Genomic DNA, 57,671 nt, shown 5'->3' on the forward strand with positions numbered 1-57,671 from the left:
CGAGCGCAGTCGAAAGGTGGGTCCTCGGGGGCAGAACAGCAGCCATAGCGCTGCGCTCACTGAGCAGCCGGGGCGTCAGCGCCACAACGTGTTCGGACGAGGCACTAGGCTGCGCGGATGGCGATTTTCACCCGTTCCGCCGTCGCGGTGGCCGTGCTCGTCGGCTCGCCGGTGCTGGCGGCGAACGCACACGCGACGCCGGGGAGCGACATCACCGCGGTCACCCTCGGCCAGGCGCAGATTCCCGCGGGACTGCTCCCTTTCGTCGCCGGTACCGACCTCGTCGTCCGCGAGATCACTATCGGCCCCGGCGGCTCCACCGGCTGGCATCACCACGACGGCCCGGTTTTCGGATTCGTCCGCGCTGGTACCCTCACCCATCCCGGGCCCGAGTGCGACGCGCCGGTTTACCGCGCGGGCGATTTCATCTTCGAGCCCGCCGGCGAGTGGAACGTGCACATCGGCCACAATCTCGGCCACGAACCGCTGATCCTCGACGTGGTCTACGCCCCACCCACCGGCATGCCGCTGTTCGTGGACGAACCCGCGCCGTCCTGTGCGTAGTTGACGTTCGCGCACCATCGACCGCCAGGGGCCGCGCAGGGGGAGAGGCACAGAGCCCGTGTTGCACCGGCGATTGTCGAGGTTCGGACATATCTGGAGTGAATTTCGCGAAGTGTGACGAGGGCGCGCCGACAGCTCCGACCAACGGGTGACTACAGGACACACACCGACAGAGGAGCACATCATGTCCGTCAACACTTTCTTCTGGTTCGACGGCGGCGCCGAGGAGGCCGCCGCCCGCTACACCTCGGTGGTGTCGAACTCGCGGATCGTCGATATCGCGCGCAACTGCGACGGGTCCGCGTTCATCGTCTCTATCGACCTGGACGGTCAGGCGATCACGCTCATGAACGGCGGCCCGGACCACCCGCTCACCGAGGCGGCCTCGCTGCAGATCGTTGTGGACACCCAGGACGAGGTCGACCGGTTGTGGGATGCCCTCACCGCGGATGGCGGGAAGCCAGGTCCCTGCGGTTGGCTGACCGACCGTCACGGTCTGTCCTGGCAGGTGGTGCCCACCGTGCTGTCGAAATTGATGAGCGGTGACGACTCCGCCAAGACCATCGCGGTCGGCACCGCGTTGCGCGGCATGTCCAAGCTCGACATCGCGGCTCTACAGGACGCCTACGACAACGCCTGACTCAGAACAGGACCCGCCCGGCCGCGCATTCCGCTGCCGGGTGGGTCTTCTCGTGCACCGCCGCCGCGGTCACTCGGCGGGATCCACGTCCGCGAACGTATCGACCCAACGATGGGGCGGCCGTGGCGGATTGGGCTCCCCGGCGCGGGCGAGGCCGACGACCCGCCAGCCCGCCGCGACGGCTGCGTCGAGCTCATCCGGGTGATCCGACAAGAACAGGATGCGTTCGGCCGGGAGGCCGATCGCGCTCGCGATCTTCGCGTACGAGGACGGTTCGCGTTTGCCGCCCGCCGTTGTCAGATCGAAATATCCGCTGATCAGCGCGGACAGGCTGCCGCCGCGCGCGAAGGCGAACCAATCCTGTTGATTGCGAACCGATCCCGAGGAGTAGACATACAGCGCCGCGCCCGCGGCATGCCATGCGGTGAGCGCGGGTGGCACATCTGCGAAGAATTCGCCGTGCAGCGCGCCGCCGCGAAAGCCCTCCGCGCAGATCAAGCCCTGCGCGGCCTTGAGCGGCTCGGCCTTCACATCCGAATCGAGCCAGGTGCGCAAGATCTCGGCGATCTCGGCCGAGCCGGCGTTCGGCCGCCCCGCCAGCTCCCTGGTCGCGGCGAGGATCGGCGCCGCCGCCGCGCAGCTGTGCTCGGACAGCCAGGCCGGAAGCCGTTCCCGGGTATAGCCGTACAGGTCCTCGCGGACCGAACTGGTCGGACTGGTGGTGCCCTCGATGTCGATGACGACGGCGCCGATCACGGCGCGGTCAGCAGCTCGTCGAGGGTGGGGAAGCCCGCGCTGATCCGGTCGCCGGTGAAATCGCCGACCCAGCCGTCCGCCTCCTCGAAGAAGCGGATGGCGATGAAGTCCGGGCGCGCGCCCATGTCGAACCAGTGCAGCGTTCCGGCGGGCACCGAGAGCAGGTCGCCGCCCTCGCACACCACAGCAAGCACCTCGCCGTCGAGGTGCAGGTAGAAGCAGCCGCGGCCGGCGGCGAAGAAACGCACCTCGTCCTCGGCGTGCCGATGTTCGTCGAGGAACTTCTCGCGCGCGCCCTTGGCGACGTGCTGCCACTGCGGGTCGGCATCGTCGGGATGGATGCGGGCGATGTCGATGTGCTGGTAGCGCCCGGACTCGTTCAGCTCGGCGACCTCGGCGGCGTAGTGCGCGAGCAGATCATCGGAGGAGCGGGACGCGGCGTCCGCCACCACCGGCCAGCGACCGAAGGTGATGCCGTGCCTGGCCAATTCGGTGCCGATCAGCTCGTCATCGGTAGTGCGCACACGCACGTCGGCCGCATTGTCGGCGGCCATCACCTGGAGCAGGGTCATGTCAGTCCAATCTCGAGAACATCCGCACGGGCGCCGAACGCCGCCGGGCTGCCGGTGCGCGACACCAGCTCGCACAGCGCTTCCAGACATTCGGCGCGATCGCGCGCCTGGGAGAGATTATCCCCCCACGCGGTGATCCCGTGGCCCGCGATGAACAGGATCGGGGCGGCGTCGGGATGGTCGAGGAGATAGCGCTCGATATCCGCGCCGATCCGCGGTACGTCGGGCCAATTCGGGAACACCGGGATGTCGATGGCAGCCGGATCGTCGCCACCGAGCCCCTTGATGAGCTCGTAGTCGGTGATGCGCACGGCGCCGACCGTGCCGGGAACGGCCGAACGAGTAGCCAGTGCCGTGGCGTACGGCGGATGGATGTGCACCACGGCCTGCGCCGGGCCGGTCCGGTAGACGGCGGTGTGAATCGTGGTCTCCGCCGAGGGGCGACGGCCACGGTCGGACACCGGCGCCGAGTCCTCGACGCGGACGGTGACCATGTCGTGCTCGGTGAGTTCGCCTTTGGACAGACCGCTTCCGGTGACTACGGCGGTCTCGCCGGTGCGCACCGAGATGTTACCCGCCGTGCCGGGCATCCAGCCGCGCTGGTAGAGCTCGCGTGCGAGGTCGGCGATCGCCGTGCCGGGCGAGGGATCCGAGCGATGCACCACGCCGCGCTCGGTGATCACCGCCGTCACCAGATCTCCCGGTGTCACGTCGAAGGCGGGATTGAAGACCTCGGTGTCCACGGGAGCCGTTGCCACACCGGCGAATCCGGTCACCTCGGTCGCCGCGCGCTCCTCGACGACGATTTCGCGGCCGGTGGCCATGCTCGGATCGCGGGTCGACTCCGGGGCGACCACGAGAAACGGGATGTTGTGATGGCGCGCCGCGAGCGCCAGGGAGTAGGTACCGATTTTGTTGGCGACGTCGCCGTTGGCTGTCACGCGGTCGGCGCCGACCAGGACGCAGTCGACCTGTCCGGTCGCCATGGCCCACGCGGCGGCGGAATCGATGGTCAGCCGATGTGGGATGCCGGCCTCGGCCAGTTCCCAGGTGGTCAGCCGGGCGCCTTGCAGCAGCGGGCGGGTCTCGTCGACCAGGACGTACTCGATCGCACCGCGCTCGGACAGCACTCGCAGCGCGCCGATGGCGGTACCGAACGCGCTGGTCGCGAGCCTTCCGGTGTTGCAATGGGTCAGCACGCGCAGCGGACGGCGGGGGCAGAGTTCCAGCACGAGGTCCGCGGCATTGGTCGCGGCGGCCCGGTTCACCCTGCCGTCCTCGGCGAGCATGGCGAGCGTTTCGGCGAGGACCGCATCGGCACCCTGCGCTACTTTCGCCCGGACGCGCTCGACTGCCCAGGCCAGGTTGACCGCGGTCGGGCGGGTCCGCGTGATCCGGTCCGCGTCGGACAGTACCGCCTGCTCGTCGAGCACTCCCTCGGTGGTGTGCGCCGCAGCGGCGATGACGACGCCGAACGCACCCGCGATGCCGATGGCGGGCGCGCCGCGGATGGCCAGTGTCTTGATCGCGTCGATCACCTGGTCGACCGTGCTCAGGCGCAGTTCGCGCACGTCGTGCGGCAGTCCGCGCTGGTCGATAGTGACCAGCGCACCATCGTCCCAGGTCAGAGAACTGTCGTGCATCAGGCACATCCTTCATCGCGTCGAGCCTTGTTGTGCCTGGTCAACGGTATCGGACGGCGCTCGGTGGGCGAAAGTCCCGTCAGATGGTCCCGGATGCCTCGGCGCGCAGCTTCGCAGCGCGTTCGCGCGGGTCGTAGTGCGGGCCGACGCCCTCGATCAGCAGAAGGTCGCCCTCGATGTGGTCGGCGCGCAGCGGCAGGATCTCCTGATAGGCGGCCGAGTAATACCATTTTCGGGCATTGGCCTGGTCAGGAAACTCGATCAAGACCATGCTGCCCGGCCACGTGCCCTCCAGGACATCGGTCGGCGGTCCGTGGATGACGAAGCGGCCGCCGAACGGATCGAGCGTGGCCTGGATACGCTCCAGATACTCGAGGGTGTCGGCGTGTCGCGTGCGACTGCGCAGGTGGGCGAAACCATAGGCGGGCATGGGATTCCGTTCCTCGGTCAGATGACACCGAAGGGTGTCGAACCGAACGTAAGCCCGCGCGGTCGTGGGTCGCAATTACCTCTCAGGTAGGCGCCACATCACCGAATTCAGTGCTGTCACGGGTATGAGTCGCCTGTTTCGCCTCGAGGGTCCGGCGGCGAGCGGCGTGGGCCGGCGACCGGTACGGTCGACGACTCCGTTTCGGTCAGAACATCATTCGACAATCGGCATCGGCCCGTCCGCACGACCGCCGCCGGCCCCGGGGAGGACGGGGAACCGGCGGCGGAGGTGGCGCAGATCAGTTAGTGGCCGAGGCGGCGGTCCTGCTCGCCGCGCCGTTCGGGTGCGTCCGACTGGCGCTGGCTGCCCTGCCGGCGGCCTTCGTTCGCGTCGGGCATGCCCTGCTCCTGACGCTGTTGCTGCTGTTGCCTCGGCATCTGCTTCGGCATTTTCTTAGGCGCTTTCTTAGACTTTTCAGCCATCTTCCACTCGGTCCTTTCCGGGTGATTGATATTCGCCTAACAAAACACACGATAGCGACCGGATATCACTTGTGGAAGAGGACCGGAAAAATATGGGTTGTAGCGGCCATCTCCGCTGGTAGAGAGCTTATTGGTGGTGGGTTTCGATAAGGAATCGTGACGTCTGGGCGGCGTTTAGGTCATGGTGTGTCGATAACGTCGGACGGGCTTGACGATTCCCGGTCGCAGTGCAGTCGGGCGACCTCCGGCGGGTGTTGTGCACGAAGTGTTCGACCGCCGATATCCCGAATGGTCATATCCGGGATTAGAAAACCGGGCGTGGTCGGGCCGGCGCGGCATGGAAGTGTCTCTGCCGCACCGGCGCGCACCGCTGGTCGATCCGACCGGTAAGCGCCACAGCGACTTTCGTCAGCGGGCAGCGTCATGCGGTAGCGCCTCAGCGCCTCAGCGGCGCAGTGGGAGGAATTCGACGATCGCGTCGTCGACGGCATGCTCTCCGACGACGACCAGGCCGTCGCGGTCGACCAGGCCACCGAGGTGGGCGGTCCGGGTGGCTGGGTCGCCGATCCAGCCGCCCTCGTCGGCGACGCGGACAGGAACGACGCGGGGCATCGGGCCCGCGACAGCGGCGGCATTGCGCAGCGGACCGCGCAGCGGACGGGCGGGAACCGCGCCGGTCCGACCTGTCACGATGGCGGGTGCCATGGTCATCAGGGCCGCGACGGCCGCGAACGGGTTGCCGGGGAGGCCGAGAACGGTGGTGCCGGAGGCGAGTTCGGCGATCACGGTGGAGCCGCCCGGGCGCAGCCGCAGGCGCCGCACCAGAATCCGGGCGTCGGCGCGGGTCAGCGCGGCCCGCAATTGATCGGCGGCGCCGCCGCCGGTCGCGCCGACGACCACCAGCAGATCGCGATCCGGCGCGTCGGCCAAGAGTTCGTCGAAGCCGTGCGGGGTATCGCGCAGATGCACGCGGTCGGTAGTGCGAATGCCATACCAGGACAACAGGTCCGGCAGGATCGGTCCGAGCGAGTCGCGGGTCTGGCCCGCCTGTAACGGCCCCTCGCCACGGATCTCGTCGCCGGTCATGACGATCCGCGCGCGCACCGGGCCGCGCACCAGGGCGGTAGTGACCTCGACGCTGGCGGCCGCGGAGATCAGCGCCGCGGTGACCGGGGTGCCTTCCGGCGCGACGAGATCGCCGATTTCACGATCTTCGCCGTGGTGGCGGATGTCGTCGCGAAGCGGGGTGTCCGGCAGCCGGTGCAGGGTGTCGTCGGTGATATGGGCGAACTCGTCGCGGAGTACGCCGGTGGTGCCGTCCGGCACGTGTGCGCCGGTCGCGACCCGCACGGCCTCGCCGGACACCAGCCCGACCGGCCGCCGTCCACCCGCGAAGCCGATATCGCGCCGCAGCCGCCACGGGCCGTTGCCCGCCACCGCGTAGCCATCCATCGCCGACACGTCGAAGCGGGGCAGCGCCGCCGCGGCCGTCAGTGGTCCCGCGAGCGTCGCGCCGCTGACCGAGCGCAGGTCTGCCGGATAGGCGATGAGTCGCGACAGCGCGCCGCGCACAGTATTTCGTGCCTCGTCGAGGTCGACCGGCAGGTGTCGGCGCGGCGTGCCGACCGCCGCCCTGGCCTGCCGTACCTGCTCCTCGGTGTCGCAGTCGGTGACACCGGACAGCGCGATGATCGCCGAATCGGCCGGAACGAGCGCTTTCATCGGCTGATTGATCAGCGAGTCCAGACCCTCCAGCGCGGCCACCAGTGCGGAGCGTCGCCACACCCCGATCAAATACTGGGGGCGGCCGGCCCCGTCGGCCGCGAACACCGCGTCCGCTCCGGATTCGGTGCAGTGTCGGATGAGTTCACTCATCGTCCGCCCCGACACGAACGGCAGATCTGCCGCGAGCACCAGCACCAACGGCGCGGCCGAGCCGAGCGCGCGCAGCCCCGCGCCGATCGCGGATACCGGCCCCGACCCCGGCGGTACCTCCCTGACTTGCTGGATCTCCGGGGGCAGCTCGGGACGATGCGGTCCGACGACCACGGTGTCCGCGCAGCAGGCCACCGCGGCCAGCGCCGCCTCGAGCATGGAGCGGCCACCGATGACGATCGCGGGTTTGTCCACGCCGCCCATCCGGCTGGCCCGTCCGCCCGCGAGCACGATCGCGTCGGCGGCAGTCACACGCCACGACCTAGGTACACCATGGCGACATGCTAAGTCGTCGCTACCAGGAAGGCGGGCAGCGGACGGCACCGATCAGGTGGCCGACCAGTCGTGCGCCAGCCAGCGCAGGCGGAACTCGTTGGTCTCCGGGTCGGTGAGCGCCAGGCAGTTCGCACGGTCGGAGTCGATCGGGGTCGCACCCGCGGCGCGGAGCCGGTCGAGCTCGGCGGCCTGGTCATCGGCCGGAAACGCGGCGAGATCCAGCGACAGCCGGCACCGGCCGGGACTCGGCTGCGCGCTGTGCACGAACTCCAGCCAGGAGCCGAGTCCGGTGGCCGAACGCAATCCGGTCAGCTGCGCGGCGTGGCGGGTCACCGGCCAGCCCGACGCGGTCGACCAGAAATCGGCGAGGCGTACGTGGTCGCGCGTGTCGACGACGATGGCCGCTACGGCGCCGGCGTCCACGTACTCCGCCCTCGGCTCCAACACACAGAACTCGTTGCCCTCCGGATCGGCGAGCACCACCCAGGGCACCGCACCCTGGCCGATGTCGACGGGATGCGCGCCGAGTGCCAAGGCCTCGTCCACCCGGGTGCGCTGATGGTCGAGTGAGCGGCTGGCCAGATCGAGGTGCAGGCGGTTCTTACCGCGCTTGGCGCGCGTCGACGGCACGAAGCTGAGGGCGAGTTCGGGACCGTCGGGGTCGGGCGCCGCGACGTCCACTTGGTCGGGCCGATCGAGAGTTACCGTCCAGCCGAGTAGCTCAGCCCAGAAGTCCGCGATGGACCGTGGCCGGTCCGCGTCGAACACGACACATGCCAGGCGGGTGGACATGAAATCCACGGTACTGGGCGCGGCTCGATCGGGAGGGCTTTCGACCGGGGCGATCAGCGTGCGGCGGCATCGGGGAACCGAAAGCGCGCGGCGGGCAGATCCACTCGTCCATCCCGGACCGGCACGCCTTCCTCGACGAGTAGGCGTAGCTGACGGTGGGCCAAGTGCGCGGCGGGCTTGCCACCCGCGCCGATCACCCGATGCCACGGGAGGTCGGCAGCGTCGGTGCGCATGATCCAACCGACGGTGCGCGGCGTGGACAGTCCCGCGGCCATGGCGATGTCGCCGTAGGTGGCCACACGGCCCGCGGGGATCGAGGCGACCAGGGCGCGTACCTGTTCGACCTGGGCATCGGTGGTGGCCACCGGTTACCGCACCGAGCGCACGAGCTCGGCGGTCTCGACCGGATGCGCCTGAGCGACCATGTGATCGCTGTTCCATTCGAGCACGGTCAGATTCGGGCCCAGGTGCGCGGCGAGCGCCGCGCGGAACTCCGGCGTGACGAACGGCGGATCGACCTTCATCGCCTGCACCAGCACCGTCGGCAGGTCGGCGGGTGGCAGCACCCAGTGGCGGGCCAACTGCCCCCAGTAGGAGTTGATCGCGGGGCGGCTCACCCGCCACCCGAAGCGCCCGTCCGTGCGGGGCATCAGGTGCTCGGTGAGTTCGGCCTCCAGCAGGCGCGACGGCACGTCGCCCCAGCCGGTGTCCAGCTTGTCCTGACGAGCCTGCTCGACGCTGTCGTAATCGGCCGATTCCAGGGTGGACAGCGCGATCTCGTTGAGCCATTCCGGCGCCAGCGCGATGGCCGGGTCGAGCAGGACGAGTGTGCGCACCAGTTCCGGATGATGGTGGGCCAGATGCAGCGCACACGCGCCGCCGAACGAGTGCGCCAGCACAACCACCGGCCCGTCGGCCTCCGCGGTGAGGAAGTCGACCAGGTCGGCGACGACGGTCTCGAAGTCCCACGGCGGCAGTGCCGTCGAGCGCCCGTGTCCGCGCAGGTCGGGGGCCAGCACGCGCAGGTCGGACAGGTGCCGGGTGGCCAGGTCTTCCCAGCGCCTGCCATGGCCGGTGACGCCGTGTAGCGCGAGCACCACCGGAGCCGTCGTCGGACCGAACCGGTGCACATTCAAGGCAGACACCGGTCCATTCTGGCCTGCGCCGGAATCGGTCGCAGAGCGAGTCGTGCCGAGTGGTGTACCGGCGTGTCGGTCGTGTCTGTTGCAATAGCCCGCGTGGTGCGATCGGATGGCGCGGTGCGACTTGTTCGCCGGAATGTGGTGGCGCCCCGGCCGCGGGTCTGGGGCGCCGAGGTCCGGACGCTGGTGGATGCCTCGACCGAGGCGGGGCTGCCGCGCCCGGGATGGCAGCCCTGGCAAGTGCTCGGTGGACCGGGCACCGGGAAGACGGCCTTGCTCGTCGATGTCGCCGCCGCGCGCATCGCGGCCGGAGTCGACCCCGAATCGGTGCTGGTACTTGCCCACTCGAAGCAGGCGGTGCGCGCCCTGCGCGACGCGATCACCCTACGGCTGGCCGGGCCGGAACCCGGCGCCGCCGGCGGGGTGCCCGGCGCCACTCGTGAGCCGCTGGTGCGCACGCTGCACTCGTACGCGTTCTCCGTACTGCGCAGGCAGGCGACGGCGCACGGCAACCCGCCGCCGCGTTTGCTGACCGGTGCCGAGCAGGACGCCGTGCTGCGCGAGATGCTGCGTGGCGACTTGGCCGACATCGCGGACGGCGCACAGGGACTGTGGCCGGAACGGCTGCGGCCCGCGCTCGCGCTCGACGGGTTCGCCGCGGAGTTGCGCGACCTGATGCTCCGGGCCACCGAACGCGGCATCGGCCCGGAAGATCTGGTGCGGCTCGGGCGTACGCATGCCAGGCCGGAATGGGTGGCGGCGGGTAGGTTCGCGCTGCGCTACGAGCAGACGATGCTGCTGCGCTGGTCGGTCGGCGTGACGGCGCCGGAGGCGACGGCGCCCGCGCTGGATGCCGCCGAACTGGTCGGCGCCGCGCTGGACGCGCTGGCCGCCGACCCGAATCTGCTCGCCGCCGAGCGCGCCAGGATCAGGTATCTGCTGGTCGACGATGCACAGCACCTCGACCCGCAGGCGGCGATCCTGGTCAAGGCGATCGGGCGCAGCGCGCGGACCACGGTGATCGCGGGTGATCCCGATCAAAGCGTCTTCGCTTTCCGCGGCGCCGACGCCGGCTTTCTCGCCGACCTCGACGCACCGGACGGACAGCGCCTCGTCTTGCGCGACAGTCATCGATTCAGCGGCCAGGTGCGACTCGCGGTCGCGCGGATCGCGGCGCGCTTGCCCGGGAGTGCGCCGCAACGTTTCGTCGTGCCACACCGCGCGGCCGGTCCCGAGGACGACGGCGCCGAGGTCCGGGTTCGGGTACTCGCCACTCCCGCGAAGGAGGGTGCGCTCATCGCCGACCATCTGCGCCGTGCGCACCTGACCGCCGGGGTGCCGTGGTCGCGGATGGCGGTGATCGTGCGTTCGGTGCCGTTGTCCCTGGCGCCGCTGCGGCGCGCGCTGCTCGCGGCGGGGGTGCCGGTGCAGCAGCCCGCACCCGATACTCCGCTGGCCCGCCGACGCGGCGCCGCCTGGATGTTGCTGTCGCTGCGCGCGGTACTGGCGGCCGAGGAGGCGCGCGGGCGCGGCGCGCCGCCGGCGTTCGAACCGGAGGATGCGCTCGATCTGCTGGCCGGCCCGCTCGGCGGCGCCGATCAGATCGCGTTGCGCCGGTTGCGGCGTGGCATCCGGCGTGCGGCACTCGACGTGCAACGCATCGGGTCGAAGACCATACCGACGTCCGACGACGCCGAGGCGGATACTGCCGGACAGCCGCCGGATCGTGGCGCGGAGGTCGATCGCCCTTCCGCGCAGGTGCTGCGCGACCTGCTGATCGGGACCGGTGATCCGGCGATCCTGGACCGCCTGACCGAGGTCGAGGCGGCGCCGCTGCGCCGGGTGCTCGACGCGCTGGAGCGGGCGCGCAAGGCACATCGGCGCGGCGCCGGCCTGGAGGACGTGCTGTGGGCCCTGTGGACCGGTTCTCGGCTGGAACGGCGCTGGGTGGCTCAATCCGAGCGCGGCGGCGCGGTCGCGATGCAGGCCGACCGCGATCTGGACGCCGCGGTGGGGTTGTTCGACGCGGCCGCCGCCTACGTCGACCGGCTGCCGCGCGCGAGTATCGAGGGTTTCGTCGACTATCAGAGCAGGCAGGAGATCCCGAGCGATGCCGCGGCGCGCACCCAGGCGGGGGATGCGGTCGCGTTGCTGAGCGCACATGCCGCCGCCGGACGCGAATGGGATGTGGTCGCGGTCGCCGCTGTGCAGGAGGGAATTTGGCCCAACCCGCGTTCGCGCGGCACCGTACTGCGCACGGAGGATCTGGTCGATCTCACCGCGGGCGTGGCCGATGCCGGCGAGCGGGTGAGCCGCGTGGCGCCGATCCTCGCCGAAGAGCGCAGGTTGCTGCTCGTCGCGTGCAGCAGGGCGCGGCGGTCGCTGCTGGTGACCGCTGTGGAGTCGGTGTCGGGGGAGCGTGACCTGGTGCCGTCTCGCTTTCTCACCGAATTGCTCGGGCATGACGAGAACGGCGCGGCGGGCGCGACCGGCGCGGTTCCGGTGGTCGATCCCGGCCGTGCCTTGGTGATGCACTCGCTGGTGGCCGAATTGCGCGGTGTGGTCTGTGATCCCGAGTCCGACACGCGGCGCAGGCGCCGCGCCGCGCACCAGCTCGCGCGGCTCGCGGACGCGGGTGTGCCGGGCACCCATCCCGACGACTGGTACGGCACCGTCGAACTCAGTTCGGCGCGTCCGCTGTGGACCGAAGACGAGGGCGCGGTGGGGCTTTCCCCCTCCACTGTCGAGTTGCTGCGCACTTGCCCGCTGCGCTGGGCGCTGGAACGCCACGGCGGCACCGATGGCGACAACCGACACGCGGTGCAGGGCAACCTGGTGCACACACTGGTGCAGGCTCTGGCGGGGCGGGTGCCCGACGTCGAGGTGCGCGCGGCGCTGGACCGGACGTGGCGGGCGGTGGATCCCGGGTCCGGCTGGCATTCCCGGCAGGAGTTGCGCCGCACCGAGGCGATGCTGGAGACCTTCCTGTCCTGGGTCCGCACTACCCGAGGCGAACTCACCCAGGCCGGGGTGGAGGTTCCGGTCGACTGTGTCTTGCCCGCGCGCACCGAGGGCGAACGCGAGGTGCGGATCAAGGGGCGGGTCGATCGGCTGGAGCGGGATGCACTGGGACGCTTCGTGATCGTCGACGTGAAGACCGGGAAGACTCCCGTGACCAAGCAGGCCGCTGTCGATCACGCCCAGTTGGCGACCTACCAGGTGGCGGCCGCGATGGGTGCGCTCGATGTCGCGGGCGGATCCGAGGCCGCCGTGGACCGAGCCGAGCCGATCGGCGAGCCCGGCGGCGCCCGCCTGGTGTACGTCGCCAAACCGAGTAGCAAGGAGGGTGCGGCGCAGCGTATGCAGCCCGCGCTGGACACCGAGGCGATCGACAAGTGGCGCACGACGATTCACGAGGCGGCCGCGGCCACCCAGGGCCCGAACTACCTCGCCGTGCGCAACGACGGATGCCGCCACTGCGCGGTCGCGGGCAGCTGCCCCGTACAGGACCGTGGGAGGCAGGTGACCGACGAGTGAACGAGCCGACCGCGGGTGCGCCGTCCCCCGCGAAGGCGCGGATCGCGGGGGAGGCGCGGTCGTGACCGGCCTGGTGACACCGCACCAGCTGGCGGAGGCGCTCGGCCTGCCGCCGCCGACTGCCGAGCAGGCCGCCGTGATCGCGGCGGCGCCGGGCCCGACGCTGGTGGTCGCCGGCGCTGGCGCGGGCAAGACCGAGACGATGGCCGCGCGCGTGGTGTGGATGGTCGCGAACCGACTCGTGCGGCCCGACGAGGTGCTCGGGCTGACCTTCACGCGTAAGGCGGCACAGCAGCTGACCGCCCGTATCCGCACCAGGCTGGCCCGGCTCGCCGGCGCCCCGCTGCTGCGTGAACTCGACGCGACCGGCCGGCTGCGTGCCCAGCTCGCTGGCGCGGAGCCGGAGATCAGCACCTATCACTCGTACGCGGGCAGGCTGCTCGGCGAACACGGGCTGCTGCTGCCCGTGGAACCCTCGGCGACGCTGCTCACCGAGACCCAGCTCTGGCAGTTGGCGCACCAGGTGGTGCGTCACTGGGACGGCGACCTGGACACCGATCGCACGCCGGTGTCGGTCACCGAGGCGGTGTTGGCGCTGTCCGGGCAGTTGGCCGAGCACCTGGTCGAGGCCGAGCAGTTGGCCGAGGCGCACACCGAGTTGGAGAAGCTGGTGCACACGTTGCCGGCGGGGCCGCGCCAGCGGGGCGGGCCGAGCCAGACACTGTTGAATATTCTGCGGGTACAACGCGAACGGGTCGCCCTGCTGCCGCTGCTCCAACAACTCACCGATGCGCTGCGCCGTCGCGGCGCACTGGATTTCGGCGCACAGATGTCGCTCGCGGCGCGGCTGGCCGCCGAGCATCCCGAGGTTGCCGTCGCCGAGCGTGCGCGTTTCCGGTTGGTCCTGCTCGACGAATACCAGGACACCGGCCATGCCCAGCGTGTGCTGCTCGCCGCGCTGTTCGGGGGCGTGCCCCAGGCCCGGCCGATGGGTTCGGAGGTCGAGCCCGGTGCGTCCGGAGATGCCGGGGCGGTCCGTCATTCCGAACCACCGGCGCGGTCCGTGCCCGAACATGAGGACACGCTGCTGTCCCGCGCTGACACCCAGGACCAGCTGGAACCGCCGGACGAGCCGCATAGCAGGCCACTCGCCGTGACCGCTGTCGGCGACCCGATGCAGTCGATCTATGGCTGGCGCGGCGCCTCCGCGGCGAACCTGCCCCGATTCGCCACCGACTTTCCCAGCGCGCCGGGTATTCCCGCACCCACGCTGCCGCTGTTGACCAGCTGGCGTAATCCGCCGGAGGCGCTGGCGCTGGCGAATCTGGTAGCGGAACCGTTGCGGCGCACCGCGCTCGAGGCCGGCGGTGTGACCGTCGACGCGCTGCGTGCCAAGCCCGACGCGGGACAGGGTGTCGTGGCGTCGGCGCTGACCGACACCGTTGCCGCCGAACGCGAGTGGGTCGCCGAGCGGATCGCGGCGGAATGGTCGGCTCGGCGCGCGGCGGGCCGGGAGCCACCGACGTCGGCGGTGCTGGTGCGGCGCAACGCCGATGCCGCGCCGCTCGCGGAAGCGCTTCGCGAGCAGGGACTTCCGGTGGAGATCGTGGGGCTCGGTGGTCTGTTGGCCACACCGGAGGTGGCCGATATCGTCGCTACGTTGCGGTTGATCGCCGAGCCCGGGGCAGGTAGCGCGGCTGTGCGGGTGTTGACCGGCGCACGCTGGCGTATCGGCGTCGCCGACATCGCCGCGTTGGCCCGCCGGGCCAGGGACCTGTCGATCCGCCATCCGGTATCGGAGAGCGCGGCCGAGATCGCTGATCGTGCGTCGCTGGACGCCGCGCTGCGCGAGGTGGCGCCGGAACCCGCGGAGCAGGCCGGGCTGGCCGATGCGATCGCTGATCCCGGTCCGGCCGAGCAGTATTCGGTGGCCGGATTCACCAGGATCCAGGCGCTGGGTCGGGAGTTGGCCGCGTTGCGCGAGCGCAGTGGGCAGCCGTTGACCGAGTTGGTGGCCGATGTCGAACGCACCATCGGTGTGGGGGTGGAGACGCAGGCGCGTCGCGCCATGGCGGGTACGGGCGCGGGACGCGAACACTTGGACGCGTTCGCCGAGGTGGTCGCCGGATATGCCGCGGACACCGGGGTGTCGCTGGGCGGGCTGCTCGCGTTCCTCGCCGCCGCGGAAGAAGTCGAGAACGGGCTGGAGCCGGGCGAAGTGGAGGTCGCCCGGGATCGGGTGCAGGTGCTGACCGTCCACGCTGCCAAGGGCCTGGAATGGGAAGTCGTCGCGGTCCCGCATGTGGTCGGTGGTGTGTTTCCGTCCAAGGTCGGTTCCGGCACGTGGCTCGGCGCACTCGCCGAGCTGCCGACGACGCTGCGTGGCGACCGCAGACAGGACGACGCCGCCGAAGGTGTCCCGGTGCTCGACCTCGCCGACCTGTACGACCGCGCGGACCTCGACCGCGCGATCACAGCGCACAAGGAGGCGCTGGAACGCCGCCGGATCGATGAGGAGCGCCGCCTTTTCTACGTCGCGCTCACCAGGACCGAACGCGTCCTTCTCGTTTCGGCCCATCACTGGGCCGAAACCGGAACGTCGCCCAAAGGGCCTTCGGACTTTCTCCTGGAGTTGAAGCGCGCGGGGGAAGACCCTGACAGTCCCGCGCACGGCGTGCTGGAAGTCGCTCGGTGGGACGACCCACCCGCACCGGACGCGGTCAACCCGTTCACCGACAACCCTGCCGCCGCGCACTGGCCACGCGACCCGCTCGGTCCCCGTCGCGACCCCATCGAGCAGGGCGCCGCGCTGGTCCGCGCCGCGCTCGCCGAGCTCCGGGCCCACCCCGCCACCGTGCCCGCGGCGCAGGAACCAGGAGTGCGCAGCGTCGGTTCGGATCGCCGTGCGGAGCAGCCGGTCCTCGACGTCGGCGACCCCACCGCGTCAAACGCTGCCGACATCGAGGAATACCCGGACGACCCTGAGCACAGCAGCGCCTTCTCCGACTACTATCCGCCTGACGACGAGTTTCCCCCGGACCCGATGGACGAGTTCGCGGAAGTCCCCGACATCTCCCTCGTCACAGGGGAATACACCGACCCGTTCGCTGATATCGAACCGGACTATGGCGAGGACGCGCCCCCTGACCTGGTGGCGGAGTATCCAGCGGCCGACGATCAGGCGTTCGACCCGCATTTCGCCCGCCCGCCCGAGAACCCGGACGATCCCGAAGGCTGGGCTGCCGATGTCGACGCCCTGCTCGCCGAACACCAGGCGGTCGCGGCCGCTGCCGAAGCGGTCGAACTCCCCGGCCAGATCGCGGCGACGGCCATGGTCGAGCTGCGCGCCGACCCGGCGAGGCTCGCTGCCCGGCTGCGCCGACCGCTGCCGTATCCGCCGAATCCGTTGGCACGCCGCGGCACCGCGTTCCACGCCTGGGTGCAGCGCTGGTTCGGCGCCACCCGCCTACTCGGCCTGGACGAACTGCCCGGCGCGGCCGACGGCGGTACGGCCGACGCGGGCCTGGACGCCGAGTTGACCGCCATGCAGGACGCGTTCCTGAACTCGCCGTGGGCCAACCGCAGCCCGATCGAGGTCGAGATCCCGTTCGAGACCTCGATCGCGGGCACCGTGATCCGCGGGCGGATGGACGCGGTGTTCGCCGAACCGGGCGGCGGCTGGCTCGTGGTCGACTGGAAGACCGGCGCCGAGCCGACCCCCGCCGAGGAACCGGCGGTCGCCATGCAGCTCGCCGTCTATCGCCTGGCCTGGGCTCGGCTGATGGCCGCCCGCGAGGGCCGCCCCGAACAGCAGATGCTGGACCGGATCGGCGCCGCGTTCCACTACGTGCGTACCGGGCGCACCATCGCGCCCGCGACGCTGGCCGGCCCGGACGAACTGGCCGAGCTGATCACAAGAGCCGCACCCGTCGACCCCCCGCGGGCAGCGACCGAATGATCACTGGATCCGCGGCGGCGAACCCGCGCGCCGATCCATCCTGACCAGTTGTGGCGCCATCTTCGGCCCAGCACGTCAACAGTGAACTGGATCGCCGCCGGGAACACCGAACATGAACAGCAGCGCGGCGAGGGCCCGGCCGATACCGCGGATCCCCCGGCGCCGCGCCGCCCACGGTGGAGGGCTACCGGGCGCGCGAGCGGTGCGCTCCGGCTGCGATGAGGGCATCGACTTCACCAATATCTGCTTCTACACCGTTGTCCACCACGCGATCCGGGCTTCGAACCTCGTTGCGAAGGAGGGTGGCGCTGCTTCGGCGGGTTTCCCGAATCGAAGTACGCCATCGATAAGTACTTCGACCAGTACATCTATCAGGTGTGGGAGACGAAAATCGTGGGTAGGTCAGCTCTTCGCCGCCGGCGTGCACATCCCGACCCAAGAAGACTGGCGTGAGCAGAAGGCATCGTACGGCGTGATCAGGTCCCGCCCGGATGGCAAGCGACATCCTCGAGCGATGGTATGGATCACCCCCCAACGCCCCTCCAGCCCGCTGGCCAGCCCGGCGCCCTCGATCCCGGCGACGAAGACGTTGTCGGTCACCACGCCCTCGATGTCGAACGCACCGCAACCGGGCTGCAACCCATCAGCACCCTCTCGCTTTCTTCCCTCTTCTGCTCGAGTTCGCTCCCCTCCCCGCGCCTCCCCTCCCCGCGCCTGCTCCGCCTGCCCTCTTCTGCTTCTGCTCCTACCCCTCTGCTCCGCGTCCGCTCCCACTCGAGTTTCGGTTCCGCTCCCGTTTCCAAGCGAAGCTGTTCAGGGCACTACGCGCTCCGCCGTGGGTGGGGAAATTTGCTGTGTGTAGTGGTTGTGGTCACTACAACTACGACGGATCGACCCCGCACATCATCATCAGCTCGTGGTCACCCCTTTTTCGTGTCAGCGAGACCGAGCATTGCCCGTTCGCGGCCCGGCTCGCGTCGGAGCGGCCGCCGCGTCCGCGACGAAGTCGCAAGCGGCGGTCGCTCGGACGCGAGCCACAAAGGGGCCGCGAACACGCAGCGCCGCAGGCGCTGCCAAAACAAACACAGTAGGCTCCCGTGCTGTGCCGGAGGGACGAGGAAGGTCGGGGTTGACCGACGCGAGCGGCGAGATGGTGGGTGTGTTCGGTGTTCGGTGATCGGGCGCACGGGTTCGGGGTGGCGGGCCGCCCGGACTTCGCGCTGGTCGGTGTGCTGCGTATCCCGGAGATTCAGACGAGTCCGTGGATTTCGTTGACCCGGAGGGTGTTGTTCGCGGCCGGCCTGCTGTTTCTGGCCGCGCTGGTGGTGTATCTCGGTCGCCACGGGTATCACGACAACTCGGGTGACGAACTGTCCTTTCTGGACGCGCTCTACTACGCGACGGTGTCGCTGTCGACCACCGGATACGGCGACATCGCTCCGGTGACGACCGAGGCGCGTCTGACGAACATCATCATCATCACCCCGCTGCGGATCCTGTTCCTCATCGTCCTCGTCGGAACCACGCTCAGCGTGCTGACGGAACGCTCCCGGCAGGCTTTCAAGATTCAGCGATGGAGGCACAGCGTGCGTAATCACACCGTGGTCGTCGGATACGGCACGAAGGGAAGGACCGCGATCGACGCCATGCTCGGTGACGGCGTGCAGCCCGCCGATATCGTGGTGGTCGACACCGATGTCGTCGCGCTGGAGGCCGCCGCGAACGCTGGACTCGTCACGGTGCACGGCTCGGCCACCCAGTCCGACGTGTTGCGGCTGTCCGGCGTGCAGAATGCCTCCTCGGTGGTGGTCGCCACCAATCGCGACGACACCGCGGTGCTGGTCACGCTGACAGCCCGCGAACTGAACAAGTCCGCCAAGATCGTGGTCGCGATCCGGGAGGCGGAGAACACCCACTTGGTGCGCCAGTCGGGCGCCGATTCGGTGGTGGTGTCCTCCGAGACTGCCGGACGGTTGCTCGGCATCGCGACCACCACGCCGACGGTGGTGGAGATGATGGAGGATCTGCTCACCCCGCAGGAGGGTTTCGCCGTCGCCGAGCGTGAGGTCGATTCCGCCGAGATCGGTGGTTCGCCACGGCATCTCAGCGATATCGTGCTCGGTGTCGTGCGCGGCGGTGAGCTGATTCGGGTCGGGGAGCCGGAGGTCGACGCGATCGAGGCGGGCGACAAGCTGTTGTACATCCGCCGTTCGGGCAAGTGACACCGGCGCGAGCGGGACGGTAACTCGGGCGCGATAGTCTCGAAGCGTGTCCGCATTTCAGCTCAATGGCGTTCCCCTGCTGTCCCGTTCCGTGGTCGACCGGGCCGAGGAGATCCGCGGCGACGCGCAGGCGCTCGAGAAAGGCTGGCGCGAGGCGAGACTGTTGCGGGTCACCCCGCGCGGGCAGGTGCGGTTCGAGGACGGCGCCCTGGTCATGGACGCTGCCGTCGAGTTGTCCGCCGAGCCGAGCCCGGCCGCGGTCTTTCTCGGTGTCGAGGACGGGGTCCATCTGTGGGCGGTGCGTGATGCCGAACTCGAGGGACAGCTGACCGATCTGCGGGCGCTGGCGGGCGGCAGTGTCGACGACCGCACCGCCGGGTTGCTCTCGACCGCGATCGCGCTGTTGAACTGGCACGACAAAGCCGGTTTCCACGGCGCGGACGGCACGCTGACCACCTCGTCCAAAGCCGGGTGGTCGCGGGTCACCGCGAGTGGCTACGAGGAATTCCCCCGCATCGACCCGGCGGTGATTTGTCTCATCCACGACGGCGGCGAGCGGGTGCTGCTCGCGCGGCAGCACAGCTGGCCGAACACGTTGTTCTCGCTGCTGGCCGGTTTCGTCGAGGCGGGGGAATCGTTGGAACGCTGCGTCGAGCGGGAGATGCGTGAGGAGGTGGGTTTAGACGTGCGGGAGATCAGCTACCTGGGTAGCCAGCCCTGGCCATTTCCGCGTTCGCTGATGCTCGGCTTCGCGGCGGTCGGCGATCCCGATCAGCCGCTGACCTTCTCCGACGGGGAGATCGCCGAGGCACAGTGGTTCACGCGCGCCGAGGTGCGCGCGGCGCTCGCCATGGGGGACTGGTCGGCACGAGGCGAGGGACGACGTCTGTTGCTGCCCGGCTCGATCTCCATCGCGCGCACGATCGTCGAATCCTGGGCGGCGATCGACTGAGTTCCCGCGCGCGGGCTGTTGGGCCCGCGCGACTGCTGATCAGGACAACGTGGCGAGAGTCTGCTTGACCATCGCGAGTGACGGGTTCGTCGCGGTGGACCCGTCGGCGAATTTCACTGTCGGCACGACGTGGTTGCCGCCGTTGACACTGCCGACGAACTCGGCGGATGCCGGATCGTGCTCGATGTCGATCTCGGCGTAGCTGATGCCGGCCTCGTCCAGCTGTTTCTTGAGCCTGCGGCAGTAGCCGCACCAGGTGGTCGAGTACATCGTCAGGTCAGGAGTCACGTCAGTCACAGACGGTGCAACACCGGACGGCTGCCTACTGTTCCACCTCGAACTGTGTCGAACGCGAAATATCCCGCTGCGAGCGAGCGCCACGGCGGCGGGTGCGTGTCGGTGGACCCTGACATGATGGACCGCGTGCCCGCACTCGACCTCGCCGCCCTCGATCCGGAGCAGGCTGTGGCCGTGCGTGCGCCGCGCGGTCCGGTGTGTGTGCTCGCGGGCGCGGGTACCGGCAAGACCAGGACTATCACCCACCGCATCGCGTATCTGGTGTCCGAGGGGCACGTCCGGGCCGACCAGGTGCTCGCGGTGACGTTCACCGCGCGCGCGGCGGGGGAGCTGCGCAGTCGCCTGCGTGCACTCGGCCTCGGTGGCACGGCGACCCAGGTGCAGGCGCGCACGTTCCACGCGGCCGCGTTGCGGCAGCTCACCTACTTCTGGCCGCAGGTCGTCGGCGACGTGCCGTGGCGGCTGATCGACGGCAAGTTTCCGATCGTCGCGCAGGCGGTGAGCCGGGCGGGCCTGTCCACCGCCACCGAGAGCGTGCGCGATGTGCTGAGTGAAATCGAATGGGCGAAGGCCACGCTGATCGCGCCGGAAGACTACGCGGCAGCGGTGGTCGCGCATCGGCGTGAGCCGCCCTACGACGCAATGCGGGTGGCCGAGGTCTACTCGGGCTACGAGAAGCTCAAGACGACGCCGGACGGACTGCTGCTGGATTTCGACGATCTGCTGCTGCACACCGCGGCAGCGCTGGAGGACTATCCCGCGGTGGCGGATGAATTCCGCGGCCGTTACCGCAGTTTCGTGGTCGATGAGTACCAGGACGTCACACCGCTGCAGCAGCGGGTGCTCGACGCCTGGCTCGGTGACCGTGACGATCTCACCGTGGTGGGCGATGCCAACCAGACGATCTATTCGTTCACCGGTGCTACTCCGAGTTACCTGCTCGACTTCTCCCGGCGCTTCCCCGAGGCCACGGTGGTCCGCCTGGAACGCGACTATCGCTCGACTCCGCAGGTGGTGTCGCTGGCCAACCGGGTGATCGGGGTCGCACGCGGCCGGATCGCGGGCAGCAGGCTGCAGTTGATCGGACAGCGGGCCGATGGTCCGGAGCCGGCGTTCGCCGAGTACGACGACGGTCCCGCCGAGGCCGCCGCGGTGGTCGGGGCGATCGAGCGGCTGCTCGAGGCAGGCACTCCGGCCGCCGAGATCGCCGTCCTCTACCGCATCAACGCGCAGTCCGAAGGCTATGAGCAGGTGCTCACCGAGCGCGGCATCCCGTACCAGTTGCGTGGTGGTGAAGGTTTCTTCGCGCGTGCCGAAGTCAGGCAGGCCGTGCAGGCGTTGCGGCAGGCCGCGGCCCGTGATGATCTCCCCGAGCAGGCGCGCAGCGGTACCGCCTTGGTTTCGCTGGTTCGCGCGGTGCTCGTCCCGGTCGGCCTCACCGCCACCGAGCCGGTGGGCGCTCAGGCGCGGGAACGCTGGTCCTCGCTGGTCGCCTTGGTTCGGCTGACCGAGGAACTGGTCGGCCATGACGACCAGCTCGATCTGCCCGGGCTGCTGCGTGAACTCATGATCCGCGCCGAGGCCAGGCATCCACCCACGGTGCAGGGCGTCACGCTGGCCTCGTTGCATGCCGCGAAGGGCCTGGAATGGGACGCGGTGTTCCTCGTCGGTCTGTCCGATGGCACCATGCCGATCGCGCATGTCCTCGCCGATGACGGCTCGGTCGCCGACGCGGCCGCGCTGGAGGAGGAGCGTCGGTTGCTCTATGTCGGCGTCACCAGGGCACGGGAGCATCTGCGACTGTCCTGGGCGCTGGCCAGAAACGAAGGCGGCAGACGATCCCGGCGGCGCTCGCGATTCCTCAACGGCCTCGTGCCCGACGACTCGCCCGCCTCGCGTGTCGCCGGGCCGGCTACCGCCCCCGCGTCGAACCGTGTCCGCCCGACCTGCCGGGTTTGTGCCAAGCCGCTGATCGGCACCTATGCGACCATGCTCGGCCGCTGCCGCCGCTGCCCAGCCGAGCTGGACGCCGAACTGCTTGTCGCACTGCAGGAGTGGCGCGCGGAGAAGGCAGTGGCGCAGCAGGTGCGCGAATTCGTGGTGTTCACCGACACCACGCTCACTGCGATCGCCGAACAACTGCCCGCCGATGATGCTGCGCTGGCCGCGATTCCCGGCATCGGTGCGAAGAAGCTCGACCGATACGGCGCCGACGTGCTGGCGATCGTCGCGTCCCGGCTTCGATCGACATCACAAAACCGCAGGTAGAAAATAGGTTGTCGGCATCGCCGATCTTGCATATGGTGAGAGCACGCACCGGGAGGGCATCTCGGCGCGCATCGTCACCGACACACCACGAGTACAGGAGGGAGGCAGAGCAATGGACAACATCATGAACGTCAGCGCCAATGGCGTTGCGGTCACTGCGCCCATGGCGGCCTCCCGGGGGATCCTCGCTTTGCAGGGGATCGGTCTGTCCGGCAGCGGTGCATTCGGCGCCTCTGGCCTGCAGGCGAATTACGCCGCCATGCATGCGCCCATCCGCACCGTCATCCAGGACAAGCCCAGCGTGGGTTGGCACCCGGCAGTTGCTCGAGCAGCAGTCGGCGTCGTCGCAGCGGAAGCCGGTTTCGACCCGGCGGATCTGCCGGCGGCACGCCTGCGCACCGCACACCCAGCGACCGTGATCAGGACTCGACACAGATGTCGACCTAGGTAGGGACCTCCTTCCCGACCTCCTGGCCACGGATCGCACACAGCGAAACCGTGGCCACTGTTTTTCGGCCCTTCAGCCACGGGCACCGGTTTCGCGCCACAACAAACGAACCGCTGCAAACAAGCTGAAGGAGAACGACGTGTTCACCGCACAGAGTTGGCCACAGGCCACCACTGACGTGACATGCCGAACCGTGGCGTCGACTATTCCGGCCCGAGCGGTCACCAAGGTGCTACCTTGTCGTGCCGGAGACCCGGACCTCTGGTTCGCCGAGAGCCCGGTCCAGTTGGAGCAGGCCAAGGCGCTGTGCGCGACTTGCCCCATCCGCAAGGGCTGTCTCAACGCGGCCATGGATCGGGGTGAGCCGTGGGGTGTTTGGGGCGGTGAGATCTTCGACCAGGGTGTCGTGATCGCCCGCAAGCGCCCGCGTGGCCGTCCGCGCAAGGTCGCGATTCCGGCGTGAGCGTCCGGCGCGGAGTCGATACCTCGCATCACCACGTTGGACCCCGCTCATGCCGTCATCGACAGATGAGCGGGGAAGTGACTTCCCTCCCTCCGGTCGATGTGCTCGATTCGGTCGGTCCCGACGCGGGCCGGGCCAACGAACGAGAAAGCAGGCCAGCCGCTCACCGTTGCTCGGTGGGCGGCTCGCCTGCGTTCCGGAACGTGCTTCGATAACGCGAAATCCGCGGTGGTTGCCGGTGTTCCGGGACCTGGATCAGGAGGCGGTGCGTTCCGCGCGGAAGCCCGGCATCCATGTGCGGACGAGCTGCATGAACGGCAGTTCCGCGTCCAGCTGGGCCAGGATGCCGACGGTACCGCTGAGGACCCGGAAAATCATCACGTAGTCGGCCGGAAGCTGAAGTGCCCGTGCCGTTTTCATCTCGGCACTGGAGATATCGGACGCCTTGCCCGCCACTCGCTGCATCCACCCGCGGGTGAAATGGAAGGAGTCGGTCCGGATCGGGTCGGTGAACGGTCGCAGGTAGTCGGCGATCTCCGCATGGGTGACTACGCGGCCGGGAATCACCCAGCCGTGGTCGTACATCAGCTCGGTGAGTTCGGCGAAGCGTTCCTCGACCGCGAGCGCGAGCATCTGGCCGAGTATCGGCGGGAATCCGCCGGGCATCGGAGCGCACGCCCCGAAGTCGATGACGGCGAGTTTGCCGTCGGGCAGCATCATGAAGTTGCCCGGATGGGGGTCGGCGTGCAGCAGTCCGACGACCTCGGGGGAGGAGAAGTGGAACCGGCCCATCAGACCCGCGACGCGGTTGCGCACCGCGAGGGTGCCGGCCCGATCGTCGGCGCCCTGCTTGATGATCGCGGAAACGGCGGTGCCGTCCAGCCATTCGGTGACGATCACCTTGGGCGCGCTGGCCACCACCTTCGGCACGATGATTTCGCCGTGCCCGTCGAAACCCTTTGCGAAGATACGCTGGTTGGCCGCCTCGTTGCGGTAGTCCAGCTCTTCCTCGGTGCGTAAGGTGATCTCGGCGAGGATCGGCTTCACATCCGCGCCCGGGATCACCGACCCGATCAGGCCGCTCATCCGCGACAGCGTTTTGAGATCCGCGCGCAGCGCTTCGTCCGCGCCGGGGTACTGGACCTTCACCGCGACTGTTCGACCGTCCGCCCACACCGCCTTGTGCACTTGGCCGATGCTGGCCGACGCGGCCGGGGTGTCGTCGAACTCGCGGAAGCGCTGCCGCCACTGGGTGCCGAGCTGCTGGTCGAGCACGTGGTGAACGGTCGTGGCGGGCATCGGCGGAGCAGCGGCCTGCAGCTTGGTGAGTGCCTCGCGGTAGTGCTCGCCGAACTCCTCCGGGACGGCGGCCTCCATCACGCTGAGCGCTTGCCCGAACTTCATTGCGCCGCCCTTGAGCTCACCCAGCACGGTGAACAACTGCTCGGCGGCCTTCTGGTTGAGCTGTGCGTTGATCTCGGATCTGTCGCCGCCGGCGAGCTTTTTGCCGAGCCCTACGGCGGCCCGCCCGGCAATGCCCAGCGGGATCTTTGCCAGCTTGGCGTTTCGGGACGAGCGACGGCGCACGATCTCAGACACGTTACCCATCATGGCGGACCTGGTCCCGAGCTGCCATGGCAATCTCGGTCACGGCGTAGTTTCCGCGGTGAGACCAGGGGAAATGCGAGTACACGGGCACGCGGGATGTGGGGCCCACGCACGTCGATCCAGGACATGCGAGTCCAGATCCAACTCCACGGTCGCGTTCAGCGTGGCCGGTGCGCGGCCCGGCGAGCACTCCATTATCGCCTCGAGTTCGCCGAGTGCGATCGCCGTCGTGGCGGCGATTCCGGCGGGAGAGGCGGAGCCTGCTCGGCCCAGCAGTTGGGCGGCCAGATGCGGCCAGGCGGCGTCGTTCTGGGCGCGAATCAGGTCCGCGCAGCGCAGACAACTGGTGGCGCCGGGTAGTACCAGCGGTCCGATGACGCCCTTATTGTCCCGAATGCGTAATTGCAGATGGGGAATCCGGTGCAGTACAAGGTCGTTGACCAGCTGCGGGTCGGGCATCAGCGCATCGGCGAGCACCACCAGATCGGCCTGCCAGGTGCGCACTGTCGACGCGTGGGGTGCGTAGTCGTGCGAGCGGGTCGGACGCACGCCCAGCGTGCGCAGTCCGGCCGAGACCGCGTCCGACAGCGGGCCGAGGCCGTGCACTCGTACGGCACGGACCTGTCCGGCTCGGTCTTCGGGGTGGTCGAGCAGCCCGGCCTCATCGATCAGGGTGAGCAGCGCCACGGCGCTGTCCGGGGCGATGCCGTGTTCCCCGGCTCGCCAGAGGATCTGCGGCTGGGTTCGCAGGCCGTCCAACAGACGCAGGAAGCCGAGTACGGTCTCGGCGTCCATTCCTTCCGGGTCCAGCACCAAGGCGGTCTCGGGGTCACACCCGAGCTGGACCACGCCGGTCGGGCGCACCAGAACGGTCACCCTCGAACGCAGCCTCGGACCGCGACACATCGTTGTCATGTTCAGCAGTATGCGAACCGCGCACCGCCGGATCTGCCTCGAAACCCATGGTTATCCACAGGCTCGGGGGCATCAACAGGGCGGACTCAGTCGGATGCGCTGCCGTCCTTGCCCAGTTCGGGACCGCCCTCTCGCTGTTCGCGCTCGGCCTTCTCGCGCGCTTCCGTCTCGGCGAGTTGGGCGAGCGGGTCGTCGAACGCGGTGCTTGCGCCACCGGTCACCGAGTCGATGAAGCCGGCAGGGGAGTCCAGGTCGTCGGAGTTGGGCAACAGATCGGGGTGCGCCCAGATACCGTCGCGGGTGGCTATGTCCGCGTCGGTGGTGAGGCTGCGCCACAATGCCGCCGCCTCGCGCAACTTGCGCGGACGCAGCTCGAGGCCGACCAGGGTCGCGAATGTCTGTTCGGCCGGGCCGCCGGTCGCGCGCCGCCTGCGCAAGGTCTCGGCCAGCGCGCCCGCGCCGGGCAACCGGTCGCCGACGGCGTCGGTGACCACGACCTGCACCCAGCCTTCGATCAGCGCGAGCAACGTCTCCAGCCGCTCCAGCGCCTGCTTCTGCTCCGGCGTGGTCTGCGGCTCGAACGTGCCCTGCGCCAGGATCTCCTCGAGCTTCGACGGATCGGTCAGCGCCATCGGGTCGATCTCTTGCGCCGCCTGCTCCAGCGCGGAGAAGTCCATGCGGATGCCACGCGCGAAGTCCTCGACCGCGCCGAGTACTTGTTGGCGCAGCCACGGCACATGCGCGAACAACCGCTGGTGGGCGGCCTCGCGTGCGGCGAGAAACACCAGGATCTCGCTTTCGGACTGCTCCAGACCCGCGCTGAACTCCGAGATCGCCGTGGGCAGTAGCGCCGCGGTCCCGGAGGGTCCCAGCGGGAGACCGATATCGGTGGAGGTCAGCACCTCCTTGGCGAGCTGGCCGAGCGCCTGCCCCAGTTGCGAGCCGAAGGCCAGACCGCCCATCTGACCGAGCACGCCGACCATCGGTGCGGCGAACTGCCTGGCCTCCTCGGGCAGTGACGTCGTCCACATCCCGGCGATCTGCTCGGCGACCGGGTCGCACAGCCGTTGCCAGGTGGGCAGGGTCTGCTCGATCCAGTCGTTGGCGGTCCAGGCGACGGTCTTCGTGGCGCCGGCCGGCAGGGTCGTCGCACCGTCCAGCCATAGTTCGGCCAGGTGAGCGGCATCGCTCACCGCACTCGTGGTGCTCGCCGAGACAGGCGGGACCGTAGCGCCGAGTTGCTGGCGGGCCAGTCGTTTGGCGACGTCGTAGTTCACCGGCCCGGCCTGTCCCGCACCCGGTTGGCCCATGCCGCTGAGCATCTGCCCCAACGAGGTCAGCATCTGCCCGAGCTGCGCGGGGTCGAATCCACCAGCCCCGGCCCCACCGATCCCGAAGCCCAGCGGATCGCTCGGACCGGGACCGCCCGGCTCGTCGCCGCGCTTGCGTTCGTCGTCGTCGCGGTTCGAGAATCCGAAGGGGAGGTCACTCATGCCCATTACGTTACGCGCGTAACACAGTGTCTCGATGTTCGCGCGGCGCGAAACCGGGGACGCGCGCGAGGCCCAAATAACCGCCTCTGCCGTCCCGCGACGAGGGTGATCACTACTGTGGTCCAGGTGAATCGTCGGATCCTCACTCTGGTGGCCGCTCTGATCCCGGTTGTCGTGCTCGGTGTCGTCGGCAGCGTACTCACTGTGCCATTCGTCGCACTCGGTCCCGGTCCCACCTTCAATACCCTCGGCGAGGTGGATGGCAAGCAGGTCGTGGACGTCCAGGGTGCGCAGGTGGATCCGACCACGGGGCATCTCAACATGACCACGGTCTCGGTGCGCGACAAGCTGAGCATCTTCGAGGCATTCGGCTTCTGGGCCAGTGGCCAGCACGGTCTGGTGCCGCGTGCGGAGGTCTACCCGCCCGGGGTCTCGCGCGAGGAGATCGACAAGTCCAATCAGCAGGACTTCAAGGATTCCGAGGGCAACGCCGAGGTCGCGGCGCTGCATTATCTGAAACTGCCGACCGTGGTGCTGTTGCGCAAAGTGTCCGACGACGGCCCGGCCAACGAGGTGCTGCGGGCGGGTGACGAGCTGGTCAGCATCAACGGCGCGCCGATGACCACCCCGCAGGACGTCGTCACCACGGTGTCGGCGCAGGCTCCCGGCACGCCGCTGACCGTGGTGTACCGCCGGGACACCGCCGAGCAGACCGCGACGATCACTCTCGGCACCCGACCCGGCGACCCCACCAAGGGCTACCTCGGCGTGACACCGGGCGAGGGCGCCCGTCCGCCCATGCAGGTCGACTTCAATCTCGCCGACATCGGCGGGCCCTCCGCCGGGCTGATGTTCAGTTTGGCGCTGATCGACAAGCTCACGCCCGGCGAGCTGGACGGCGGCCGATTCGTGGCGGGTACCGGGACCATCGATCAGGACGGCAAGGTCGGCCCGATCGGCGGGATCCAATACAAGATGATGGCCGCGCGTGACGCAGGCGCGGAGACCTTCCTGGTTCCTGCCGCCAACTGCAACGAAGCCAAGTCGCGGATCCCGGCCGGCCTGCGGTTGGTGCGGGTCGAGAACCTCACCGGCGCACTGCAATCGCTCAATGAGATCAACACCGGCAAGGACACTGTCAGCTGCGGATGAGCCTCAGTCCAGCGTGTGGTGTAGGGCGTCGATGATATTCGGCGCCAGGTTCGGGTAGGTGCGCAGTTCGAGGTCGCCGAAGTCGTCGGCATCGTCTTCGGGGCGCAGTTGCAGCAGGGACAGGGCGGCGCCACTGCGCAGCACCGCGGCGAACAGGCGCGCCTGCTTGCGCCCCGGATGCGCCTGCGCGGCGGCGCGGGCGGCCGCGTCGGCGGCGTCGTGGTCGGCGAGCAGTGGGGCCAGCGCGTCGTCCAGCGTGGATTCGGCGTCCGGCGGCAGCACCACGATCTCCTGGACCAGCACACAGCCCTGGACGGCGGGTGGCCAGGTCGTGGTCGCCAGGAACTCGTCCAGCGCCATCGACCCGCCGGTCACGTCTTCGGGGAACGCCTCCTGGGCAACGGGAGTGAGTTCGGTTCCGGCGTCGAGTTGATCGATCAGTTCGGGCTGTACGGCGACCAGGTCGGCGGTCGGTACCAGCGCGAACATCTGAGGCGGGCGACCCCACCCCTCGGCATCGACGAATTCCGCCACCTCCCGGACGGAACGGGCGAGGACGAGTTCGGCGTGCAGGTTTGCGGTCACGGGGACATCCAACCAAACCCGCGTCCGGGACGAGTACGAACCCGCGCGATCCACCTTCCTGCGCGGCATGCGCAACCCTGGCAGCCACATGGTGTCCGATTTCCGTAGAGTGGGCCGGGAACGGGTCCGGAAGGACCATCCGCAACATCGGACTGCGGCGCATCGGCCGGGTGTATCGGTGCGAACGCCGCCGGACCTTGGAGAGTGGCATCGTGGGCATGCGGCCCCCCACCGGCTTACCTTCGCTGTCCCGACGCAGCCGTGTGCTGCTGGTGGCAGCCATCGTCCTGGCGGCATTGCTGCTACTGGGACCGCGGCTGACGGACGCCTACACGAACTGGTTGTGGTTCGGCGAGGTCGGCTTCCGCACGGTGTATCTGACCGTGCTGCGGACCCGAATCCTGCTGCTCTTGGCGGTGGCGATCTTCGTCGGCGTCGTGGTCTGGCTGGCGCTGCTGCTGGCCTACCGGTCCAGACCGGTGTTCGTCCCGGTGGCGGGCCCGAACGATCCGATCGCGCGCTATCGCACCACCGTGATGAGCCGGCTGCGACTGTTCGGCGTCGGGATTCCGGTGCTGCTCGGTCTGCTGTCCGGCTTGGTGGCGCAGTCGAATTGGGTCACGGTGCAACTGTTCTTGAACGGATCCTCGTTCGGTGCGCAGGACCCTCAGTTCCACTTGGACGTCGGGTTCTACGCGTTCGATCTCGCCTTCTATCGGATGGTGCTCAACTGGCTGTTCGTCGCGGTGGTCATTGCGTTCTTCGCCAGCCTGGTCACCCACTATGTCTTCGGCGGCCTGCGGCTGACCGGACGTGAAGGCACCCTGACGCGCGCCGCGCGCGTCCAGTTGGCCGTGCTCGCCGGATTTTTCGTGCTGCTCAAGGCGATCGCGTATTGGTTCGACCGCTACGAACTGCTCTCCAGCAGCCGTAAGGAGCCCACCTTCACCGGCGGTTCCTTCACCGATATCAACGCGGTGCTGCCCGCCAAGCTCATCCTGTTGTCCATCGCGGTCATCTGCGCGATCGCGTTCTTCGCCGGCATCGTGCTGCGCGATCTGCGCGTGCCCGCGATGGCTGCCGCGCTGCTCGTGCTGTCCTCGATCCTGGTCGGCGCGGTGTGGCCGCTGGTGGTCGAACAGTTCTCGGTGCGTCCCAATGCCGCGGACAAGGAAAGCGAGTACATCGAACGCAACATCGCCGCTACCAGGCAGGCGTTCGGCATCACGGATGACAGGATCGACTACAAGGACTACAAGGGCGAAAGCAACAAGAGCCCGCAGACCGTTCCGGTGGACGCGGCGACCATCGGCAACGCCCGGCTGCTCGACCCGAACATTTTGTCGCCCACCTTCACCCAGCTGCGTCAGTTGAAGAACTTCTACGGCTTCCCCGAGTCGCTGGATATCGACCGCTACAAACTCGACGGCGACGTGCAGGATTACATCGTGGCCGCGCGGGAGTTGTCGCCCGCGGCACTGAGCGGTAACCAGACCGACTGGATCAACAAGCACACCGTCTACACCCACGGCAACGGCTTCGTCGCCGCCCCCGCCAACCGAGTGAACAAGCCGCAGTCCGAAGACCCCAACGCGACCGGGGGCAGTAGCGACAGCGGCTACCCGATCTTCATGGTCAGTGACTTGTTCACCCCGGCGGACAAGCAACGGATCAGGGTGGATCAGCCGCGCGTCTACTATGGCGAGCTGATCTCGCAGTCCAATCCGGACTACGCGATCGTGGGCGCGATGGACGGCCAGCGTCCGCGCGAGTACGACTCCGACACCGCGCAGTACACCTACACCGGCAAGGGCGGTGTGCCGATCGGCAACTGGTTCAACCGCTTCGCCTTCGCCGCCAAATACGCCGAGCGCAATATTCTGTTCTCCTCGGCGATCGACGACCACTCCAAGATCATCTACAACCGCAGCCCCCGCGAGCGGGTGCAGAAGGTCGCGCCGTGGCTGACCACGGACGGCAACGCCTACCCGGCGGTCGTCGGTGGTCGCATCGTCTGGATCGTGGACGCCTATACCACGCTGGACAACTATCCGTACGCGCAGAGCACCTCATTGGAGGGCGCTGTCGAGGACAGTATCGACAAGAAGACCGGCAGGCTGGTTCCGCGCAAGTCGGTCAGTTACATCCGCAACTCGGTCAAGGCCACGGTCGACGCTTACGACGGTTCCGTCACGCTGTACGAGGTCGACTCGTCGGATCCGGTGCTGAAGGCGTGGCGTGGGGTGTTCCCCGGCGCCGTGAAACCGGAAAGCGAGATCTCCCCGGAACTGCGGGCGCATTTCCGGTACCCGGAGGACCTGTTCAAGGTGCAGCGGGAGATGCTGACCAAGTATCACGTGGACGATCCGCGCGAGTTCTTCACCAACAACGCGTTCTGGTCGGTACCCGCGGACCCGACCACCGAAGGCGGGACGACCGCGAACCAGCCGCCGTACTACGTGCTGCTCGGCGACCCGCAGACGAACAAGCCGACCTTCAACCTGACCAGTGCCATGGTCGGGTACAACCGGCAGTTCTTGTCGGCCTACATCTCGGTGCGGTCGGACCCGGAAGGGTACGGCAAGTTCACTATTCTGCGCCTGCCCACCGATACGCAGACCCTGGGTCCGCAACAGACGCAGAACCGGATGACGACGGCGCCGGAGGTCTCGCGCGAGAAGACGTTGCTGTCCAACTCGAACAAGATCAAGTACGGCAACCTGCTGACCTTGCCGATCGCCGACGGCGGGATCCTCTACGTCGAGCCGTTCTACAACGAGCGGAATACGGGTCCGAACACCGCGACCTTCCCGCAGCTGCTGCGGGTGCTGGTGAGTTATCGGGACGAGGCCGGCAGCGTCAAGGTGGGCTATGCCTCCACACTGGCCGAGGCATTGGATCAGGTGATCCCGGGTGCGGGCGCTCTGGCGACGCCATTCGGCGGTGACTCGGGCACCCGACCGAAACCGGGCACGATCCCGCCGCCTGCCGGCCAGAGCGGCACCGGCACCACCGGGGGCGCGACCGCGCCGCCCGCGGTCGCCCCGCCGCCGTCGACCGGATCGTCTTCCAGCAAAGACGCCGCGGCGGCCGAGCTGAACCGGAAGATCGAGAACGTGCGAAATGCCATGCGCACCGGAAACTTCCAGGACTTCGGCAAGGCGCTCGATGAGCTCGAAACCGCTGTCAAGGCGTATCAGGACGCGGGGCGCTGAGGTAGTACGAGCTGGGTAAGCGGAATGGGGCGGCAATCGGAGTGGATTGCCGCCCCATTCTCGTTGGGTGGACCTGCGGGGTCAGCGACCGAGAGAGTCGATAATCGTGTCGTTCTGCTGCAGTAGCAGCTGGTATGGGCCCGCCAGGCCGTACTTTTCGGCGAGCTTGTCCGCCGCCGCCTTGGCTCGCTCGGCCAGGGTCTGGGCGCTCTTTTGGGCCGGGGAAGGCGCGGCGGGAGCCTGCTCCTGGCGCTCGGGCTCGGGCTCGGGGGTGGCGGCGCGCAGGTACTGACCGCACTGCGGCCAGGCTCCGACGCCCTGCGTGGCGAGCACCCGCTCCGCCACGCGAATCTGCTCTTGTTTGCTGGCGGTGTGCGCGGAGCCCTGACCGCCATTGGCGGCCCAGGTGCTCGGGGAGAACTGCAGACCGCCGTAGTAGCCGTTTCCGGTGTTGATCCCCCAGTTGCCACCGCTCTCGCACTGCGCGACGCCGTCCCAGTCGTGGGCCGGCGCGGCGGAGGCCGATGCGGTGGAGAGTGCGCACGGGATGGCAGCAAGTGCGCCGGTGACGGCGGCTAAGCCGAGGACGTGAGTGCTGAACTTCCGGTTCTCAGTCATAGTCGTTTCCTTCCTGCGCCCGCCGACACGGCGATCAGGCCTGCCGTGTCCCTGTCCCCAGGTCGTCGGGGATCCTCGAACCGCGGGACAGGGTCGCCGGTGTTCGGCGGTTCGAGTGCTAGCCCATCACGGTTGATCCGGGCCGTTGGAGTGACGGTAACGAAGAAATCTCGGTAGATCACATCTCGATAACATCCGATTCGCGTGATGCGAATAACCTGAATATCGACGCTTTTGCGGGATGTAAACGCGCTCAACACGCTGATATGGCAGTTGGTTATCATATCGTTATGTGGCTGATATCACTTCGAAATAGCCTCAGCTTTTACCGTCGCACTGCTTCGGGTCCTGTCGATGTCACGGGCGCGTTGCGGCGCCGAGGCGTCGCGGCCGCGGAGATCTCGATCTCGCGACCTGTCGAACGGCCTGTCGTGTCACCGCGTTCGCTTCCTGGGAATCGACCTGAATGTGGATCTGACCTGGTGATTTGCAGACTCTGCGAACCCGTGTGTAATGTTATGTTCACCGACGCGGGGTGGAGCAGCTCGGTAGCTCGCTGGGCTCATAACCCAGAGGTCGCAGGTTCAAATCCTGTCCCCGCTACTAGCGGAAAGGCCCCCGGAGAAGTTCTCCGGGGGCCTTTCCGTTTTTATTTCTCAGTGATCGTGGGCCGTGACCTGTTCGCCCCCGCGGGGCCTCGTCGATCGCCGAAGCGGCAAATCGCATACGTGTAATTTGGTGATCGGGTGTGTCCGGGCGCGGCACTCCGAAGGGTGTCGGTGAATCTGTTCCGCATCGTCCGGTCGGATTCGAAATCGGTCGTTCGAATTCAGCGCCCATCATGGATCGGTGGCAGTGCGGAAATCTGAGCCGATCAGGCAGAGGGCCATCCCGAACTTCCGAAAAAGGTTGCGGCATAACGAGACAGCAGTTGCTCAGCTCGTCGGTGCGGATCGGATGTCGCGACATGGCGAATGGTCGGGTGTGGCGGCGGTGTAGCCGCTGTTCCGTCGATCGCGCAGCTGCGTGCCGCCGTGTCAGCAGCGATTTCGTCCAGTCGGCGGAGCTTGAAGTCCGCCGGGGTGGTCGGTCGATTCGGGGTACCCGAGCTGTGTGCTGATGATTAACTGACCGTGTGTCGGCTGTCCGGGCCGCACCTCAGCAACCATGTCAGGAGGCACTGCAATGCCCACTCGTGACAGTAGCTGGCCGCAAGGAACGCCCTGTTGGGTCGACTGTCAAGTCGACGACACCACTCGTGCCCGTGAGTTCTATGGCCGACTCTTCGGCTGGGAGATCCAAGGCCCGCCCGAAGCCGGCGGGTATCTGATGGCCATGCGCGGCGGTCGCCCTGCCGCGGGTATCGGTCCCAAACCCGAGGGCATGCCGATGCCGTCGGTCTGGACCACCTACATTGCCGCCGATAACGCCGACACGGTGGCGGAGAAGATCGCCGCCGCGGGCGGCTCGCTGATGATGGCGCCGTTCGACGTGCTGGACGTCGGGCGGATGTGCATCGCCGCCGATCCTACGGGCGCGGTGTTCGGCATCTGGGAAGCCAAAGCGCACAGCGGTGCGGGCGTCTACGACGAGCACGGCGCCTACTGCTGGAATGAGCTGCACACCGCTGACTACAAGCAGGCCCAGGAGTTCTACGCCGAGGTATTCGGCTGGCACTACACGGAGATCGGCGACGGGCAGAACTTCATCTACTCCACTTTCAGCCTGGCCACCGAAGGCGATGCCATCGGCGGCATCAACGACTCGACCAAGACCGCGGGCGACAACCCGGCTTATTGGTTGACGTGGTTCCAGGTCGACAGCACCGATGCTGCTCTCGCCGAGGCGGGCGAACTCGGCGGCACCATCATGTCGGGGCCCGACGACAGTCCCTTCGGTCGCATGGGCGTCGTCCAGGGTTCGCAAGGCGAGGTTTTCGGTGTCATCGACCCGACAACCGTCGCTGAACCACCTACCGGCTCCTGACCGATCGCGGCGGGGTGGCGAGGTCCCCACCCCGCCGTCGGCGCAGCGGAGAAATGCCGGTCACTCCGAGCGCGGCGGTTCGAACGAAACCAAGCCGTGCTGATGGGCGTACACGACCGCGTGGATGCGGTCGCGGACGTCGAGTTTGGCCAGGATGTGTGAGACGTGGGTTTTCACCGTTTCCTCACCGACGCCGAGTTGCGTGGCGATCTCGGCATTGCTGCGCGCATCGGCGAGCAGCAGCAGCACCTCCAGTTCGCGGGCAGTGAGCTGTTCGATCTCCGGTGGCGTCCGCGGCGGCGCGAGACTGCTCGCGAAGCGCGAGATCAGCCGGCGGGTCATCGCGGGGTCGATCAGCGCGTCGCCGCGGGCCGCGATGCGGATGGCGGCGACGAGTTCCTCCGGCGAGAGACTCTTCAACAGGAAGCCACTCGCGCCCGCTTGCAACGCGCGGTACAGATTGGCGTCGCTGTCGTAGGTGGTGAGCACCAAGACATGGGTGCCGCCCGCGGCGGCGATCGCGGCGGTGGCGGCCAGCCCGTCCAGCTTCGGCATCCGGACGTCGAGGATCGCGACGTCCGGTCGCAGTCGCGCGGTCTCGGCGATGGCGGTGCGCCCATCGCTCACCTCGGCGATGCAGTCCAGGTCGACCTGACTGTCGACGACGGCGCGAAGACCGGAGCGAAACATGCTGTGGTCGTCGGCGAGCAGGACGCGGATGGGGGAGTTCACGATCCTCCGATCGGCAGGGTAACCGTAGTATGCCAGTGGGTTTCGTCGCGCCCGTAGTCCAGCTCGCCGTCGAACAGCTCGGCGCGTCGACGGATTCCGGCGAGTCCGCGCGGCGCCGAGGGCTCGGCGCCGGCCGGTTGCCGGGCGAGCGGGTTGGTCGCGCGCAGCATCACCCGCTTCGGCAGGTGCTGCACCTCGAGTCGCGCGTGCGTGCCGTCGCCATGGCGCAGCGCGTTGGTCAGCATCTCCTGCACGATGCGGTACAGCGTGATGTTCAACGATTCCGGCAGTTCGACGGCGGCGCCACGTACCAGGAGTTCGACGTCCAGCCCGGCGGCACGCACATGATCGATCAACCCGTCGATCTCGGCGAGACCGGGCTGGCGCTGCCCTTCGTCGTCGTGTCCGTGTAAGAGATCGAGCTGGCGGCGCAGATCCACCATCGCCGCCCTGCTGCTGGATTCCACCGCCGCCAGTGACCGGACGGCGGTGGCATTCGCGTCCGCACCCAGGGCCAGCCGCGCCGCGCCCGCGTGGATGCCGATCGCGCTGACGTGATGGGAGATCCCGTCATGCAGGTCCCGTGCGATCGCGGCCCGCTCCTCGGTGACGGCGCGCTCCAACGCGACGCGGTGCTCCTGGTGACGCAGCTGGGCGCGCTGTTCGAGATCGGCGATGTAGGCGCCGCGTGCGGCGGTGTAGCGGCCGACGAGCCACGGCACACACCCCGCGGACACGGTCGAGGCGAGCAGCAACCGCCAGTCGTGTGCCGCGGTGCTGTCGGTGCACAGATGCGCGAACGCGACACCGCCGCACAGGGCGAGCACGGTCAGCACGGACTTCGGTCCGTTCAGCCATGCGCCGGCGCGGTATCCGGCCACCAGGAAGCCGACGTCGGCGAATCGCGCAGGTAATCCGTGCCGGTGCAGCACCAGCGCGGCCAGCAACCGAACAAGGACGTGGATCACGGCAACCACGGCGGCGGTCCGCGGCGGCGCGGCCAGCGCGAGGTCCGCGGCGACGATCGCGACCATGGCCGTGACGGTCTGCCACGGAGCCACCGCGAATACGCCACTCAGGCCGAGCACGACGGTATCGACCAGTGCGGCCACCACGGCGACCACCACGGACTGCCGAGCCAGTGATCTGCTCACATCCAACAGTTCGTCACCGCCTCCCTCTCGTCGCAGTGCGCGAGGTTCGCGGGCGAACCCAGCGAGTGGACCGCGCCACCGCATACGCGGACTGATAACCGCGGACCGGATAACCGCGGACCGGATAACCGCGGACCGGATAACCGCGGACCGATAACTCTGCCTTCGACACCGGGGGCCCGCGTCCCCCGTGCGAGGGATGCGGGATCACTCGTCGGCGCGATGTTCGCGCAGGCCCGGGCCCGTAGCGTCGAATCAGACGGTAGACGATGAAGGAGATTTCATGGGCCGTGTGGAGTTGTTGAGCTATGCCGTCCCGGCGTTCGCGGTACTCATGCTGGTGGAGTGGATCGCCTACCGCCGCGATCCCGACCGATCCGACAACGGCGGATCGGCCCGCGACACCGCGTCCAATGTGGCGACGTTCACGCTGGGCAGACTCGCGAAGCCGCTGATGCAGTACCTCGTTCCGTTCTCGGCGGTTTTGGGCGCCGCGGCGCTCACGCCGTGGCACCTCTCGCCGCGATCATGGTGGGTCTGGGTACTCGGACTGGTCGTGACCGACTTCTGCTACTACTGGGCGCATCGTGCCGACCATCGGGTCCGCCTGATGTGGACCGCGCATAGCGTGCACCACTCCAGTGAGCACTTCAATCTCTCCACCGCGATCCGACTGTCCTGGCTGCATCCGGTCGCCAATATCTTGCGCGGGTTGGCGTGGGTCCCCGCGGCGCTGCTCGGCTTCCCGGCGTGGATGATCTTCCTGCTGCAGAGTATCGGCCTGCTCTACCAGTTCCCGATTCACACCCAGCGCGTCAAGACGCTGCCGGGTCCGATCGAGTTCCTGTTCAACACCCCGGCGCACCACCGCGTCCATCATGGATCGAATCTCCCCTACATCGACAAGAACTACGGCGGTGTGTTCATCATCTGGGATCGTATGTTCGGCAGCTTCGCCGCGGAATCCGAGCCGATCCGCTACGGACTCACCAAGAACATCGGCACCCACAATCCGTTGAAGGTCAACTACTACGAACTGGCCGCCCTGATCCGCGACGTGCGGGGCGCGACTACCTGGCGTGGGCGTCTCGGGTACGTGTTCGGTCCGCCCGGCTGGACCGAACACCCGACGCCGACGGGGCTCGCGCCCGTCGCGGCGTCCGAGGCTGCCTCGGTCTCCTCGTCCGCCGCGGCGATGGAACAGGCCGAATCCGTGCGGCTGATGTCCTGATCGGTCGCAATAATCCATCGACCGCGCCGCGCAGTCGCGCAGGTCGGCGGGAACTCGTTCACCGAGCCGGACACCTCGCGTCGTGTCCGGCTATCACTCGATCGGATGGGGTCGCCGGGGCGGGAGTCTCCTGGGGCGGGGTGCGGTCACACCACGTCGAGATAGAACCGGAGGGTCGCGATGCGGGCAGCTCCGGCGGCGAACTCGGCGACTGCGACGCCGTGCGTGTCGTCGAGTCGGATGCTCGCGGTGACGGTACGTCCGGCGGCGATCACCTTGTCCCAACGCATGTTCCGCGCCCGGTTGGTGAATTCCTCCACCGAGACCGGTGTTCCGGCAGGCAGCTCGACCACCGCCCGCGGGCCGAGCAGGCCGCGCACCCGGGGCAGATCCGTGCTCGCCGCGGCGGTGAACACCCGAGCCGTCCTGCGCTTCCCGGTGCGTCCGACGCCACCGAGCGCCCGCATCATTCCGATCATCCCGCCGAAGCCCAGATTGGCGATCAGCTGCGGCCCCAGTCTCAGCGCGGCGCCGAGTCCGGGGAGTCCGGTGCGCAGCAGTTGCCAGATCATTCCGGCCAGCTCCCAGTGCGCGGCGAGGTGGGCGATCTTCCAGCCGCCGTCCTCCTCCACGAGGCGATAGCGCAGGTGCATCGGCACCATCACGGTGGCGCCGGTCGACATCGTGGTGACGATGGTGAGGTCGCGCACTACCGTCGGCGGATGCACGAGGTCGCGTTCGACCCGGAACGCGATGGTATTCGGTCCGATGAAGGTGTCGTAGAAGCGCGCGATGGCGCTGCGGCCGATGTGCGGGCGGGAGCCGACCGGGTCGTGGACCTCGGCATTCGCGCCGAACAGTTCGACCCAGGCGGCCTTGTCGTGTGCGGCGACCGCGCGCGGCGAGGCCTCGACGGCGGTCAGCAGCGTCGCGGCCGAGGGATCCAGGGGCATCCGGTGCCTCCGTTCTGGCGGGTGATGACTCGACATCATGGTAGAACATGTTCTAATTTCGGTGTGCCCTCACCACGCAGGAATGGCATCGGTAGGGAGTTCGGCGACTGTCCCGACGTTCGGAAGGCGTAACTCCCGCTCATGGTCTAACTGTCATCCAGGCCCACCGCCCGGCGGCAGTACGCCCAGAGCCGGCTGGCCTGTTCGTCGGAGTATTCGGTGCGGCGCAGATAGTGCTCGGGCCTGGGACGTCGGTCGTGCCAGAAGCGGCCGGAAGGTGGCGTGGGATCGGTGGCCGCGAGCCAGACGGCAGTGTCTGCGCCCATGGCCGGGCTGCGTAACAGCGGGCCGGTGAGCCGGTGGAAACCGGGTAGCGCGGTGGCGATGCCGGGGGTGTCCACCCAGCCGGGATGCATACTGTGCACGGAGATGCCCTGGGGTGCATAGTGTTCGGCGAGCAGCGGCGTCAACGCGACTTGCATCCGTTTGGTGCGCGCGTAGGCGGTCGCGCCGCGATAGTTCCCGTCCCGGAATTCCGGGTCGTCGACGGCGAGCGGCGCGGTGTACATTCCGCCCGAGGCCACGAAGATCACCCTGGGATCGGCGGCCGTGCTCAGCTGGCGCGTCAGTAGGTCGGTGAGCAGCAGTGGTCCGAGTACATGGGTCGCGAGCGTCAACTCGTGCCCGCCGGCGGTCTCGGTGCGCTCGGCGGGCAGTACCCCCGCGTTGTGGATGAGCACGTTCAGGCTGCGGTCGCCGAGCGCTGCCGCACACTGGGTGACCGAATCGGTGTCGGACAGATCGCAGAGCGTCACGGTCACGTCGGCGTTCGGGTCGGCGGTGCGAATGTCCCGGCACGCCTGCTCGCCGCGCTCGCGGTTGCGGACGCCGAGAAGCACCGTGCCGCCGAGCCCGGCGAGGGCGGCGGCGACGGACTTGCCGATGCCGGAGTTCGCGCCGGTCACCAGGGCGGTGCGCCCGCGCATGGCATCGGGACGAGGGTCGTCCGGTGGCCATCGAGCGTGGCGCAGATGAAACCCGAGGCGGCTGTATCCGGGAGCGATCGTCCGGTCGAGCAGATATTCGAGGCGCGGAGATGCATCGTTAATTGACGACATCTGTCAATTCTCCTCGCAGTGGCTCGGATTTGCCATTAAACGATGCATAAACGTTGCACCTATCGTTTGCGGGGCTACAGTCGAATGATGGGCATCGAGATTTCGAGCGTCATCGATCTTCCTCGGTCCGAGGTGTTCGCCTGGTATGCCCGCCCCGGGGCGCTCACCCGCCTCGCCCCGCCCTGGCAGCCGGTGTCACCGCGCGTCGAAGCTGATTCACTGTCCGACGGACAGGCTGTGCTCGGTCTGCCGGGTGGGCTGCGCTGGGTGGCCCGGCACGATCCCCGCAAGTACGACCCACCGTGTCGATTCGTCGACGCGGTCACCGTGGACGGCCTCGGCTCGTTACCCGCCGGCCTACTGCCCTGGCGGCATACGCACGATTTCGAGGTCGTCGACGAGACGCATACCCGGGTCGTGGACCGGGTCGACGCGCCGGTCCCCTCCGCGGTGCTGCGGCCCATGTTCGCGTACCGCCATCGACAACTTGCCGATGATCTGGCGGCCCACGCGCGGGCGACGCGGCGCGGCTTCGTAGCGAAGACCATCGCGGTGACGGGCGCGTCGGGCGTGGTGGGCTCGGCGCTGACCGCGTTTCTGACCACCGGTGGGCACACTGTGCTCAAGTTGGTCCGCCACCTGCCGCGCGCTGCGGACGAAAGGCGATGGGACACCGAAGATCCCGCGCCCGACCTGCTGGATGGCGTAGACGCGGTCCTACACTTGGCCGGCGCGTCGATCGCGGGCCGGTTCACCGAGCGGCACAAACGCGCCGTTGCCGACAGCCGGATCGAACCGACGCGCAAGCTTGCCGAGATCGCCGCGCGGGCGGCGGTGCCGGTTTTCGTCAGTGCTTCCGCGATCGGCTACTACGGCGCCGACCGCGGTGACGAGACGCTGGGGGAGCATGCGTCGTGCGGTGCCGGGTTCCTCGCGGACGTGGTCGAGAGGTGGGAAGCCGCGGCACGCGGCGCCACCGAGTCCGGTGTCCGGGTGGTGCGGGTGCGTACCGGGATCGTGCAGTCGCCGCGTGGCGGCACGCTGCGGTTGCTGCGCCCGTTGTTCACCGCGGGGCTGGGCGGACGCATCGGCGACGGTCGGCAATGGCTGTCCTGGATCGGCATAGACGACTTGGTCGACGTCTACCACCGTGCGCTGTGGGACATCGACCTGTCCGGTCCGATCAATGCTGTTGCCCCGCAGCCGGTTCGCAATGCCGAGTACACCAGGGTCCTGGCCCGAGTGCTGCATCGGCCCGCGGTGCTTCCGGTGCCCGCCTTCGGCCCCGCGCTGCTGCTCGGCGCCGAGGGCAACCGGGAACTGGCCTCCGCCAGTCAGCGCGTGATCCCGGCACGGCTGGTGCAGCGCGGTCATCGATTCCGCACGCCCGCACTGGAACCGGCGCTGCGGCATCTGCTCGGGAAGGAGGCGGGGTGACTGGCCCTCAGTTCGCTCCGGCCCTGGTGAGCAGGATGTGGTGCACATCGAGATAGCCGCACCGGAAGCCGGCCTCCGCGTGCGCCAGATACAGCTGCCACATCCGTCGGAAGAGCGAATCGAAGCCGAGTGCGGCGACCTGGTCGGCGTGGCTGTTGAACCGCTGCTGCCACAGCCGCAGAGTGTGCGCGTAGTGCTCGCCCATCGACAGTTCCTCGCGCACGACGAGTCCGGTGCTTCGGGCGACCACGTCACGCAACAGTCGGGTGGACGGAAGGAACCCCCCGGGGAAAATGTATTTCTGTACCCAGGTGTAGGTATGCCGGGTGGCCAGCATCCGATGGTGCGGCATGGTGATCGCCTGCAGGACCGCCCGGCCGTCCGGCGCGAGTACGCGGTCGATGGTCTGGAAGAAGGTGTCCAGGTAGTCGTAGCCGACGGCCTCGATCATCTCGACCGAGACCACCGCGTCGAATTCCCCCTCGACACTGCGGTAGTCGAGCAGATCGATGGTCACCTGGTCGACTCGGCCCGCCGCCGTGATCCGGTCCAGCGCCAGTGCCCGTTGTTCGGTGGACAGCGTCACCGACCGCACCACTGCGCCGCGCTCCGCCGCCCGCAACGCCAACTCACCCCAGCCTGTGCCGATTTCGAGCAACCGGGTGCCGGGTCCGACCTTCGCGCGATCCAGGATCCGGTCGATCTTGGCGCGCTGGGCCGCGGCGAGGTCGGCCCAGCGGGGTGGCGGCTCGGTGGCGGGAAACAATGCGCTGGAGTAGCTCAGCGTCTCGTCGAGGAACAGTTCGAACAGCGTGTTGGACAGGTCGTAGTGGCGTGCGATGTTCCCGCGGGTGTTCGACTCGCTGTTGCGTTCGGCCACCGGATGCCTCGCGACGTAGAGGCGACGCAGTGTGCGCAGCGGCGCGGGGACGAGGGTCTCGACCGACGCGGCGAACACGGTCAACGTCGCGGCCGGATCAGGCGCCGACCAGTCGCCCGCCATATAGGACTCACCGAACCCGATCAGACCGCCGGTGCCGAGCCGGGCGGCGAAATCCGCCGGACGGTGCAGGATCATCCGGGGCGCGTCCCGGTCTGCCGGATTCCGACCGAGTACCGTGCCGTCCGGGTACTCCACCCGGATCGGGAGCGTGCGTACGGCCTTGCGGAACAGTCGGTCCGCCACAACGGCTGCGACGCGCGCGCGGAGGCCGGCGGGCGTCCGCTCGACATCGGGCCACGCCGTGGGCGCCCGCATCGCGGAGTCCAACGGGACCGGAATATCGATACTCACCGCGAAGACTCCTCGTTCCGGGTGGGGCGGGGGATGACGGGCAGGCCGCGCGCCCACAGACGGATGCCCTGCCAGCGAATGAGCGCCGCGACCGCGAGAGGAGCGAGTGGCGCCGACACTGCCGCGCGCAGCACTGTACGGACGGTGGCGGGGTAGCAACGCCCGGTCATCGCGGCGGCGAAGATCGGACGGCCGTCGGTGAGTGCGATCGACACGGACAGCCGATCGTTCGGCTCGGGCAGCCGCATCCGGTAGGACCCGCGCACCGGGTTGAACGGCGAGACATAGAAGTGCTTGCCGGTAGTCGCTCTGCCCTGCTCGTCCGGCCGTACGAGATAGCAGTGCCGCCCACCGTATGTGTTGTGCACCTCCGCGATGACGCAGAGCGGTTCGCCCGCATGATCGCGACACCAGAACAGTGTGAGGGGGTTGAATACATAACCGAGCACCCGTGCGTTGGTGAGCATGCGCACCGTACCGCCGCGCAGGTCGATGCCGTGCGTGGCGAGGAAATCATCCACGTTCTCGCGCAGCGTGTTTCGCGGGTCGCCCAGGTGGTCGGCGGCGCGGAATCCGGCCAACGGCCGTAGCAAGTGGGGCAGCCGGGGCAGGTCGTCGAGGTCGACCAGCCAGCCATAGCTGCGATAGCGGAATTCATGGCGCACTGGGGCAAGCCGCACATGCCGGATGCGGGTGCGGACAATCTGCGCGGTCATGTCGTCAGCACCTGCGCCGCGGTGGGAGCGCCCCAGCGCGCGCCGAGCCGCGCCGCGGCGCGCAGGCCCGAGGCGGCGCCGTCCTCGTGGAAACCCCAGCCATGGTAAGCCCCGGCGAATGCCACCCGCGGACTGCCGATTTCGCGAAGGCGCCGCTGAGCGTCAACCGACTCGGGGGTGTAGGTGGGGTGTTCGTACACCATGCGGTCCAGCACGGCAACTCGATCGACGCGGTCGTGATCACCGAGTGTGACGATGAACCGGCGGTCACCGGTGCGGTGGAGTCGCTGCAGGCGGGTGAGGTCATAACTGACCAGCACGCGGTCCACCGCCGCAGTGCACGAGGGCAGTCGATAGTTCCACGACGCCTGGGCGCGCGGCGCGTTCGGCAGCACCGAACTGTCGGTGTGCAGGACGGCGTGGTTCACCGAGTACGGCATCGCGGTCAGGATTTCGCGTTCGGCCCGAGTCGGTTCGGCCAGCAGGCGCAGCGCCTGGGCGGGATGGGTGGCGATCACCACGGCGTCGAATACCTGTACTTCGTCGGCGTCGTCGCGGATGACGACCGCATCGACCAGCCGATGCACGGCGCGAACGGGGGTCGCGACCAGCACGTGGTCCAGTCGATTCGCGATGGCGTGAACATAGGTTGCCGAGCCACCGGTTACGGTCCGCCACGTCGGCGAGCCGGACACGGTCAACATCCCATGATGGTCCAAGAACGTCAGCAGGTACCGGGCCGGATAACGCAGCGCCGTCCTCGGATCGCAGGACCATACCGCCGCCACCAGCGGGGTCAGGAAGTGTGCGACGAAGTAGTCGGAGAAGCCGGCTGCGCGGACGAATTCGCCGAGGGTGCGCTCGGAGTCGCCGCCGGAATCCAATTCCGCGCGGGCCAGTCGGTGCCAGCGCGGCACCTCGGCGAGCAAGCGCAGATAGCGGCCGCGGACCAGCGAGCGCGGCGAGGCGAACAGTCCGCCGAGGCCGCGTGCGCCCGCGTACTGCAGGCCGCAGCCGTCGCAGCGGACCGACATGCTCATGTCGGAGTCCTGGGTGGCGATACCCAGCTCGCCGAACAGCCGCAGCAAGGTGGGATAAGTGCGGTCGTTGTGCACGATGAATCCGGTGTCCAGACCGACGATTTCGCCATTGTCCGCGGTGACGCGATGGGTGTCGGCATGCCCGCCGAGCCGGGAGTCGGCCTCGTAGAGGGTTACCTCGGCGGACGCGGCGAGCACCCAGGCGGCGGTCAGTCCTGCCACGCCGCTGCCGATCACCGCCACGCGACGGATGGCTGTCGTGTCCCACTCGGTGTGCTCGATCATTGCGCTCCTCCGAACTGCTACTACTGCTGCCATCCCTCCCAACGGCAACGATGCATCAATTATGCATCGTTTCATATCAGACGTGCACCGGGGGTGGAAACCGCTCGGTGGGCGGGGCGCATCGGAGGGCCGGGATCCCACGTCTACGGCGTGCAACGCCGTCCGGCCGGGAACAGTGGGACGTGGTCAGGCGAGCCGGTCGGCGGCGTCGAGGAGGCTCTCGACGTGGTCGACGTCGTCGGGAAGGAACACTGCCTCCCACCCGGGTCCACCGACGAGGACCTGGGCGCCCGCGTCGAGGCAGGTGCGCACCGCGGAGGTCAGCGCGGTGGATTCCTGCTGCGACCACAGCAGTACCGCGGCAGGGCGGTCGAACCGGGTCAGCGTGTCGGCCAGCGCGCTGCTGGGTACGTCGGCGCCGAGCATCTGCGCTGCGACGCCGCGTTCGGCCAAGGCCGCGCGCAAGACCTCCAACGGAAGCGAATGCGTCTCGCCGCTGGTGCAGGCCAGGACCACCGGTGTCGGACTCGGCAGGTCCGGCGGAGGATTCGTGCGATGCATCACCGAGATGACGCACCAGGACAGCAGATGCTCGATATCGATGCATCCCTCGCCGCCGAGTTGGCGGCCGACCAGGTCGGCGAAGGCGGGGCGGCACAGCAGGTCCCAGGTGTCCACCACGCCGAATGCCCGGACGTGCGCCGCGAGTTGATTCGACACCGACCTCGTATCCAGCGCGAAGGCCGCGGCCAGCAGCGACACGTGCTCGCCGCGGGTCGGCACGGGTCCACGCACCGCCGCCGCGGCGCCCGCCGGACTCGCGCCCTCGCCGATCAGGGTCCGCATGCGCTCGAGCACGGCGATGTCGGCCTCGGTGTACAGCCGATGCTTGCCCGGTCGCAGCTGTGGCGGTCCGATGTTGTAGCGACGGTTCCAACTGCGCAAGGTCGCGGTGGGAATACCGAGACGTTCGGCTACCGCGCGCACCGTATATCCGGCCGCATCGGATACGGAAGCGGAACCGGAGGGCATCGGCCCATTCTGCCTGTCCCGGTCGATCGGATCTTGTCCGCCCGGGTGGCTCGTCGCCGCGGTGGGGCCGCGGGGCCGGCTCACCTCGTCCGGGTCGCGGCGAATGCGGCGGCGCACAGCAGCCCCCCACTGACGGTCGCGGCACCGGCTTCGGTGGACGTCGTGGCCATGGTTTCTCCTCGCATCCGAACAATCTGCATCAATAATGCATCGTTATATGCTAGCGTAGTGCGCATCGCCGATTGACGAGGAGTTTGCGTGACCTGTCGCCGAATGCCACGCTCGTCCACCAGCCGTCTTGCCGGGATAGTCTCCGCGGTCGCGATGATGACTTTCGTGGCCGGCGGGGCCACCGCGTCGGCCGCGCCCACCCCAGTGCCTCGACTCGATCTGGATAGGTACCTGGGCACCTGGCATCAGCTCGCCGCCATCCCGCAGTACTTCAATCTGGTCTGCGCCCGCGATACACAGGCGAATTACTCGCGCGACCCGCAGGGCAATATCGCGGTGCGCAACTCATGCACCACGTGGGCGAACACCCCCAACGACATCACCGGTACCGCGACATCCAACGACCCGGAGACCGGGGCCCAACTACACGTCAGCTTCCCCGGGGTGCCGACCCAGGACCGCCTGAACGGCCCGACGAACTACATCGTCACCGCGCTCGGACCGGAGTACTCCTGGGCGCTGGTCACCGACCCGAGTGGCTTGTCCGGGTTTGTCCTCGCCCGAGCGGTCGCGTTGGACAACGCTGACTGGCAGCAGGTGCGTGCTTCGATCGTCGCCGCGGGCCAGAACCCGTGCCTGTATCTGACCTCGCCCGTCACGGGCGGTGAGTCGGCCATCGTGCCGTTGTGCATCAGATGAGTCGAGTGTTCGGCGTCCGCGAGGGCCGCGTCGTCGGCGGAATGGCTGAGCCGCCCGATCCCGCCCCGGCGCGACCCTCACGGATGCCGAACACCTCCGACACGTCGGTCGGGCCCCACACCTTTCGACCAGGAGTGCGCACAATGAACAGGTGGTACCACGGCCGGGGCGATGGCCGATGACCGTCACGATCGCTCTGTTCACCCGCGACCTTCGGGTCCGCGACAACCCGGTACTCACCGCCGCCCACCGGGAAGGTGCCGCGGTCGTCCCGCTGTTCGTCCTCGATGACGCCATCCTGTCCGGCGGATTCGCCGCACCGAACCGGGCGCATTTCCTGGTGGCGACTCTCGCCGAATTGGACGCCGAACTGCGGGCCATCGGCGGAAAGTTGGTGCTGCGCCGCGGCGATGTCGCCGCCGAGGTCGACCGGGTGGCGGCCGAGGTGGGTGCCGCGAGCGTGCACATCGCCGCGGACGTCAGCGGTTACAGCACGCGGCGCGAACGTGCGCTGCGTGAACGTCTGGCGCTACGTGACTGCCTGGTGCACACGCACGCCACCACGATCACCGTCGCGGATCCGGCGGTGCTCGTGCCCGCCACCGGGCGCGACCACTTCGCCGTGTTCACCCCCTACTTCCGACGCTGGTGTGCGGCGCATCGGCGTACGCCGTTCGGCAAGCCGCGCGAGCTCACGGTACCCACGGCAGCGAGTCTGCCGCTGCCGGACGCGGCCGCGCTGTGCTCGGGCCCGCCGTCGCCCCAGCTCGACGTCGGCGGCGAGACGACCGGTCGAAAGATGATGCGGGAGTGGCTGTCCGGGCCGATCGCGGATTATGAGCGCCGCAGCGACGACCTCGCTGTCGACGCGACCTCACGGCTGTCGCCGTATCTGCACTTCGGGTGCGTATCCCCAGGGGAACTGGTCCATCGTGTCGATATGTTCACCGCGGGCGGGCAAGCGTTCGCCAGGCAGCTGGCATGGCGCGACTTCCACCACCAGCTGTTGGCCGCTCGCCCCGCGGCCGCGTGGTCGGACTACCGCGCCCGCTCGATCCATTGGCGGCACGATCCGCAGGCCGTCGTCGCGTGGCGCGACGGCCGCACCGGACACCCGATCGTCGATGCCGGGATGCGCCAGCTGCGCGCGCAGGGCTGGATGCCGGGCCGGGCCCGGCTGATCACCGCCAGCTTCCTGGCCAAGTCGCTGCGGGTGGACTGGCGGATCGGTGCGGAGCATTTCCTGCACTGGCTCGTCGACGCGGACCTGGCGAACAACCAGCTCAATTGGCAGTGGGTCGCGGGAACCGGAACCGACACCAGACCGAATCGGGTACTCAACCCGCTGCGCCAAGCCGAGCGCTTCGACCCGAACGGCGAGTATGTGCGGCGCTGGATTCCGGAACTGGCCCATCTTCCCGGCGCCCGGATACACCGGCCGTGGCGAGAGAATATCGACCCGGCCGACTATCCCGCGCCGATTGTCGACTGCGTCGGCATGTAGAGCCGCGAACTCTCCTGCGCCGCTGTGGCAATAGGGCGTGTGCGACTCGTCGGCGTCGTCTGTCGCCTGAAGGGTCTCGGCTCGGTATTCGCACAGTCGTTCCGAATTGTCAAGCGTCGCAGACAATTCAGCTGATACCCAGTTCAGGTCGGGGGGTCTTCGGCGGAGAGGTACTCGCGAAATCCGCATGCGGTATGCCACTGATAGCCATCGCGCACCGAATCGAAATGCGGTGTGTGCTTGGCGAATCCTGGTCGACCGAGTTTGAATCGATAGATCGTGGATTTGCATATCCGAGGAAAGGGGCCTGTGATGGGCACCGTCGAAATCGCGATCACCATCGGCCGCATCGTGGACACCCTGCAGAAGGCTTTGCTACTGATCATTCTGCGGGGTTGACCGCGTCCGTGCCGCCGCGCCCGCAGGGTCGTCGTCGGCCCAGTCGGCACCGCGTTCGGCACCGCAACGGTGGACCCCGGTGGTTCGAACCCGCTCCCGCAGCGCGATCAGGTCGATTACCCCGTAGGTAATCGACCTGATCGGCATTCTTTGCCAAGCTCGGGACATGGCGACGAATAACACACCGGGGCACCGTTTCCCGCTGGTCGGCGCGCTGCGCGGCCTCGCGCTGGGCCGCGTTGCGCTCGGTGTGGCCGCGCTTGCGGCGCCGCGGGCATTGACCAGGACGGTCGGCGTCGGCTCCGGTCCGGAGCTGACTTACCTGACCCGCATCTTCGGCGCTCGGGCGATCGCCCTCGGGCTCGGCTACCTGACCGCGCCACGCGAGGAGTTGTCGCGGTGGCAGCGGCTGGGGCTCCTGGTCGACGTGCTCGACACCGCGCACGGTTGCGCGCATGTCGCCCGCGGCGATGTGCCTCGCCGAGCGGCGGTGGCGATGGCGACCCTGACCGGGGGCTACATGCTGATCGGCGCGGCGAGGCTAGTCGGGGATCTGCAGGCGAATTGTTGCGGACGAGGGACGGCGACCTGCGGTGGCGGCCCGAGGCGCGAAGCGCGCGAAGGTAACAGCCACGCGGTGGTGACAGATATGGGTATGGCTGGGCCGGCGGTATCGCGATTCTGACGGTCGCGCGAGGACCGGCTGTTGCATCCGGGGCGTACCGATCAGAGGGGAAGATCATGTACACAGTCAACAGGTTGGCCAGAATCACGGCGGCCGTCGCAGTGGCCTGCGTTCCAGCGTTCGTTGCCGCGGGTGCTGCCTCGGCCGAGTCGGTCGAGATTCCGGTCCTCAACACCTCGGCGACGGAAGCCGGCTTCTGCTTCGGGACGATCCGCGGGAACGTCGACCAGGATTCCTCGTCGGGAATTCATCTCACCAGCGCGTTCGAAGGCATCGGCACCTGCGCGACGACGGCCCACATCTCCTGGCGCAATATCGACACCGGGGCCCGGGGAAACACCACGGTGAAACTGGTCGGCTCGTGGTACAACTCGGCTACCATCCCGTCGGGGCCGGGGCATATCGAATTGTCGGTTACCACAAAGGAATTCTCTCATTCGCCCGATTCGGTTCAGGTCCGGTACGTGATCCCGGGATAGTCGCCACGCCGACGGCTCGTACATCCGTATCGGGCGGCGGGCGGTCCGCGGATACTGCCCCGTCGAACGGGGACACAGGGTGCTTCACACATTCGTATGAGTCCGAGTCGTGGCGACGACGTTTGCGCGAGGAACAGGCTGCGCGAATCGGCGCCCATCGTGCGGTTGGTCGCGGTGTGTCCGATCTTCGAGGGAAACGCCGTGGTGTGATGGCGGCAGTTGCCCGACCCGGCCGAGACACTACGGTGGGATGGCATGGACACCGCTGCGCCCGCATTGTCGGCGTCGGAGTGCGTCCCTCCCGCGGCATCGTCGACGAAGATCCGGATCCGGCCGACGATGGGGAACGCACCGCCGGTGGTCGTCGCGGCCGGGTTTCTCCTCGTGTTGCAGCTGGTGGCCCGCTGGTGGATAGCCGACAGCGGGTACTTCTATTGGGACGATCTCATCCTCGTCGGTCGAGCGGCCAGATACCCGCTGTTGTCGACGGATCTGCTGCTGTACAGCCATGACGGGCATTTCATGCCGTTGGCCTTCGCTGCTGCCTGGGCGGTGACCGAGGTGGCGCCGTTGGCCTGGGCCGGGCCGGTCGTGGTGCTGCTCGTCCTGCAGCTCGGGGCATCGGTGGCCGTGCTGCGCATGGTGACGGTGTTGCTGGGCGCGCGGTGGATGATTCTGGTCCCGTTGATCTTCTATCTCTTCTGCCCGTTGACGATCCCGGCGTTCGCATGGTGGGCGGCCGCCCTGAACGCGCTGCCGCTGCAATTCGCCCTCGCCTGGATGATCGGCGATGCGGTGCTGCTGGTGCAGAGCGGTCGGCGTCGGTATGCCGTCTCCGGGATTGTGGTGCTCGCGGTGGCGCTGCTGTTTTTCGAGAAGTCGGTGATCGTCCCGTTCGTCGCGTTCGCCGTCGCGGTACTGACTCGATACGTCGACGGTCGCGGGTCCGCGATTCGAGAGGTGGCCCGACGTGCTGCGCCATTGTGGGCCGGATCGGGCTTGGTGCTGGTCTGCTGGTTGGTCGGATATCTCGCCGTGATCGGCGACCCCGCGATGCACACCGGTGCGCACGAAGTGCGCGAATTGCTGCCCACCGCGGCAACGCGGGGAGTTCTGCCCACGTTGCTCGGTGGGCCGTGGATCTGGGAGCGGTGGCTACCGTCGACGCCGTGGGCGGATCCGCCCGGCTGGGCGGGGACGTCGGCCTGGCTCGCGCTGGCGGTCCTGGTGGTGCTCTCCCTCGGAGTGCGGCGCCGAGTGGGGCCGGTCTGGCTGATGGTCGCGACCTACGTTCTGGTCGCCCAGCTTCCGGTGGCGCTGGCTCGTGGCGGACCGAATACCGCTGGGGAACTGATGCAGTCCCTGCGCTATTTCGCCGACATGGCAGTGGTGTCGGCTGCGGCGGCTGCGCTGATGGTGCGTGCCCGTCCCCGGGGGCGATCATCGCTCGGCCGGATGAACGCGGTGATCCCGGGCCCCCGCACGGCGGTCGCGGTGCTGGTGGTGTTCCTCGTGAGCAGTCTCTTGTCCACGTACACCTTCGTGCGATCGTGGCGTGACAGCCCGACCCGAACCTATGTCACGAATTTCAAGTCATCGCTGACCGCGTGGGACGGCGCGCCGCTGCTCGAGCAGGAGGTGCCGTGGAATGTGCTCAGTCCGCTGACATATCCCCAGAATCAGACCAGTCGGGTGCTGTCGCCGCTCGTCGCTTCCGGCGCATTCGCCGACTCGACGCCACGCTTGCGGATGATCACCGACACCGGCGAGATCGTCGAAGCGGTGGTCTGGTGGAATCGAAGCATCGTTCCCGGCCCGGAGCCGGACTGCGGGTATCGGATTCAGGGGGACGCGCCGGTTCGACTGTTGCTCGACGGGCCGATGATCGACCACGAATGGACCGCACAGCTCAACTATCTCGTGAATCGGGATGGTCTGATCACGGTCGGTCTCGAAAACGGCGAAGCTGTCGAGGCTCCGGTTCGGCAGGGGCTGAACACGGTGTTCGTTCGGGTGCGGGGTAGTGGATCGAGCCTCAGGATCGTTTCTCGCACACCAGGACTCGATCTGTGTGTGGGGGTCGGACCGGTCGGCGTCGCGTCCTATGACAACTGACCCCGAGTCGACTGGGGGATTCATCGTGTTCTGCGGTGGACATCCGCCGAGCCGACGTTTGCGGTCTGGACTGGCCGACCGTTGCTCGCTGACACCACCAGATGGGTGGTGCCGGGTCGGCCCGCGGCCGACCCGATAGTCGGTCAGGCACTGTGCTCGCGTGCCCTCGGTCCGGGCCCCGAGGGCACGCGGGGCAGCACGACCGTGAAAGTCGCGCCGCTGCCGGGTGTACTGTCCACTGAGACCCGGCCGCCGTGCGCGGTGACCAACCCCTGCACGATGGACAACCCGAGACCGCTGCCGCCGCTGGCGCGGGTGCGGGAGGAGTCGGTACGGAAGAACCGTTCGAAGACTCGTGCGCTGGCCTCGGGGGACAACCCGGGTCCGGAGTCGACCACGTCGACGCGCACGTGGTCCGGGAACGGTGTGAGCCGCACCGTGATCGGCGCCTCCGGCGGGGTGTGGGTAAGCGCGTTCCCGAGCAGGTTGGCCAGTACTTGGCGCAGGCGCGCCTCGTCGCCGATCACGTCCATCGTTCCTTCGCCGTCGCCGAGCACCAAAGTGATCGGTCGATCCGGCGCCGCCGAGGTCGCTTGCTGCCGGGCGGCCATAGCCTGGGCGTTGTGCACCGCGTCCCCGGCGAGGCCGAGCAGATCGACCGGTTTGCGTGCCAGCGGGCGTTTTTCGTCCAACCGCGCCAGCAGTAACAGGTCCTCGACGAGAAGTCCCATCCGTTCGGCCTCTGCCTCGATCCGCCCGACCACCATCTTCGTGTCAGCGCTGGCGCCCTGGCGGTACAACTCGGCGAAGCCGCGAATCGTGGTCAGCGGAGTGCGTAACTCGTGACTGGCGTCGGCGATGAAGCGGCGCATTCGTGTTTCCGAACGCCGGGCGGCCTCTTCGGACGCCTCGCTCGCGGCCACGCCGTGCTGAATCTGCGCGAGCATCTCGTTCAACGACTGGGCCAGATGGTCGACCTCGGTGTCGACGCCGCGCACCGGAACCCGCCGGTGCAGGTCGCCGCCCGCGATCGCGGCGGCGGTCTGTTCCACCACTCGCAGCGGCCGTAGGCTGCGCCGGATCACCAGGTAGCCGACCACGGCCAAGGCGAGTAGCGCGCTGGCGCCGGTACCGATCTCGAAGAAGATCAGTCGGGAGACGGTCTCCTGGTTATCGGTCACCGGCAAGCCGATGGTGGTCGAACCGAACTGGTTGGTCGTGGTCAGCACCCGCCAACGCACTGCGGAATCGTCGATGGACCGCACTGTCGTCGGGGTGTCGGCGGTCTTGCCGCCGAGATCCGGTGTGCCGGAGACGCTGTTGGCGCCGGGCACCTCGTACCTCTGCCCACCGGGGCCGGTGCGCGATTCGAAAAACCGGCGCGGCTGCTCGCCCGACGATCGGGGCTGGACCGGTGCGGCGGGCAGGTCGGCCGGAATCCATTGCGTATCACCATCATTGGTGATGACGCGCCGCATCGGACGCGGCTGCGCCCAGGAGCGCGCCGCGTCGTAGAGCTGCTCATCGGTGCGCTGGGTCAGTGAACGGCTCAGCGCGGAGGTCACCGCGACCCCCGAAGCGAACAATGCCGTCGCAGTCAGCATCAGCAGCAGCACGACGAGCCCCACCCGCAGCGGGACCGCCGAAACCCGCTGCGCCAGCCTAGCCCGCGCGTTCACGTCCGGCTCGGCCGTGATTTGCGCAGGACGTATCGCAGGCCACGCAACGGGTGCCGCGGCCTCGGTGGACTCGGGACGCGGTATCGCGGCAGGATGAACTCGGTGGGCGACACCGGCGCACTTGCCTTCCCCGCCGCGTGCCTGCTCTCAGGTTGGATCAGATCGGCCGTAACGATCCGAAGCAGCGATCTCGCCGGGTCGGCGCCGACGACGAGGACGTGGGCTTCGGGTCCGGTGCTGGTCATGGAACCCATGATCGGACTGCAGGCAGCGGGCCACCTCCAGGACAGCTGGGTGTTTCCTGTGAGCATTCGGCAACCGGACGACAACGGCCGTCTCGTCCGAATGCGCGCGGTCAGGCGCGGCGAATTCGCAGGATGTTGTCCTTGCGGCTACCCGGCTGGCCCTCCGGTCCGGGGTGCTCGCGCTCGACCATCTCCTCGACCTCCACCCGCCACTCGGAGTGGTCCAGCGCCATCCCCTCGCGCACTTCGGGGGTGGTCGGGAAGTGCACGTCTTTGGGCGGCTCCAGCACCCAGGTCGGCCATTCCGCGTGGCCCACGATCAGCAGCAGCCCGCCTGGCGCTACCGCCTCCGCCGCCCTGCGCAGGATCTTCGTCCGCTTATCGGCCAGGTCCGGCGGTGAGTGCAGATACTGCGCCGAGACGAGATCGAAACGTCCGGAAGGAAAGGTCTCGGCCAGATCGTGCTGCTGCCAGTCGATCGCATCCGATACACCCCGCTGTCGCGCCTGTGCTCTGGCACGGCCGAGTGCGGTCTCCGACACGTCGGTCGCGGTAACCCGCCAGCCGCGCTCGGCAAGCCAGATCGCGTCGGCGCCCTCGGCGCAGCCGAGGTCGAGCGCGGAGCCCGCCGCCACCGAGTCGAGTTCGCGGAGCAGCAGGAAATTCGGCCGACCCGACCAGACCTGCTCGCGTTCCTGGTAGAAGGCTTCCCAATACTCGACCGTCGTCGGTGTGGGCCGGTCGGCGTGGTGATGTGTCGCGCTCATGAAGCACACGATCCGCCGATGTGGGCAGTTCGGCAATTATTATTGCCAGATTGGCAACAGCGGAGAGCCGCGGCCGAGTCGCCTCGACCGGTCATCCAGGGGCCACCCCGGTCGCTGCCGTGGTACCAGGCCGCCCAGCCGCGAGAATGTGCTCGGCGCGGGCCGGGGCCCGCGCCTCGCCCGGTGACCGCGGTGGGCGGACCCTGGTCAATATTCGTCGAGGGGGTCGCGCAAGATCATGCCCTCGGCGGCGCGCAAGCGGCCGGTCATGGTCACCAGCAAGTCGACGGAATCGTCGGAAAGGCCTATGGCCGTATGGATCAGCCTGCGTAGCAGCAGACTGGAGAACAAGTTGGCCACGGCGGCATCATGCTCGGTCGGTGCGACGCCGAGCTGTCGGTCGAGATCCACGGCAAGGTACTCACAATCGGTTATCGGGCCCCAGGGACCATTGCGGATGCGCCCGACCGCGCACCGGAACGATGTGGAGACACCGGGCGGGATTCCTCCGGCGCGGGGAGCGTACATCGCGGGCACTTCGTGGCCGGCGCGCGTCGGAACGTTTCGCAGGGTGTTCGTTGCCGCGATCGGGTGGTCTCGCCGGTGTCGCAGACGTGCGCGATCCGGCGTCTGTTCGATCGAGGCAGGTCCCATTGTTGCACTGTCGCTATGGATTTCGGCAAAGTGGGTCGTCAGCGCGGACTCCGGTGCCCGGCGGGCGCGCGGCGTCGCGCGTTCGCTGTCGGGTTCCCAGCCGCGGGAATTCACCGCGACGCGCAGCGGTGGAAACTGGGAATCCACCGTTCGTGCGTGACACGATGGGTGCGGCCGAAACACATACCTCACTGATGAGGAGCCCGATGTGGCGAATCTCGACGACCGGGTAGCGGTGATCACCGGCGGTGCCAGAGGGCAAGGCCGGGCGCACGCACTGGCACTGGCGGGCGCAGGCGCCGACATCGTGGTGTGCGATATCGCCGAACCGCTCAGTGGTCTGCCGTATGCGCTGAGCACCGCGGACGACCTGGCCGAGACGGTCGAGCTGGTCGAGAAGGCCGGCCGGCGATGCGTCTCGGTACCGGCCGATGTGCGCAGTCAGGACCAGATGCATGCCGTCGCCGAGCGTGCGCTCGAGGAGTTCGGCCGGATCGACATCCTGATCGCCAACGCGGGCATCGCGTCCAACTCGCCGCTCGCCGAGATGGACGAGCAGATGTGGCGGGACATGATCGATATCAATTTGACCGGCGTCTTTCACAGTTTCCGCGCGGTGGTGCCGCACATGATCGAGCGTCGGTGGGGGCGTGTCGTCGCCACGTCGTCCATCGTGGCGCGGATGGGCGTGCGCAACGCGGGGCACTACGCGGCGGCCAAGTGGGGCGTGCTCGGGTTGGTGAAATCACTGGCGCTGGAGGTGGTGGATTACGGCATCACGGTCAACGCCGTGCTGCCCTCCGGCGTGGACACCGACATGATCCAGAACCCGGCCACGTGGCGACTCATGGTGCCGGACAAGGAGAATCCCACCCGGGAGGACTGGATGGCGATCATCGAATCCGGCCCCCCGAACGGGGATCTGATCCAGCCCGCCGAGGTGGCTGATGCGGTCCTGCTGCTGGTTTCCGAACACGGCCGGCATTTCAACGGGGAGGCCATGACGATTTCCGGTGGGCTGAGCGCGAATACGGTCTGACGGGAGCGCGCGGCGCGCGGAAACCCGTTCGCGGCACGCGATTCGGTCGCTCGCTAGTGCGCCGCAAGCCGAATGACGTGACAACTCCGGTGCTCACGTGCCTGTACAGACCTGCCCCACCGTGTTTCACTGGAGAGACACGGTCTGTGCCGTACCAGCGTCGGGCCAGGAGTCGACACATGTCCCGCCACACCGAACAATCTGATCCGCTGCAGTTTTCGGTGTGTCGACCGCGCCAGGACGTCACGCTACTGATGGTCGGCGGCGAGATCGACCTGGCGACCGCGCCTCGGCTTCGCGCCGAGCTGACCCGCGTCGGTGGCGGCCGGACCGCGACACTTGTGCTCGATCTCTCACCCGTCACTTTCCTCGCGGCGGCCGGCCTGACGGTGTTGGTCGAGGCGCAGGCCGAAGCGGTGCGGTCGGATTGCCGCGTCCTGGTGATCACCAAGGAACGCAATGTCGACCGCGTCCTCCGGATCACCGGCCTTTCCACGGGGTTTCATCTGGTCGGCTCGGTGGACGCGGCGCTCGCCGAGAGCGCGGCCGGCTACGGCGAGACCGCTTAGCGGAAGTCTCGTCGCGCCGCTCCGCCGGTCAGCGACGTCGTGCTTCGGCCTTATGGCGTGCGGAGTGTGCGGTCTGCGCCCCGCGATGCCGGGCGGCGTCGGCGATTTCAGGTCCGCGTTGCTTGGCGCGTTCGGCCAGCTCCGCCCCGCGCTCCTTGGCGATCTCCGTCCATTCCGCGCTCCGCTGCTTGGCCAGATCGGCCAGCAGCGCACGGCGTTCCTTGGCGATCTCGGCCCAGTCTGCGCCCCGCGCTTTGGCCACCTCGGCCCAGTCGGCGCCGTGTTCCTTGGCGATCTCGGCCCAGTCGGCGCCATGCCCCTTCGCGGTCTCGGCCCAGTCGGCGCCGTGTTCTTTGGCGAACTCGGTCCAGTCTGCGCCCCGCGCTTTGGCCACCTCGGCCCAGTCGGCGCCGTGTTCTTTGGCGATCTCGGCCCAGTCGGCGCCGTGCTCTCTCGCCGCACCGGTCCACTCCGGCCCGTGGCGTTGGGCGGCCTCGGCCAGCTCCGCACCCTTGCTCGCGGCAACGACGCCGAGCACGCGTGCCCGCTCGGCCGCGTCGTGTGCATGCTTGCGCAGCGCGGCGCCGGTCGCACTGTCCGAGGTCGCACTGAACGGCAGCGCCGCCGACACCGCGGCGGTGGCGTCGCGCGCGGCCCGGCGCCCACGCCAGCCCAGCGAAGGCCTGCCCTCGGTATCGGCAGTGGCGATCATCAGGCCGCCGAGC

50 protein-coding genes, 1 tRNA gene and 1 pseudogene (1 of these 52 only partly in view) are annotated in these 57,671 nt (G+C 68.4%); 23 read left to right on the forward strand and 29 right to left on the reverse strand.

Features of this window, described 5'->3' with window-relative positions; genetic code table 11:
* Positions 1–117 precede the first annotated feature (117 nt).
* Positions 118–564, forward strand: a complete 447-nt coding sequence (locus AB0B25_RS03935) for a cupin domain-containing protein (protein ID WP_357174307.1) — start codon at positions 118–120, stop codon at positions 562–564.
* 184 nt (positions 565–748) lie between these two features.
* Positions 749–1,204, forward strand: coding sequence for a VOC family protein (locus AB0B25_RS03940; protein ID WP_357174309.1), 456 nt, complete (start codon positions 749–751; stop codon positions 1,202–1,204).
* Between the two features lie 69 nt (positions 1,205–1,273).
* Here the strand turns inward: AB0B25_RS03940 and mtnC are convergent, their stop codons facing one another.
* The 9 genes from mtnC to AB0B25_RS03985 all read right to left on the reverse strand — a co-directional run bounded on the left by mtnC (position 1,274) and on the right by AB0B25_RS03985 (position 9,235).
* Entirely contained in the window at positions 1,274–1,960 is a 687-nt protein-coding gene (mtnC, locus tag AB0B25_RS03945) for an acireductone synthase (protein WP_357174312.1), read from the reverse strand.
* Complete coding sequence (locus AB0B25_RS03950; RefSeq protein ID WP_357174314.1) at positions 1,957–2,532, reverse strand: cupin; 576 nt, start codon at positions 2,530–2,532, stop codon at positions 1,957–1,959. Before AB0B25_RS03950 ends, mtnC begins: the two co-directional genes overlap by 4 nt.
* Positions 2,529–4,175, reverse strand: coding sequence for an S-methyl-5-thioribose-1-phosphate isomerase (gene mtnA, locus AB0B25_RS03955; protein ID WP_357174317.1), 1,647 nt, complete (start codon positions 4,173–4,175; stop codon positions 2,529–2,531). Before mtnA ends, AB0B25_RS03950 begins: the two co-directional genes overlap by 4 nt.
* A 79-nt stretch (positions 4,176–4,254) precedes the next feature.
* Positions 4,255–4,605 (reverse strand): DUF1330 domain-containing protein, encoded by a 351-nt coding sequence (locus tag AB0B25_RS03960; protein WP_357174319.1) that lies wholly within the window; start codon positions 4,603–4,605, stop codon positions 4,255–4,257.
* A gap of 302 nt (positions 4,606–4,907) precedes the next feature.
* The gene (locus tag AB0B25_RS03965) at positions 4,908–5,087 is read right to left on the reverse strand and encodes a hypothetical protein (RefSeq protein ID WP_357066023.1); all 180 of its coding nucleotides are present in this window, start codon (positions 5,085–5,087) and stop codon (positions 4,908–4,910) included.
* Positions 5,088–5,531: 444 nt separating this feature from the next.
* Positions 5,532–7,274: an NTP transferase domain-containing protein gene (locus AB0B25_RS03970; RefSeq protein WP_357174322.1), complete on the reverse strand. Its 1,743-nt coding sequence runs from the start codon at positions 7,272–7,274 to the stop codon at positions 5,532–5,534.
* 75 nt (positions 7,275–7,349) lie between these two features.
* Positions 7,350–8,090 (reverse strand): VOC family protein, encoded by a 741-nt coding sequence (locus AB0B25_RS03975; RefSeq protein ID WP_357174325.1) that lies wholly within the window; start codon positions 8,088–8,090, stop codon positions 7,350–7,352.
* A gap of 53 nt (positions 8,091–8,143) precedes the next feature.
* Positions 8,144–8,455, reverse strand: coding sequence for an MGMT family protein (locus AB0B25_RS03980; protein WP_357174328.1), 312 nt, complete (start codon positions 8,453–8,455; stop codon positions 8,144–8,146).
* Between the two features lie 3 nt (positions 8,456–8,458).
* The gene (locus AB0B25_RS03985; RefSeq protein ID WP_357174331.1) at positions 8,459–9,235 is read right to left on the reverse strand and encodes an alpha/beta fold hydrolase; all 777 of its coding nucleotides are present in this window, start codon (positions 9,233–9,235) and stop codon (positions 8,459–8,461) included.
* Between the two features lie 183 nt (positions 9,236–9,418).
* Between AB0B25_RS03985 and AB0B25_RS03990 the strand changes: the two genes are divergently transcribed.
* From AB0B25_RS03990 to AB0B25_RS04000, 3 genes and pseudogenes are all read left to right on the forward strand, one after another.
* Entirely contained in the window at positions 9,419–12,769 is a 3,351-nt protein-coding gene (locus AB0B25_RS03990; protein ID WP_357174960.1) for an ATP-dependent DNA helicase, read from the forward strand.
* A 61-nt stretch (positions 12,770–12,830) separates the two neighbouring features.
* On the forward strand, positions 12,831–16,727 hold the full coding sequence (locus AB0B25_RS03995) for a UvrD-helicase domain-containing protein (protein WP_357174333.1): 3,897 nt from the start codon (positions 12,831–12,833) through the stop codon (positions 16,725–16,727).
* 211 nt (positions 16,728–16,938) lie between these two features.
* Positions 16,939–17,175, forward strand: a pseudogene (locus AB0B25_RS04000) (ribonucleotide-diphosphate reductase subunit alpha); the annotation flags it as partial.
* On the opposite strand, the gene AB0B25_RS04005 reads toward AB0B25_RS04000, so the two are convergent.
* The gene (locus tag AB0B25_RS04005) at positions 17,130–17,327 is read right to left on the reverse strand and encodes a hypothetical protein (protein ID WP_357175032.1); all 198 of its coding nucleotides are present in this window, start codon (positions 17,325–17,327) and stop codon (positions 17,130–17,132) included. The pseudogene AB0B25_RS04000 and the gene AB0B25_RS04005 sit on opposite strands and share 46 nt — an antisense overlap.
* Positions 17,328–17,893: 566 nt before the next feature.
* Between AB0B25_RS04005 and AB0B25_RS04010 the strand changes: the two genes are divergently transcribed.
* Complete coding sequence (locus AB0B25_RS04010; protein ID WP_357174336.1) at positions 17,894–18,949, forward strand: NAD-binding protein; 1,056 nt, start codon at positions 17,894–17,896, stop codon at positions 18,947–18,949.
* A 46-nt stretch (positions 18,950–18,995) separates the two neighbouring features.
* Positions 18,996–19,901 carry an NAD(+) diphosphatase gene (gene nudC, locus AB0B25_RS04015; RefSeq protein ID WP_357174339.1) on the forward strand — a complete coding sequence of 302 codons (906 nt, stop codon included), beginning with the start codon at positions 18,996–18,998 and terminating at the stop codon, positions 19,899–19,901.
* A 39-nt stretch (positions 19,902–19,940) separates the two neighbouring features.
* Here nudC and AB0B25_RS04020 read toward each other — a convergent pair whose 3' ends face one another.
* Positions 19,941–20,171 (reverse strand): mycoredoxin, encoded by a 231-nt coding sequence (locus tag AB0B25_RS04020; protein WP_357174962.1) that lies wholly within the window; start codon positions 20,169–20,171, stop codon positions 19,941–19,943.
* A 141-nt stretch (positions 20,172–20,312) separates the two neighbouring features.
* On the opposite strand from AB0B25_RS04020, the gene AB0B25_RS04025 reads away from it, so the two are divergent.
* The 3 genes from AB0B25_RS04025 to AB0B25_RS04035 all read left to right on the forward strand — a co-directional run bounded on the left by AB0B25_RS04025 (position 20,313) and on the right by AB0B25_RS04035 (position 23,377).
* Complete coding sequence (locus tag AB0B25_RS04025; protein WP_357174342.1) at positions 20,313–22,466, forward strand: ATP-dependent DNA helicase UvrD2; 2,154 nt, start codon at positions 20,313–20,315, stop codon at positions 22,464–22,466.
* Between the two features lie 112 nt (positions 22,467–22,578).
* Positions 22,579–22,917 (forward strand): hypothetical protein, encoded by a 339-nt coding sequence (locus AB0B25_RS04030; RefSeq protein WP_357174345.1) that lies wholly within the window; start codon positions 22,579–22,581, stop codon positions 22,915–22,917.
* 175 nt (positions 22,918–23,092) lie between these two features.
* Complete coding sequence (locus AB0B25_RS04035; RefSeq protein ID WP_357174965.1) at positions 23,093–23,377, forward strand: WhiB family transcriptional regulator; 285 nt, start codon at positions 23,093–23,095, stop codon at positions 23,375–23,377.
* Between the two features lie 255 nt (positions 23,378–23,632).
* Here AB0B25_RS04035 and AB0B25_RS04040 read toward each other — a convergent pair whose 3' ends face one another.
* The 3 genes from AB0B25_RS04040 to AB0B25_RS04050 form a co-directional block, all read right to left on the reverse strand.
* A complete protein-coding gene (locus AB0B25_RS04040) occupies positions 23,633–24,988 on the reverse strand; it encodes an AarF/UbiB family protein (RefSeq protein WP_357174348.1) in 1,356 nt (451 codons plus the stop codon).
* A gap of 36 nt (positions 24,989–25,024) precedes the next feature.
* Positions 25,025–25,900, reverse strand: a complete 876-nt coding sequence (locus AB0B25_RS04045; protein ID WP_357174351.1) for a TOMM precursor leader peptide-binding protein — start codon at positions 25,898–25,900, stop codon at positions 25,025–25,027.
* Positions 25,901–25,986: 86 nt separating this feature from the next.
* Positions 25,987–27,393 (reverse strand): zinc-dependent metalloprotease, encoded by a 1,407-nt coding sequence (locus tag AB0B25_RS04050; RefSeq protein WP_357174354.1) that lies wholly within the window; start codon positions 27,391–27,393, stop codon positions 25,987–25,989.
* A 126-nt stretch (positions 27,394–27,519) separates the two neighbouring features.
* Here AB0B25_RS04050 and AB0B25_RS04055 point away from each other — a divergent pair, with 126 nt between their 5' ends.
* Positions 27,520–28,545 (forward strand): PDZ domain-containing protein, encoded by a 1,026-nt coding sequence (locus AB0B25_RS04055; RefSeq protein ID WP_357174356.1) that lies wholly within the window; start codon positions 27,520–27,522, stop codon positions 28,543–28,545.
* Between the two features lie 3 nt (positions 28,546–28,548).
* Here AB0B25_RS04055 and AB0B25_RS04060 read toward each other — a convergent pair whose 3' ends face one another.
* Positions 28,549–29,130: a PPA1309 family protein gene (locus tag AB0B25_RS04060; RefSeq protein WP_357174359.1), complete on the reverse strand. Its 582-nt coding sequence runs from the start codon at positions 29,128–29,130 to the stop codon at positions 28,549–28,551.
* A gap of 212 nt (positions 29,131–29,342) precedes the next feature.
* On the opposite strand from AB0B25_RS04060, the gene AB0B25_RS04065 reads away from it, so the two are divergent.
* A complete protein-coding gene (locus AB0B25_RS04065) occupies positions 29,343–32,345 on the forward strand; it encodes a UPF0182 family protein (RefSeq protein ID WP_357174362.1) in 3,003 nt (1,000 codons plus the stop codon).
* An 81-nt stretch (positions 32,346–32,426) separates the two neighbouring features.
* On the opposite strand, the gene AB0B25_RS04070 is transcribed toward AB0B25_RS04065, so the two are convergent.
* A complete protein-coding gene (locus AB0B25_RS04070) occupies positions 32,427–32,963 on the reverse strand; it encodes a transglycosylase family protein (protein WP_357174364.1) in 537 nt (178 codons plus the stop codon).
* Positions 32,964–33,492: 529 nt separating this feature from the next.
* Between AB0B25_RS04070 and AB0B25_RS04075 the strand changes: the two genes are divergently transcribed.
* Positions 33,493–33,566: transfer RNA gene (locus AB0B25_RS04075), tRNA-Met, on the forward strand.
* Positions 33,567–34,148: 582 nt separating this feature from the next.
* Positions 34,149–34,949 carry a VOC family protein gene (locus AB0B25_RS04080; RefSeq protein WP_357174366.1) on the forward strand — a complete coding sequence of 267 codons (801 nt, stop codon included), beginning with the start codon at positions 34,149–34,151 and terminating at the stop codon, positions 34,947–34,949.
* Between the two features lie 60 nt (positions 34,950–35,009).
* Here AB0B25_RS04080 and AB0B25_RS04085 read toward each other — a convergent pair whose 3' ends face one another.
* Positions 35,010–35,681: a response regulator transcription factor gene (locus AB0B25_RS04085; protein WP_357174369.1), complete on the reverse strand. Its 672-nt coding sequence runs from the start codon at positions 35,679–35,681 to the stop codon at positions 35,010–35,012.
* The gene (locus AB0B25_RS04090; protein WP_357174372.1) at positions 35,678–36,835 is read right to left on the reverse strand and encodes a histidine kinase; all 1,158 of its coding nucleotides are present in this window, start codon (positions 36,833–36,835) and stop codon (positions 35,678–35,680) included. Before AB0B25_RS04090 ends, AB0B25_RS04085 begins: the two co-directional genes overlap by 4 nt.
* Before the next feature lie 283 nt (positions 36,836–37,118).
* On the opposite strand from AB0B25_RS04090, the gene AB0B25_RS04095 reads away from it, so the two are divergent.
* Positions 37,119–38,066, forward strand: a complete 948-nt coding sequence (locus AB0B25_RS04095; protein WP_357174375.1) for a sterol desaturase family protein — start codon at positions 37,119–37,121, stop codon at positions 38,064–38,066.
* A gap of 146 nt (positions 38,067–38,212) precedes the next feature.
* Here the strand turns inward: AB0B25_RS04095 and AB0B25_RS04100 are convergent, their stop codons facing one another.
* Positions 38,213–39,019, reverse strand: coding sequence for a nuclear transport factor 2 family protein (locus tag AB0B25_RS04100; protein ID WP_357174378.1), 807 nt, complete (start codon positions 39,017–39,019; stop codon positions 38,213–38,215).
* Between the two features lie 146 nt (positions 39,020–39,165).
* Positions 39,166–40,137, reverse strand: coding sequence for an SDR family NAD(P)-dependent oxidoreductase (locus AB0B25_RS04105; protein ID WP_357174381.1), 972 nt, complete (start codon positions 40,135–40,137; stop codon positions 39,166–39,168).
* Between the two features lie 87 nt (positions 40,138–40,224).
* On the opposite strand from AB0B25_RS04105, the gene AB0B25_RS04110 reads away from it, so the two are divergent.
* Positions 40,225–41,574: a TIGR01777 family oxidoreductase gene (locus tag AB0B25_RS04110; protein WP_357174383.1), complete on the forward strand. Its 1,350-nt coding sequence runs from the start codon at positions 40,225–40,227 to the stop codon at positions 41,572–41,574.
* A gap of 7 nt (positions 41,575–41,581) precedes the next feature.
* Here AB0B25_RS04110 and AB0B25_RS04115 read toward each other — a convergent pair whose 3' ends face one another.
* The 4 genes from AB0B25_RS04115 to AB0B25_RS04130 all read right to left on the reverse strand — a co-directional run bounded on the left by AB0B25_RS04115 (position 41,582) and on the right by AB0B25_RS04130 (position 45,941).
* Entirely contained in the window at positions 41,582–42,832 is a 1,251-nt protein-coding gene (locus AB0B25_RS04115) for a cyclopropane-fatty-acyl-phospholipid synthase family protein (protein WP_357174968.1), read from the reverse strand.
* Between the two features lie 32 nt (positions 42,833–42,864).
* Entirely contained in the window at positions 42,865–43,584 is a 720-nt protein-coding gene (locus tag AB0B25_RS04120) for a DUF1365 domain-containing protein (protein WP_357174386.1), read from the reverse strand.
* Complete coding sequence (locus tag AB0B25_RS04125; RefSeq protein WP_357174389.1) at positions 43,581–44,909, reverse strand: FAD-dependent oxidoreductase; 1,329 nt, start codon at positions 44,907–44,909, stop codon at positions 43,581–43,583. Before AB0B25_RS04125 ends, AB0B25_RS04120 begins: the two co-directional genes overlap by 4 nt.
* A 186-nt stretch (positions 44,910–45,095) precedes the next feature.
* Positions 45,096–45,941 (reverse strand): MerR family transcriptional regulator, encoded by an 846-nt coding sequence (locus tag AB0B25_RS04130; protein WP_357174390.1) that lies wholly within the window; start codon positions 45,939–45,941, stop codon positions 45,096–45,098.
* A gap of 258 nt (positions 45,942–46,199) precedes the next feature.
* Here AB0B25_RS04130 and AB0B25_RS04135 point away from each other — a divergent pair, with 258 nt between their 5' ends.
* From AB0B25_RS04135 to AB0B25_RS04155, 5 genes are all read left to right on the forward strand, one after another.
* The gene (locus AB0B25_RS04135) at positions 46,200–46,811 is read left to right on the forward strand and encodes a lipocalin family protein (protein WP_357174392.1); all 612 of its coding nucleotides are present in this window, start codon (positions 46,200–46,202) and stop codon (positions 46,809–46,811) included.
* Between the two features lie 178 nt (positions 46,812–46,989).
* Complete coding sequence (locus AB0B25_RS04140; RefSeq protein WP_357174395.1) at positions 46,990–48,315, forward strand: deoxyribodipyrimidine photo-lyase; 1,326 nt, start codon at positions 46,990–46,992, stop codon at positions 48,313–48,315.
* Positions 48,316–48,880: 565 nt separating this feature from the next.
* Positions 48,881–49,399: a hypothetical protein gene (locus tag AB0B25_RS04145; RefSeq protein WP_357174398.1), complete on the forward strand. Its 519-nt coding sequence runs from the start codon at positions 48,881–48,883 to the stop codon at positions 49,397–49,399.
* A gap of 56 nt (positions 49,400–49,455) precedes the next feature.
* Positions 49,456–49,878, forward strand: a complete 423-nt coding sequence (locus AB0B25_RS04150) for a hypothetical protein (RefSeq protein WP_357174401.1) — start codon at positions 49,456–49,458, stop codon at positions 49,876–49,878.
* Between the two features lie 255 nt (positions 49,879–50,133).
* A complete protein-coding gene (locus AB0B25_RS04155; protein WP_357174404.1) occupies positions 50,134–51,993 on the forward strand; it encodes a hypothetical protein in 1,860 nt (619 codons plus the stop codon).
* Positions 51,994–52,136: 143 nt separating this feature from the next.
* Here AB0B25_RS04155 and AB0B25_RS04160 read toward each other — a convergent pair whose 3' ends face one another.
* From AB0B25_RS04160 to AB0B25_RS04175, 4 genes are all read right to left on the reverse strand, one after another.
* Positions 52,137–53,672 carry a HAMP domain-containing sensor histidine kinase gene (locus AB0B25_RS04160; protein WP_357174407.1) on the reverse strand — a complete coding sequence of 512 codons (1,536 nt, stop codon included), beginning with the start codon at positions 53,670–53,672 and terminating at the stop codon, positions 52,137–52,139.
* On the reverse strand, positions 53,669–53,917 hold the full coding sequence (locus tag AB0B25_RS04165; RefSeq protein ID WP_357174410.1) for a hypothetical protein: 249 nt from the start codon (positions 53,915–53,917) through the stop codon (positions 53,669–53,671). The genes AB0B25_RS04160 and AB0B25_RS04165 overlap by 4 nt, the downstream gene beginning before the upstream one ends.
* A gap of 110 nt (positions 53,918–54,027) precedes the next feature.
* The gene (locus tag AB0B25_RS04170) at positions 54,028–54,684 is read right to left on the reverse strand and encodes a class I SAM-dependent methyltransferase (RefSeq protein WP_357174413.1); all 657 of its coding nucleotides are present in this window, start codon (positions 54,682–54,684) and stop codon (positions 54,028–54,030) included.
* A 207-nt stretch (positions 54,685–54,891) separates the two neighbouring features.
* Complete coding sequence (locus AB0B25_RS04175; protein WP_357174416.1) at positions 54,892–55,095, reverse strand: hypothetical protein; 204 nt, start codon at positions 55,093–55,095, stop codon at positions 54,892–54,894.
* A 451-nt stretch (positions 55,096–55,546) separates the two neighbouring features.
* On the opposite strand from AB0B25_RS04175, the gene AB0B25_RS04180 reads away from it, so the two are divergent.
* Positions 55,547–56,377, forward strand: coding sequence for a mycofactocin-coupled SDR family oxidoreductase (locus tag AB0B25_RS04180; RefSeq protein ID WP_357174419.1), 831 nt, complete (start codon positions 55,547–55,549; stop codon positions 56,375–56,377).
* 179 nt (positions 56,378–56,556) lie between these two features.
* Positions 56,557–56,946, forward strand: coding sequence for an STAS domain-containing protein (locus tag AB0B25_RS04185; protein WP_357174421.1), 390 nt, complete (start codon positions 56,557–56,559; stop codon positions 56,944–56,946).
* A gap of 28 nt (positions 56,947–56,974) precedes the next feature.
* On the opposite strand, the gene AB0B25_RS04190 is transcribed toward AB0B25_RS04185, so the two are convergent.
* Positions 56,975–57,671: the 3' portion of a DoxX family protein gene (locus AB0B25_RS04190; RefSeq protein WP_357174424.1), read on the reverse strand. Its footprint extends 368 nt past the window's final position; the window shows 697 of its 1,065 coding nt (coding positions 369–1,065); its start codon lies beyond the right edge, outside the window; its stop codon occupies positions 56,975–56,977.

This window comes from Nocardia sp. NPDC049190 (assembly GCF_040648115.1).
Classification (GTDB): Bacteria; Actinomycetota; Actinomycetes; order Mycobacteriales; family Mycobacteriaceae; genus Nocardia.

Coding starts and splice junctions, on each gene's coding strand:
- AB0B25_RS04110 (WP_357174383.1), top strand. CDS start 40,225: ATGGGCATCGAGATTTCGAGCGTCATCGATCTTCCTCGGTCCGAGGTG.
- AB0B25_RS03965 (WP_357066023.1), bottom strand. CDS start 5,087: ATGGCTGAAAAGTCTAAGAAAGCGCCTAAGAAAATGCCGAAGCAGATG.
- AB0B25_RS04040 (WP_357174348.1), bottom strand. CDS start 24,988: ATGATGGGTAACGTGTCTGAGATCGTGCGCCGTCGCTCGTCCCGAAAC.
- AB0B25_RS04145 (WP_357174398.1), top strand. CDS start 48,881: ATGGCGACGAATAACACACCGGGGCACCGTTTCCCGCTGGTCGGCGCG.
- AB0B25_RS03960 (WP_357174319.1), bottom strand. CDS start 4,605: ATGCCCGCCTATGGTTTCGCCCACCTGCGCAGTCGCACGCGACACGCC.
- AB0B25_RS04030 (WP_357174345.1), top strand. CDS start 22,579: ATGGACAACATCATGAACGTCAGCGCCAATGGCGTTGCGGTCACTGCG.
- AB0B25_RS04095 (WP_357174375.1), top strand. CDS start 37,119: ATGGGCCGTGTGGAGTTGTTGAGCTATGCCGTCCCGGCGTTCGCGGTA.
- AB0B25_RS04140 (WP_357174395.1), top strand. CDS start 46,990: ATGACCGTCACGATCGCTCTGTTCACCCGCGACCTTCGGGTCCGCGAC.
- AB0B25_RS03950 (WP_357174314.1), bottom strand. CDS start 2,532: ATGACCCTGCTCCAGGTGATGGCCGCCGACAATGCGGCCGACGTGCGT.
- AB0B25_RS04155 (WP_357174404.1), top strand. CDS start 50,134: ATGGACACCGCTGCGCCCGCATTGTCGGCGTCGGAGTGCGTCCCTCCC.
- AB0B25_RS04050 (WP_357174354.1), bottom strand. CDS start 27,393: ATGAGTGACCTCCCCTTCGGATTCTCGAACCGCGACGACGACGAACGC.
- AB0B25_RS03975 (WP_357174325.1), bottom strand. CDS start 8,090: ATGTCCACCCGCCTGGCATGTGTCGTGTTCGACGCGGACCGGCCACGG.
- AB0B25_RS04115 (WP_357174968.1), bottom strand. CDS start 42,832: ATGCGGGCGCCCACGGCGTGGCCCGATGTCGAGCGGACGCCCGCCGGC.
- AB0B25_RS03935 (WP_357174307.1), top strand. CDS start 118: ATGGCGATTTTCACCCGTTCCGCCGTCGCGGTGGCCGTGCTCGTCGGC.
- AB0B25_RS03940 (WP_357174309.1), top strand. CDS start 749: ATGTCCGTCAACACTTTCTTCTGGTTCGACGGCGGCGCCGAGGAGGCC.
- AB0B25_RS04045 (WP_357174351.1), bottom strand. CDS start 25,900: ATGACAACGATGTGTCGCGGTCCGAGGCTGCGTTCGAGGGTGACCGTT.
- AB0B25_RS04170 (WP_357174413.1), bottom strand. CDS start 54,684: ATGAGCGCGACACATCACCACGCCGACCGGCCCACACCGACGACGGTC.
- AB0B25_RS04150 (WP_357174401.1), top strand. CDS start 49,456: ATGTACACAGTCAACAGGTTGGCCAGAATCACGGCGGCCGTCGCAGTG.
- AB0B25_RS04185 (WP_357174421.1), top strand. CDS start 56,557: ATGTCCCGCCACACCGAACAATCTGATCCGCTGCAGTTTTCGGTGTGT.
- AB0B25_RS04100 (WP_357174378.1), bottom strand. CDS start 39,019: ATGCCCCTGGATCCCTCGGCCGCGACGCTGCTGACCGCCGTCGAGGCC.
- AB0B25_RS04120 (WP_357174386.1), bottom strand. CDS start 43,584: ATGACCGCGCAGATTGTCCGCACCCGCATCCGGCATGTGCGGCTTGCC.
- AB0B25_RS04165 (WP_357174410.1), bottom strand. CDS start 53,917: ATGACCAGCACCGGACCCGAAGCCCACGTCCTCGTCGTCGGCGCCGAC.
- AB0B25_RS04080 (WP_357174366.1), top strand. CDS start 34,149: ATGCCCACTCGTGACAGTAGCTGGCCGCAAGGAACGCCCTGTTGGGTC.
- AB0B25_RS04130 (WP_357174390.1), bottom strand. CDS start 45,941: ATGCCCTCCGGTTCCGCTTCCGTATCCGATGCGGCCGGATATACGGTG.
- AB0B25_RS04020 (WP_357174962.1), bottom strand. CDS start 20,171: ATGTACTCGACCACCTGGTGCGGCTACTGCCGCAGGCTCAAGAAACAG.
- AB0B25_RS04070 (WP_357174364.1), bottom strand. CDS start 32,963: ATGACTGAGAACCGGAAGTTCAGCACTCACGTCCTCGGCTTAGCCGCC.
- mtnA (WP_357174317.1), bottom strand. CDS start 4,175: ATGCACGACAGTTCTCTGACCTGGGACGATGGTGCGCTGGTCACTATC.
- AB0B25_RS04105 (WP_357174381.1), bottom strand. CDS start 40,137: ATGTCGTCAATTAACGATGCATCTCCGCGCCTCGAATATCTGCTCGAC.
- AB0B25_RS04125 (WP_357174389.1), bottom strand. CDS start 44,909: ATGATCGAGCACACCGAGTGGGACACGACAGCCATCCGTCGCGTGGCG.
- AB0B25_RS04025 (WP_357174342.1), top strand. CDS start 20,313: ATGATGGACCGCGTGCCCGCACTCGACCTCGCCGCCCTCGATCCGGAG.